At 52.6% G+C, this 57,671-nt stretch carries 51 protein-coding genes, 2 tRNA genes, 3 rRNA genes and 1 pseudogene; 27 read left to right on the plus strand and 30 right to left on the minus strand.

Translation table 11 applies throughout. From position 1 onward, the window contains the following. The 5 genes from WC1_RS0123050 to rrf all read left to right on the plus strand — a co-directional run. Window positions 1-187: ribosomal RNA gene (locus WC1_RS0123050) — 16S ribosomal RNA — on the plus strand; the annotation flags it as partial. A 71-nt stretch (window positions 188-258) separates the two neighbouring features. Then, window positions 259-335: transfer RNA gene (locus WC1_RS00780), tRNA-Ile, on the plus strand. 105 nt (window positions 336-440) lie between these two features. Next, window positions 441-516, plus strand: a tRNA-Ala gene (locus WC1_RS00775). A gap of 206 nt (window positions 517-722) precedes the next feature. Further along, a 23S ribosomal RNA gene (locus tag WC1_RS00770) occupies window positions 723-3,629 on the plus strand. A gap of 95 nt (window positions 3,630-3,724) precedes the next feature. Then, window positions 3,725-3,840, plus strand: a 5S ribosomal RNA gene (rrf, locus tag WC1_RS00765). 135 nt (window positions 3,841-3,975) lie between these two features. On the opposite strand, the gene mobB is transcribed toward rrf, so the two are convergent. Both mobB and mobA read right to left on the minus strand, forming a co-directional pair. After that, window positions 3,976-4,479, minus strand: coding sequence for a molybdopterin-guanine dinucleotide biosynthesis protein MobB (gene mobB, locus WC1_RS00760; protein ID WP_003840407.1), 504 nt, complete (start codon window positions 4,477-4,479; stop codon window positions 3,976-3,978). Further along, window positions 4,476-5,042, minus strand: a complete 567-nt coding sequence (gene mobA, locus WC1_RS00755) for a molybdenum cofactor guanylyltransferase MobA (RefSeq protein ID WP_369707390.1) — start codon at window positions 5,040-5,042, stop codon at window positions 4,476-4,478. The genes mobB and mobA overlap by 4 nt, the downstream gene beginning before the upstream one ends. An 87-nt stretch (window positions 5,043-5,129) precedes the next feature. Here mobA and WC1_RS00750 point away from each other — a divergent pair, with 87 nt between their 5' ends. The 3 genes from WC1_RS00750 (at window position 5,130) to dsbA (ending at window position 7,102) form a co-directional block, all read left to right on the plus strand. Continuing rightward, window positions 5,130-5,399, plus strand: a complete 270-nt coding sequence (locus tag WC1_RS00750; protein ID WP_003028616.1) for a YihD family protein — start codon at window positions 5,130-5,132, stop codon at window positions 5,397-5,399. A 76-nt stretch (window positions 5,400-5,475) separates the two neighbouring features. Further along, on the plus strand, window positions 5,476-6,462 hold the full coding sequence (locus tag WC1_RS00745) for a serine/threonine protein kinase (protein WP_003847930.1): 987 nt from the start codon (window positions 5,476-5,478) through the stop codon (window positions 6,460-6,462). A 16-nt stretch (window positions 6,463-6,478) separates the two neighbouring features. Beyond that, window positions 6,479-7,102, plus strand: coding sequence for a thiol:disulfide interchange protein DsbA (gene dsbA, locus WC1_RS00740; protein ID WP_003028621.1), 624 nt, complete (start codon window positions 6,479-6,481; stop codon window positions 7,100-7,102). Window positions 7,103-7,115: 13 nt separating this feature from the next. Here the strand turns inward: dsbA and WC1_RS00735 are convergent, their stop codons facing one another. After that, a complete protein-coding gene (locus WC1_RS00735) occupies window positions 7,116-8,051 on the minus strand; it encodes an acyltransferase (RefSeq protein ID WP_016151251.1) in 936 nt (311 codons plus the stop codon). A gap of 363 nt (window positions 8,052-8,414) precedes the next feature. On the opposite strand from WC1_RS00735, the gene polA reads away from it, so the two are divergent. After that, window positions 8,415-11,201 carry a DNA polymerase I gene (polA, locus tag WC1_RS00730; protein WP_003840413.1) on the plus strand — a complete coding sequence of 929 codons (2,787 nt, stop codon included), beginning with the start codon at window positions 8,415-8,417 and terminating at the stop codon, window positions 11,199-11,201. A gap of 333 nt (window positions 11,202-11,534) precedes the next feature. On the opposite strand, the gene yihA is transcribed toward polA, so the two are convergent. Next, a complete protein-coding gene (gene yihA, locus WC1_RS00725; RefSeq protein WP_016151252.1) occupies window positions 11,535-12,167 on the minus strand; it encodes a ribosome biogenesis GTP-binding protein YihA/YsxC in 633 nt (210 codons plus the stop codon). Window positions 12,168-12,376: 209 nt separating this feature from the next. On the opposite strand from yihA, the pseudogene WC1_RS25045 reads away from it, so the two are divergent. The 3 genes and pseudogenes from WC1_RS25045 to hemN all read left to right on the plus strand — a co-directional run bounded on the left by WC1_RS25045 (window position 12,377) and on the right by hemN (window position 14,805). Then, a pseudogene (locus WC1_RS25045) lies at window positions 12,377-12,562 on the plus strand (hypothetical protein). A gap of 165 nt (window positions 12,563-12,727) precedes the next feature. Then, window positions 12,728-13,243, plus strand: coding sequence for a Der GTPase-activating protein YihI (gene yihI, locus WC1_RS00720; RefSeq protein WP_016151253.1), 516 nt, complete (start codon window positions 12,728-12,730; stop codon window positions 13,241-13,243). 188 nt (window positions 13,244-13,431) lie between these two features. Further along, on the plus strand, window positions 13,432-14,805 hold the full coding sequence (gene hemN, locus WC1_RS00715) for an oxygen-independent coproporphyrinogen III oxidase (RefSeq protein WP_003847923.1): 1,374 nt from the start codon (window positions 13,432-13,434) through the stop codon (window positions 14,803-14,805). Window positions 14,806-14,894: 89 nt separating this feature from the next. On the opposite strand, the gene WC1_RS24795 is transcribed toward hemN, so the two are convergent. The 4 genes from WC1_RS24795 to glnA form a co-directional block, all read right to left on the minus strand. Beyond that, the gene (locus WC1_RS24795; RefSeq protein WP_003028631.1) at window positions 14,895-15,005 is read right to left on the minus strand and encodes a YshB family small membrane protein; all 111 of its coding nucleotides are present in this window, start codon (window positions 15,003-15,005) and stop codon (window positions 14,895-14,897) included. Window positions 15,006-15,116: 111 nt separating this feature from the next. Beyond that, window positions 15,117-16,526: a nitrogen regulation protein NR(I) gene (glnG, locus tag WC1_RS00710; RefSeq protein ID WP_003028633.1), complete on the minus strand. Its 1,410-nt coding sequence runs from the start codon at window positions 16,524-16,526 to the stop codon at window positions 15,117-15,119. Window positions 16,527-16,536: 10 nt separating this feature from the next. Beyond that, complete coding sequence (glnL, locus tag WC1_RS00705) at window positions 16,537-17,586, minus strand: nitrogen regulation protein NR(II) (RefSeq protein ID WP_016151254.1); 1,050 nt, start codon at window positions 17,584-17,586, stop codon at window positions 16,537-16,539. A gap of 281 nt (window positions 17,587-17,867) precedes the next feature. After that, window positions 17,868-19,277: a glutamate--ammonia ligase gene (gene glnA, locus WC1_RS00700; protein ID WP_003028638.1), complete on the minus strand. Its 1,410-nt coding sequence runs from the start codon at window positions 19,275-19,277 to the stop codon at window positions 17,868-17,870. 380 nt (window positions 19,278-19,657) lie between these two features. Here glnA and typA point away from each other — a divergent pair, with 380 nt between their 5' ends. Then, window positions 19,658-21,481: a ribosome-dependent GTPase TypA gene (gene typA / locus WC1_RS00695; RefSeq protein ID WP_003028641.1), complete on the plus strand. Its 1,824-nt coding sequence runs from the start codon at window positions 19,658-19,660 to the stop codon at window positions 21,479-21,481. A gap of 70 nt (window positions 21,482-21,551) precedes the next feature. Here typA and ompL read toward each other — a convergent pair whose 3' ends face one another. From ompL to yihU, 8 genes are all read right to left on the minus strand, one after another. Then, window positions 21,552-22,244 carry a porin OmpL gene (gene ompL / locus WC1_RS00690; RefSeq protein WP_003028643.1) on the minus strand — a complete coding sequence of 231 codons (693 nt, stop codon included), beginning with the start codon at window positions 22,242-22,244 and terminating at the stop codon, window positions 21,552-21,554. A 66-nt stretch (window positions 22,245-22,310) separates the two neighbouring features. Then, window positions 22,311-23,732, minus strand: a complete 1,422-nt coding sequence (locus WC1_RS00685) for an MFS transporter (RefSeq protein ID WP_003028645.1) — start codon at window positions 23,730-23,732, stop codon at window positions 22,311-22,313. A 46-nt stretch (window positions 23,733-23,778) separates the two neighbouring features. Then, window positions 23,779-25,161 carry an MFS transporter gene (locus WC1_RS00680; protein WP_003028647.1) on the minus strand — a complete coding sequence of 461 codons (1,383 nt, stop codon included), beginning with the start codon at window positions 25,159-25,161 and terminating at the stop codon, window positions 23,779-23,781. 45 nt (window positions 25,162-25,206) lie between these two features. After that, window positions 25,207-27,243: an alpha-glucosidase gene (locus WC1_RS00675; RefSeq protein WP_016151255.1), complete on the minus strand. Its 2,037-nt coding sequence runs from the start codon at window positions 27,241-27,243 to the stop codon at window positions 25,207-25,209. A 48-nt stretch (window positions 27,244-27,291) separates the two neighbouring features. Beyond that, complete coding sequence (locus tag WC1_RS00670) at window positions 27,292-28,134, minus strand: aldose-1-epimerase (RefSeq protein ID WP_016151256.1); 843 nt, start codon at window positions 28,132-28,134, stop codon at window positions 27,292-27,294. 18 nt (window positions 28,135-28,152) lie between these two features. Next, entirely contained in the window at window positions 28,153-29,394 is a 1,242-nt protein-coding gene (gene yihS, locus WC1_RS00665; RefSeq protein WP_003028654.1) for a sulfoquinovose isomerase, read from the minus strand. 14 nt (window positions 29,395-29,408) lie between these two features. After that, window positions 29,409-30,284: a sulfofructosephosphate aldolase gene (yihT, locus tag WC1_RS00660; RefSeq protein WP_003028656.1), complete on the minus strand. Its 876-nt coding sequence runs from the start codon at window positions 30,282-30,284 to the stop codon at window positions 29,409-29,411. 10 nt (window positions 30,285-30,294) lie between these two features. Continuing rightward, a complete protein-coding gene (yihU, locus tag WC1_RS00655) occupies window positions 30,295-31,191 on the minus strand; it encodes a sulfolactaldehyde 3-reductase (protein ID WP_003847911.1) in 897 nt (298 codons plus the stop codon). Window positions 31,192-31,357: 166 nt separating this feature from the next. On the opposite strand from yihU, the gene WC1_RS00650 reads away from it, so the two are divergent. The 6 genes from WC1_RS00650 to fabY all read left to right on the plus strand — a co-directional run bounded on the left by WC1_RS00650 (window position 31,358) and on the right by fabY (window position 36,082). Further along, window positions 31,358-32,254, plus strand: a complete 897-nt coding sequence (locus tag WC1_RS00650) for a sugar kinase (protein WP_016151257.1) — start codon at window positions 31,358-31,360, stop codon at window positions 32,252-32,254. Window positions 32,255-32,287: 33 nt separating this feature from the next. Beyond that, the gene (locus WC1_RS00645) at window positions 32,288-33,091 is read left to right on the plus strand and encodes a DeoR/GlpR family DNA-binding transcription regulator (RefSeq protein WP_003847907.1); all 804 of its coding nucleotides are present in this window, start codon (window positions 32,288-32,290) and stop codon (window positions 33,089-33,091) included. A 105-nt stretch (window positions 33,092-33,196) separates the two neighbouring features. Beyond that, the gene (gene yihX / locus WC1_RS00640; protein WP_016151258.1) at window positions 33,197-33,796 is read left to right on the plus strand and encodes a glucose-1-phosphatase; all 600 of its coding nucleotides are present in this window, start codon (window positions 33,197-33,199) and stop codon (window positions 33,794-33,796) included. Further along, complete coding sequence (locus WC1_RS00635) at window positions 33,790-34,662, plus strand: virulence factor BrkB family protein (RefSeq protein ID WP_003028669.1); 873 nt, start codon at window positions 33,790-33,792, stop codon at window positions 34,660-34,662. The genes yihX and WC1_RS00635 overlap by 7 nt, the downstream gene beginning before the upstream one ends. Then, window positions 34,659-35,096, plus strand: coding sequence for a D-aminoacyl-tRNA deacylase (gene dtd / locus WC1_RS00630; RefSeq protein ID WP_003028671.1), 438 nt, complete (start codon window positions 34,659-34,661; stop codon window positions 35,094-35,096). Before WC1_RS00635 ends, dtd begins: the two co-directional genes overlap by 4 nt. Window positions 35,097-35,140: 44 nt before the next feature. Beyond that, window positions 35,141-36,082: a fatty acid biosynthesis protein FabY gene (gene fabY, locus WC1_RS00625; protein WP_003825286.1), complete on the plus strand. Its 942-nt coding sequence runs from the start codon at window positions 35,141-35,143 to the stop codon at window positions 36,080-36,082. 150 nt (window positions 36,083-36,232) lie between these two features. On the opposite strand, the gene WC1_RS00620 is transcribed toward fabY, so the two are convergent. Further along, on the minus strand, window positions 36,233-37,141 hold the full coding sequence (locus WC1_RS00620) for an alpha/beta hydrolase (protein ID WP_016151259.1): 909 nt from the start codon (window positions 37,139-37,141) through the stop codon (window positions 36,233-36,235). A gap of 205 nt (window positions 37,142-37,346) precedes the next feature. On the opposite strand from WC1_RS00620, the gene WC1_RS00615 reads away from it, so the two are divergent. After that, window positions 37,347-37,589 carry a ribbon-helix-helix domain-containing protein gene (locus WC1_RS00615; RefSeq protein ID WP_043018956.1) on the plus strand — a complete coding sequence of 81 codons (243 nt, stop codon included), beginning with the start codon at window positions 37,347-37,349 and terminating at the stop codon, window positions 37,587-37,589. Next, entirely contained in the window at window positions 37,589-37,963 is a 375-nt protein-coding gene (locus WC1_RS00610; RefSeq protein ID WP_003028682.1) for a type II toxin-antitoxin system VapC family toxin, read from the plus strand. Before WC1_RS00615 ends, WC1_RS00610 begins: the two co-directional genes overlap by 1 nt. Window positions 37,964-37,999: 36 nt before the next feature. Here WC1_RS00610 and fdhE read toward each other — a convergent pair whose 3' ends face one another. From fdhE to fdnG, 4 genes are read right to left on the minus strand one after another with little or no spacing between them, the layout of a single operon-like run. After that, complete coding sequence (fdhE, locus tag WC1_RS00605; protein ID WP_003028685.1) at window positions 38,000-38,929, minus strand: formate dehydrogenase accessory protein FdhE; 930 nt, start codon at window positions 38,927-38,929, stop codon at window positions 38,000-38,002. After that, window positions 38,926-39,561 (minus strand): formate dehydrogenase cytochrome b556 subunit, encoded by a 636-nt coding sequence (gene fdoI / locus WC1_RS00600; RefSeq protein WP_003028686.1) that lies wholly within the window; start codon window positions 39,559-39,561, stop codon window positions 38,926-38,928. The genes fdhE and fdoI overlap by 4 nt, the downstream gene beginning before the upstream one ends. Continuing rightward, window positions 39,558-40,460: a formate dehydrogenase O subunit beta gene (gene fdoH, locus WC1_RS00595; RefSeq protein WP_003028691.1), complete on the minus strand. Its 903-nt coding sequence runs from the start codon at window positions 40,458-40,460 to the stop codon at window positions 39,558-39,560. Before fdoH ends, fdoI begins: the two co-directional genes overlap by 4 nt. 12 nt (window positions 40,461-40,472) lie before the next feature. Then, window positions 40,473-43,523: a formate dehydrogenase-N subunit alpha gene (fdnG, locus tag WC1_RS00590; RefSeq protein WP_086538668.1), complete on the minus strand. Its 3,051-nt coding sequence runs from the start codon at window positions 43,521-43,523 to the stop codon at window positions 40,473-40,475. Between the two features lie 193 nt (window positions 43,524-43,716). Between fdnG and fdhD the strand changes: the two genes are divergently transcribed. Beyond that, window positions 43,717-44,553 (plus strand): formate dehydrogenase accessory sulfurtransferase FdhD, encoded by an 837-nt coding sequence (gene fdhD / locus WC1_RS00580; protein ID WP_003840454.1) that lies wholly within the window; start codon window positions 43,717-43,719, stop codon window positions 44,551-44,553. Window positions 44,554-44,681: 128 nt separating this feature from the next. Further along, window positions 44,682-44,894, plus strand: coding sequence for a YdgH/BhsA/McbA family protein (locus tag WC1_RS00575; RefSeq protein ID WP_003825262.1), 213 nt, complete (start codon window positions 44,682-44,684; stop codon window positions 44,892-44,894). Window positions 44,895-44,936: 42 nt separating this feature from the next. Here the strand turns inward: WC1_RS00575 and WC1_RS00570 are convergent, their stop codons facing one another. Continuing rightward, a complete protein-coding gene (locus WC1_RS00570) occupies window positions 44,937-45,260 on the minus strand; it encodes an AzlD domain-containing protein (protein WP_003840456.1) in 324 nt (107 codons plus the stop codon). Next, window positions 45,260-45,919 carry an AzlC family ABC transporter permease gene (locus WC1_RS00565; RefSeq protein WP_016151262.1) on the minus strand — a complete coding sequence of 220 codons (660 nt, stop codon included), beginning with the start codon at window positions 45,917-45,919 and terminating at the stop codon, window positions 45,260-45,262. The genes WC1_RS00570 and WC1_RS00565 overlap by 1 nt, the downstream gene beginning before the upstream one ends. Before the next feature lie 101 nt (window positions 45,920-46,020). Between WC1_RS00565 and WC1_RS00560 the strand changes: the two genes are divergently transcribed. Next, entirely contained in the window at window positions 46,021-46,569 is a 549-nt protein-coding gene (locus tag WC1_RS00560; RefSeq protein ID WP_003028726.1) for a helix-turn-helix domain-containing protein, read from the plus strand. Window positions 46,570-46,626: 57 nt separating this feature from the next. On the opposite strand, the gene rhaM is transcribed toward WC1_RS00560, so the two are convergent. From rhaM to rhaB, 5 genes are all read right to left on the minus strand, one after another. Then, window positions 46,627-46,941: an L-rhamnose mutarotase gene (gene rhaM, locus WC1_RS00555; protein WP_016151263.1), complete on the minus strand. Its 315-nt coding sequence runs from the start codon at window positions 46,939-46,941 to the stop codon at window positions 46,627-46,629. After that, the gene (gene fucO, locus WC1_RS00550) at window positions 46,938-48,086 is read right to left on the minus strand and encodes a lactaldehyde reductase (protein ID WP_016151264.1); all 1,149 of its coding nucleotides are present in this window, start codon (window positions 48,084-48,086) and stop codon (window positions 46,938-46,940) included. The genes rhaM and fucO overlap by 4 nt, the downstream gene beginning before the upstream one ends. Before the next feature lie 126 nt (window positions 48,087-48,212). Beyond that, the gene (gene rhaD / locus WC1_RS00545) at window positions 48,213-49,040 is read right to left on the minus strand and encodes a rhamnulose-1-phosphate aldolase (protein WP_003847879.1); all 828 of its coding nucleotides are present in this window, start codon (window positions 49,038-49,040) and stop codon (window positions 48,213-48,215) included. Between the two features lie 143 nt (window positions 49,041-49,183). Further along, on the minus strand, window positions 49,184-50,443 hold the full coding sequence (gene rhaA / locus WC1_RS00540) for an L-rhamnose isomerase (RefSeq protein ID WP_003847877.1): 1,260 nt from the start codon (window positions 50,441-50,443) through the stop codon (window positions 49,184-49,186). Then, complete coding sequence (rhaB, locus tag WC1_RS00535; RefSeq protein WP_016151265.1) at window positions 50,440-51,909, minus strand: rhamnulokinase; 1,470 nt, start codon at window positions 51,907-51,909, stop codon at window positions 50,440-50,442. Before rhaB ends, rhaA begins: the two co-directional genes overlap by 4 nt. A 303-nt stretch (window positions 51,910-52,212) precedes the next feature. On the opposite strand from rhaB, the gene rhaS reads away from it, so the two are divergent. Together rhaS and rhaR are read left to right on the plus strand one after the other, a co-directional pair. Continuing rightward, window positions 52,213-53,061, plus strand: a complete 849-nt coding sequence (rhaS, locus tag WC1_RS00530; protein WP_003840473.1) for an HTH-type transcriptional activator RhaS — start codon at window positions 52,213-52,215, stop codon at window positions 53,059-53,061. Window positions 53,062-53,192: 131 nt separating this feature from the next. Next, the gene (rhaR, locus tag WC1_RS00525; protein ID WP_003847872.1) at window positions 53,193-54,041 is read left to right on the plus strand and encodes an HTH-type transcriptional activator RhaR; all 849 of its coding nucleotides are present in this window, start codon (window positions 53,193-53,195) and stop codon (window positions 54,039-54,041) included. On the opposite strand, the gene rhaT is transcribed toward rhaR, so the two are convergent. Both rhaT and WC1_RS00515 read right to left on the minus strand, forming a co-directional pair. Then, window positions 54,038-55,072, minus strand: coding sequence for an L-rhamnose/proton symporter RhaT (rhaT, locus tag WC1_RS00520; protein WP_003028737.1), 1,035 nt, complete (start codon window positions 55,070-55,072; stop codon window positions 54,038-54,040). The genes rhaR and rhaT overlap by 4 nt on opposite strands. A 201-nt stretch (window positions 55,073-55,273) precedes the next feature. Continuing rightward, complete coding sequence (locus WC1_RS00515) at window positions 55,274-56,695, minus strand: L-fucose/L-arabinose isomerase family protein (protein ID WP_016151266.1); 1,422 nt, start codon at window positions 56,693-56,695, stop codon at window positions 55,274-55,276. A 255-nt stretch (window positions 56,696-56,950) separates the two neighbouring features. Here WC1_RS00515 and sodA point away from each other — a divergent pair, with 255 nt between their 5' ends. After that, window positions 56,951-57,571, plus strand: a complete 621-nt coding sequence (gene sodA, locus WC1_RS00510) for a superoxide dismutase [Mn] (protein WP_003840480.1) — start codon at window positions 56,951-56,953, stop codon at window positions 57,569-57,571. Window positions 57,572-57,671 lie beyond the last annotated feature (100 nt).

Raw genomic sequence — 57,671 nt, forward strand, 5'->3', positions numbered from 1 at the left:
GATCAGAATGCCACGGTGAATACGTTCCCGGGCCTTGTACACACCGCCCGTCACACCATGGGAGTGGGTTGCAAAAGAAGTAGGTAGCTTAACCTTCGGGAGGGCGCTTACCACTTTGTGATTCATGACTGGGGTGAAGTCGTAACAAGGTAACCGTAGGGGAACCTGCGGTTGGATCACCTCCTTACCTTAAAGAAGCGTTCTTTGTAGTGCTCACACAGATTGTCTGATGAAAATTAGCAGTAAGAAAATCTCTGCAGGCTTGTAGCTCAGGTGGTTAGAGCGCACCCCTGATAAGGGTGAGGTCGGTGGTTCAAGTCCACTCAGGCCTACCAAATTCTTTCTGATACCGCGTTGTGAAACGACTCGCATACTTCAGTATGCTTCGCCGCTCCACGCCTTGTCTCAGCAGGAATTAAGGTGAATGAGATAACTACGATGGGGCTATAGCTCAGCTGGGAGAGCGCCTGCCTTGCACGCAGGAGGTCTGCGGTTCGATCCCGCATAGCTCCACCATCTTTACTGCAAAAACACAAGAAAACTTCAGAGTGTACCTGAAAAGGTTCACTGCGAAGTTTTGCTCTTTAAAAATCTGGATCAAGCTGAAAATTGAAACGACACACTGTTTCATTTCTCCGTAATAAGAAATGAAAAATGGTGTGTTCGAGTCTCTCAAATTTTCGCAACACGATGGTGTTTTACGAAACATCTTCGGGTTGTGAGGTTAAGCGACTAAGCGTACACGGTGGATGCCCTGGCAGTCAGAGGCGATGAAGGACGTGCTAATCTGCGATAAGCGTCGGTAAGGTGATATGAACCGTTATAACCGGCGATTTCCGAATGGGGAAACCCAGTGTGATCCGTCACACTATCATTACGTGAATACATAGCGTAATGAAGCGAACCGGGGGAACTGAAACATCTAAGTACCCCGAGGAAAAGAAATCAACCGAGATTCCCCCAGTAGCGGCGAGCGAACGGGGAGCAGCCCAGAGTCTGAATCAGCTTGTGTGTTAGTGGAACGGTCTGGAAAGTCCGACGATACAGGGTGATAGTCCCGTACACCAAAATGCACAGGTTGTGAACTCGAAGAGTAGGGCGGGACACGTGGTATCCTGTCTGAATATGGGGGGACCATCCTCCAAGGCTAAATACTCCTGACTGACCGATAGTGAACCAGTACCGTGAGGGAAAGGCGAAAAGAACCCCGGCGAGGGGAGTGAAAAAGAACCTGAAACCGTGTACGTACAAGCAGTGGGAGCCTCTTTATGGGGTGACTGCGTACCTTTTGTATAATGGGTCAGCGACTTATATTCTGTAGCAAGGTTAACCGTATAGGGGAGCCGAAGGGAAACCGAGTCTTAACTGGGCGTTAAGTTGCAGGGTATAGACCCGAAACCCGGTGATCTAGCCATGGGCAGGTTGAAGGTTGGGTAACACTAACTGGAGGACCGAACCGACTAATGTTGAAAAATTAGCGGATGACTTGTGGCTGGGGGTGAAAGGCCAATCAAACCGGGAGATAGCTGGTTCTCCCCGAAAGCTATTTAGGTAGCGCCTCGTGAACTCATCTTCGGGGGTAGAGCACTGTTTCGGCTAGGGGGTCATCCCGACTTACCAACCCGATGCAAACTGCGAATACCGAAGAATGTTATCACGGGAGACACACGGCGGGTGCTAACGTCCGTCGTGAAGAGGGAAACAACCCAGACCGCCAGCTAAGGTCCCAAAGTCATGGTTAAGTGGGAAACGATGTGGGAAGGCACAGACAGCCAGGATGTTGGCTTAGAAGCAGCCATCATTTAAAGAAAGCGTAATAGCTCACTGGTCGAGTCGGCCTGCGCGGAAGATGTAACGGGGCTAAACCATGCACCGAAGCTGCGGCAGCGACACTATGTGTTGTTGGGTAGGGGAGCGTTCTGTAAGCCGTTGAAGGTGTACTGTGAGGTATGCTGGAGGTATCAGAAGTGCGAATGCTGACATAAGTAACGATAATGCGGGTGAAAAACCCGCACGCCGGAAGACCAAGGGTTCCTGTCCAACGTTAATCGGGGCAGGGTGAGTCGACCCCTAAGGCGAGGCCGAAAGGCGTAGTCGATGGGAAACAGGTTAATATTCCTGTACTTGGTGTTACTGCGAAGGGGGGACGGAGAAGGCTATGTTAGCCGGGCGACGGTTGTCCCGGTTTAAGCATGTAGGCGGAGGTTCCAGGTAAATCCGGTACCTTTTTAACGCTGAGGTGTGATGACGAGGCACTACGGTGCTGAAGTAACAAATGCCCTGCTTCCAGGAAAAGCCTCTAAGCATCAGGTAACACGAAATCGTACCCCAAACCGACACAGGTGGTCAGGTAGAGAATACCAAGGCGCTTGAGAGAACTCGGGTGAAGGAACTAGGCAAAATGGTGCCGTAACTTCGGGAGAAGGCACGCTGATATGTAGGTGAAGTGGTTTACCCATGGAGCTGAAATCAGTCGAAGATACCAGCTGGCTGCAACTGTTTATTAAAAACACAGCACTGTGCAAACACGAAAGTGGACGTATACGGTGTGACGCCTGCCCGGTGCCGGAAGGTTAATTGATGGGGTTATCCGTAAGGAGAAGCTCTTGATCGAAGCCCCGGTAAACGGCGGCCGTAACTATAACGGTCCTAAGGTAGCGAAATTCCTTGTCGGGTAAGTTCCGACCTGCACGAATGGCGTAATGATGGCCAGGCTGTCTCCACCCGAGACTCAGTGAAATTGAACTCGCTGTGAAGATGCAGTGTACCCGCGGCAAGACGGAAAGACCCCGTGAACCTTTACTATAGCTTGACACTGAACACTGGTCCTTGATGTGTAGGATAGGTGGGAGGCTTTGAAGTGTGGACGCCAGTCTGCATGGAGCCATCCTTGAAATACCACCCTTTAATGGCTGGTGTTCTAACGTGGACCCGTTACCCGGGTTGCGGACAGTGTCTGGTGGGTAGTTTGACTGGGGCGGTCTCCTCCTAAAGAGTAACGGAGGAGCACGAAGGTTAGCTAATCCTGGTCGGACATCAGGAGGTTAGTGCAAAGGCATAAGCTAGCTTGACTGCGAGAGTGACGGCTCGAGCAGGTGCGAAAGCAGGTCTTAGTGATCCGGTGGTTCTGAATGGAAGGGCCATCGCTCAACGGATAAAAGGTACTCCGGGGATAACAGGCTGATACCGCCCAAGAGTTCATATCGACGGCGGTGTTTGGCACCTCGATGTCGGCTCATCACATCCTGGGGCTGAAGTAGGTCCCAAGGGTATGGCTGTTCGCCATTTAAAGTGGTACGCGAGCTGGGTTTAGAACGTCGTGAGACAGTTCGGTCCCTATCTGCCGTGGGCGCTGGAGAATTGAGGGGGGCTGCTCCTAGTACGAGAGGACCGGAGTGGACGCATCACTGGTGTTCGGGTTGTCATGCCAATGGCATTGCCCGGTAGCTAAATGCGGAAGAGATAAGTGCTGAAAGCATCTAAGCACGAAACTTGCCCCGAGATGAGTTCTCCCTGAGACTATAAGTCTCCTGAAGGAACGTTAAAGACGATGACGTTGATAGGTCGGGTGTGTAAGTGTAGCGATACATTGAGCTAACCGATACTAATGAACCGTGAGGCTTAACCTTACAACGCCGAAGATGTTTTGGCGAAAGACAGACATCATATTCAGCTTGATACAGATAACATTAACCGGCGAAAAGCGGGTTAATAACAGAATTTGCCTGGCGGCTGTAGCGCGGTGGTCCCACCTGACCCCATGCCGAACTCAGAAGTGAAACGCCGTAGCGCCGATGGTAGTGTGGGGTCTCCCCATGCGAGAGTAGGGAACTGCCAGGCATCAAATAAAGTGAAGAAGCCCATCCTGACGGATGGGCTTTTTTGCGTGTGTGCGGGGTAAAAACCGCCGGGCTGAACGTATTGATTGTGCAGGCCTGATAAGCGTAGCGCATCAGGCAGATCACGACACCGCAGTTATCTTCTGGCCCATTGCGTAACAAAATCAGCTACTTGCTGTGTGTTGTTGATATCTAACAATGGAACATCCACCGCCAGCGGAACGTCACTGGCAACCGCTATAACATAGTCGTCCATCACCAATTCCTCAGGACTATGCCCGCAGCCTTCGCGGAAAAGTAGGATCTTAGCGACAGGTTCATGCTTAAATCCCTCGACCAACACCATATCCAACGTTGAAGCGTCCATCCGGCTTACCAGATACGCTAAATCCAGTTCGGGCTCTTTCGGTGTTTCTACCATTAATGCCCAACGTTGCTGGCTGGCGACCAGAGTTTGTGCTGCACCAGCTTTGCGTAACTCATAGCTATCTTTACCGGGCTTGTCGACATCCATCTTGTGATGAGTATGCTTAATCAATCCGGGACGTATACCTCTGGCACGTAGTTCCGGGATCAACTTTTTGAGCAGCGTGGTTTTTCCCGTGCCGCTCCATGCCGCAATGGCGAGTAATGGGATCATGATTTTTCCTGCCATTTTGCGAGCTCTTCGGGGGTGTTCACGTTTACGAACGCATCTTTATGATCGCTGAAATCGACAGCATGACCGCCTGCCAAACGCATAAAGACCATAACGCGTCGTTCACCGGACTGAAGATAATCCTGCAGTAAAGGCTGCATAGAGCGGTGCATCAGCGCAATGGTTGGGTGATCTCTTTCGCCATCATGCACCCAGACAACCGGTGCTGCTTTGCGCTGCTCTTTTAAACGAGCGACCAGATCGTGAGGAATATAGGGCATATCGCACGGGCAGAACAAAAACCATTCTCCCGTTTGCTGCAGGAATACCGATAGCATCCCGGCCAGTGGGCCAGGGAAATCGGCCAATGAATCGGGAATAACTTTCAGGCCGCTTTGCTGGTATATATCCCTATGGCGATTGGCATTAACCACCACGGTTTCGACCTGCAAAGCGAGAATGTCGGCCACATGTCGCCAAAGAGGTTTACCGTCCAATTCAAGCAGACCTTTATCGGTTCCGCCCATCCGTCTGGCCTTACCGCCAGCCAGCACAACCCCTGTCATTGCACTATCCAGAATCACTGATATCGCCTCTTTTAATGTGGGATTGACCCTGCTAACGTATCTGTATTGAGCCTAAGGAGCACAACCATGAAATGTAAACGTCTGAATGAAGTTATTGAACTCCTCCAGCCTGCCTGGCAGAAGGAACCCGATCTTAACCTGATGCAATTTTTACAGAAACTGGCGCAAGAGTCAGGTTTTGACGGCGAACTGGCGGATTTAACTGATGACATTCTGATCTATCACCTGAAAATGCGTGACTCGGCGAAAGATGCGGTCATTCCAGGTATTCAGAAAGATTATGAAGAAGATTTTAAAACTGCACTACTCCGCGCACGTGGCGTAATTAAAGAGTAAAAGCTTGTAATCGCCGCCACCGAAAGCGCTGCGAAATGATATCCTGAATCATTCGTAGTATTTTCCGGATGATGGGATGAACGACAACGCTTTTAATTTCCAGACGCTACACCCGGATACCATCATGGATGCACTGTTTGAGCAGGGGATCCGGGTGGACTCCGGGCTTACCCCGCTTAACAGCTATGAAAACCGTGTCTATCAATTCCAGGACGAAGACCGTCGACGCTTTGTCGTTAAGTTTTATCGCCCTGAACGTTGGTCTGTCGATCAGATCCAGGAAGAGCACCAGTTTGCTCTGGAACTGGTAAACGATGAAGTCCCGGTAGCTGCTCCGCTGGAATTCAGCGGTCAAACGCTATTAAGCCATCAGGGTTTCCATTATGCGATCTTTCCCAGCGTCGGTGGACGTCAGTTTGAAGCCGACAACATCGATCAGATGGAGGCGGTGGGGCGCTATCTCGGGCGTATGCACCAGACCGGATGCAAGCGTACTTTTGCCTTCCGCCCAACGATCGGCCTTGAAGAATACCTGACTGAGCCGCGTAAAGTTTTTGAACACGCACAGCTAATCCCATCAGGGCAAAAAGCGGCCTTCCTGAAGGCAACGGATGCGCTTATCGCGATCGTTACTGAACGCTGGCATACGCGTTTAACCACGTTACGCCTGCACGGTGATTGTCATGCCGGTAATATTCTGTGGCGCGATGGCCCGATGTTTGTCGATTTAGATGATGCCCGCAACGGTCCGGCTATTCAGGATTTATGGATGCTCCTCAATGGCGATAAAGCTGAACAACGTATGCAGCTTGAAACCATTATCGAGGCTTATGAAGAGTTTAGTGAGTTCGACATCTCTGAAATCGGACTGATAGAACCTTTACGCGCTATGCGTTTAGTTTATTATCTTGCCTGGCTAATTCGACGTTGGGCTGACCCTGCATTTCCAAAAAACTTCCCGTGGTTAACCGGGGAAGATTACTGGCATCGTCAGACCGCGACCTTTATTGAGCAGGCAAAAATTCTGCAAGAGCCCCCCTTACAATTAACGCCAATGTATTAATCGGAGAAACTTGAACATGAAAAAAATATGGCTGGCGCTGGCTGGTATGGTCTTAGCTTTTAGCGCATCTGCAGCGCAGTTCCAGGATGGCAAACAATACATCACTCTGGAAAAGCCAGTTGCGGGTGAACCGCAAGTGTTGGAGTTCTTCTCCTTCTACTGCCCGCACTGCTACCAGTTTGAAGAAGTGCTTCACGTATCTGATAATGTGAAGAAAAAGCTGCCGGAAGGCACCAAGATGACCAAATACCACGTCGAGTTTCTCGGGCCTTTGGGTAAAGATCTGACGCAGGCATGGGCGGTTGCAATGGCGCTGGGTGTTGAAGATCAGGTCACCGTTCCGCTGTTTGAAGGCGTTCAGAAAACCCAGACCGTTCAGTCTGTTGCTGATATCCGTAAAGTGTTTGTCGACGCAGGTATTAAAGGCGAAGATTATGATGCGGCATGGAACAGCTTCGTAGTGAAATCACTTGTGGCACAGCAGGAAAAAGCGGCGGCTGATTTACAGCTGCAGGGCGTTCCGGCGATGTTCGTGAATGGCAAATATCAGGTCAACCCGCAGGGCATGGATACCAGCAGCATGGATATCTTCGTACAACAGTATGCGGATACCGTGAAGTACCTGGTTGGTCAGAAATAAAAGCAAAAGCCGGTCAGTGACCGGCTTTTTTATTTGAGGCTTTAATCGCGTCGAGCTGCGCGTCTTTCTCACTCCATAGCGTATTTAGCCAGAGCTGAAACCGACGCTTGAATCCCTTATCGTTCACGTAATCACCGTGCAACTCTTCATGAATTGGCTCCAGATTCACCCGCACGACAATCCGCGTTAACTTACCGCTCAGCATGTCGTAGAACGGTCGACTGCTGTTTTCCGGATAGCACAACGTGACGTTCAACATTTTATCGAACTGTGAACCCAGTACATTCAATGCCATTGCAATACCGGCCGCCTTAGGAGGGAGCAGGTTTTGATAGGGCGAGCGGGTTTGCTCACGTTTATCTTTGGTAAAGCGCGAACCTTCGACAAAATTCACAATGGTTGTCGGGTGTACGCGAAATTTCTCGCAGGAACGACGCGTTGTTTCGACATCTTTACCACGGCGTTCCGGATGGCGAAGCAGATAGCCACGTGAATAGCGTTTCATAAACGGCATATCCAGCGCCCAGCAGGCCAGGCCAATAAAGGGTACCCAGGCCAACTGCTGCTTGAGGAAATATTTATTCATCGGGATGTGCTTACGGAACAGAACGCAAAGCACAACGATATCGGCCCAGCTGTAATGATTACAAATGAGCAGATACCAGTTTTTCTTGCTAAGACCTTCCAGTCCTTCAACATCCCACTTTAGCCGTGGATTAAGGTGCAGCAGTAGCGCCAGACCTTCACACCAGCAGTACATCATGAAATTACAGAAGACAGAAACCTTGCGCCAGACGACAGGAATAGGCAAAAGGAGTTTCACAACTCCCGCAAGGATGATCGGCACAGAACAAAAAATCGTGACCAATATGGTCAATACGATACTCAGCAACAGCGTTATCGCAGCGAGTATTCTCGTCATAATTAAATTATTCAAAAGGTTAGCCATAGACAGTGCGCGAAAGAGGCGCAAGGGGCTGATTTTATCAGAAAACGAACCAAATGATGGATCTTCCCTCAATAGAAAAAAGAGGAATATCTATCCACATCAGGATATAAGCTGTAAAAATGGAATAAAATGCTGTGTATTTATTTAATTCATTGAAATACATATAAAAATATTATGAGGCAATAATTGCCTTGTTATATTTAAAGAGCTGTAAATTATTTATTCACAAAGTTATCCACAGCTGTCTTTGCGAGCAAAGCAGAAGATCTACAAAAGTTTTTCGACAAATGCGGCGAAAAACTCATGTTTTCATCCTGTCTGTGGCATCCTTTACCCATAATCTGATAAACAGGCACGGACATTATGGTTCAGATCCCAGAAAACCCACTTATCCTTGTAGATGGCTCATCTTACCTGTATCGCGCATACCACGCGTTCCCACCGCTGACTAACAGTGCAGGAGAACCTACGGGTGCGATGTACGGTGTCCTCAACATGCTGCGTAGCTTGATTTTGCAATATCAGCCGACCCACGCGGCGGTGGTATTCGACGCCAAGGGTAAAACCTTCCGTGATGAGTTATTCGAACACTATAAGTCGCACCGCCCACCCATGCCGGACGATCTGCGTGCGCAGATTGAACCTCTGCATGCGATGGTAAAAGCGATGGGGCTGCCACTGTTGGCGGTTTCTGGCGTGGAGGCGGATGATGTCATCGGTACGCTGGCGCGGGAAGCAGAGAAGGTGGGTCGTCCGGTGCTGATTAGCACTGGTGATAAAGATATGGCTCAGTTGGTGACGCCGAATATCACCCTTATCAACACCATGACCAATACGATCCTCGGCCCGGATGAGGTGGTAAATAAATACGGTGTCCCGCCGGAACTGATCATCGATTTCCTGGCGCTGATGGGGGATTCCTCAGATAACATTCCTGGCGTTCCCGGCGTAGGTGAAAAAACTGCGCAGGCTCTGCTGCAGGGGCTGGGTGGGCTGGATACTCTCTATGCTGAATCAGACAAAATTGCGGGGCTGACATTCCGTGGTGCGAAAACCATGGCGGGCAAACTTGAGCAGAATAAAGAGGTGGCGTACCTCTCTTATCAATTGGCTACTATCAAAACGGATGTTGAGCTGGAGTTGACCTGCGAGCAGCTGGAAGTCCGTCAACCGGCGGCGGAAGAACTGCTTGGCCTGTTTAAACAGTATGAATTCAAACGTTGGGTTACTGACGTTGAAGCGGGTAAATGGCTACAGGCGAAAGGGACGAAGCCGGCGGCAAAACCGCAAGAAACTATTGTCGTCGATGAAACGCCTGAGGAGCCGGCTACGGTTCTTTCGTATGATAACTATGTGACGATTCTGGACGAAGCGACGCTGGAAGAGTGGATTGCGAAGCTGAAAAAAGCACCTGTCTTTGCCTTCGATACTGAAACTGACAGCCTGGACAATATTTCCGCGAATCTGGTTGGCCTGTCTTTTGCCATTGAACCGGGTGTGGCGGCATATGTTCCTGTTGCCCACGATTACCTGGATGCCCCCGATCAAATAGCTCGCGATCGCGCGCTGCAGCTGCTGAAGCCGCTGCTGGAAGATGAGAACGCGCACAAAGTCGGGCAGAACCTGAAGTACGATCGCGGTATCCTGGCGAACTATGGCATCGAGCTGCGCGGCATCACCTTTGACACCATGCTTGAATCCTACATTCTTAACAGCGTTGCTGGCCGACACGATATGGACAGCCTGTCGGACCGCTGGCTTAAACATAAAACTATCACCTTTGAAGAGATCGCTGGAAAAGGCAAAAACCAGCTGACCTTTAACCAGATAGCATTGGAAGAAGCCGGGCGTTACGCTGCGGAAGACGCCGACGTTACGCTACAGCTGCATCTGAAAATGTGGCCAGAATTACAGCAGCATAAAGGGCCACTGAACGTCTTTGAAAATATCGATATGCCGCTGGTGCCAGTTTTGTCTCGTGTTGAGCGCAACGGTGTGAAAATCGATCCGGCTGTTCTGCACAAGCATTCAGAAGAACTGACGCTGCGTTTGAACGAGCTGGAGCAAAAAGCACACGAGATCGCCGGAGAAGCGTTTAACCTCTCTTCCACCAAGCAACTGCAAACCATCCTGTTTGAAAAGCAGGGTATTAAGCCGCTGAAGAAAACCCCTGGTGGCGCACCATCAACGTCAGAAGAGGTGCTGGAAGAGCTCGCGCTGGATTATCCGTTGCCGAAAGTTATCCTGGAATATCGTGGGTTAGCAAAACTGAAGTCGACCTATACGGATAAGCTTCCGTTGATGATTAACAAGAAGACCGGGCGCGTGCACACTTCCTATCATCAGGCAGTTACCGCAACGGGTCGCTTGTCTTCAACGGATCCGAACCTGCAAAACATCCCGGTACGTAATGACGAAGGTCGTCGTATTCGTCAGGCGTTCATTGCGCCAGAAGACTACGTGATTGTCTCTGCGGACTACTCACAGATTGAACTGCGTATCATGGCGCACCTTTCACGTGATAAAGGTCTGCTTACCGCGTTTGCCGAAGGTAAAGATATTCACCGCGCAACGGCGGCAGAAGTCTTTGGTTTACCGCTTGATTCTGTGACCAGCGAGCAACGCCGCAGCGCGAAAGCCATCAACTTCGGTTTGATCTACGGGATGAGCGCTTTTGGTCTGGCGCGCCAGTTGAATATTCCGCGTAAAGAAGCACAGAAGTACATGGATCTCTACTTCGAACGCTACCCTGGCGTGTTGGAATATATGGAACGCACCCGCGCGCAGGCGAAAGAGCAGGGTTATGTAGAAACGCTGGAAGGTCGCCGTCTCTATTTACCGGATATTAAATCCAGTAATGGTGCTCGTCGTGCAGGTGCAGAACGCGCGGCAATTAACGCCCCGATGCAGGGTACTGCCGCAGACATTATCAAACGAGCGATGATTGCGGTGGACAGATGGCTGCAAACCGAGCAACCGCGTGTGCGTATGATCATGCAGGTACACGATGAACTGGTGTTTGAAGTGCATAAAGATGACCTCGAGAGCGTCTCTAAAAAGATCCACCAACTGATGGAAAACGAGACCCAGATTGACGTGCCGTTGCTGGTGGAAGTCGGTAGTGGCGAAAACTGGGATCAGGCGCACTAAGGGTTTACTGAATAACGGCTCTTTTTCGTAACTAAGCAACATAAGAGAGAATTTTTTGTGATGTCCATTAGAATTCCCTATGTAAGGAATGAAAAAAAATTACAAAAAGTGCTTTCTGAGCTGCTCAAAAAAGAGTAAAGTTATTCTCGTAGGGTACAGAGGTAAGATGTTCTATCTTTCAGACCTTTTACTTCACGTAATCGGATTTGGCTGAATATTTTAGCCGCCCCAGTCAGTAATGACTGGGGCGTTTTTTATTGTGCGAAAGAAAAGTTTTGTACATGCTGTAGGCCGGATAAGACGCGCAGCGGCGCCATCCGGCAATACGGTGGGTTATTCCCCGTCCTGCATCTCTTCAACCGGTGCCAGTTCACTAAACCAGCTATCCAGTTTTTGCCGCAGTTTGTCCACACCCTGCTTTTTCAGCGATGAAAATGCTTCTACCTGCACATCACCGTTAAATGCCAGTACGGCTTCGCGTACCATATTCAACTGCGCTTTGCGTGCACCGCTGGCCAGCTTATCTGCTTTAGTCAGCAGTACCAGAACCTGAACGTTGCTCTCAACCGCCCACAGGATCATCTGTTGATCGAGATCTTTTAACGGGTGACGAATATCCATCAGTACCACCAGACCTTGCAGGCTCTGACGTTTTTCCAGATATTCAGCCAGCGCGCGCTGCCATTTACGCTTCATCTCTTCTGGAACTTCGGCATAACCGTATCCTGGCAAATCGACCAGGCGTTTGCCGTCAACGACTTCAAACAGGTTGATGAGCTGAGTACGACCTGGCGTTTTAGATGTACGCGCCAGACCCTTTTGATTCGTCAGGGTATTTAGCGCACTGGATTTGCCTGCGTTGGAACGGCCAGCAAAAGCCACTTCTATACCCGTGTCGGAAGGTAAGTGGCGAATATCAGGCGCACTCATCACAAAGTGCGTCTGTTGATAATTCAAGTTAGTCAAAGCAGTCCTCTCCATCAATCAGGGCTTTGCAGCGATTATACCTGAACCCCAGCAAAAGGCTGGTTTTTCGACGAGCGGGCAGTGTGAGTAAAAACCACGCGCTTTGTGAGACATTGCCGACAGTTTCTATACGAGATGACAGAGTAAAAAATGACAGAACTAAAATAAATCATAGAGTTACATTTGGGCGCTATTCTTAAAATCAGAAATTGTTACCCAGGTTACTTGTACGTTTAAACCAAAACGGTAAAGTAGCGTCCATAGCGAGGAAGCTGACAGGATAGACGACTCAGGATGAGGGTCAGGAGCGCCAGGAGGCGAAGACACAGGATTGTCAGGAAGACAAACGTCCGGAGACGTTAGTAAAAGGAAATGGAAACAACACGGAATGTTAGAGGCTAAGGGAAAAACAGGGTGTGTTGATAGCCAACAGGGATTGTAGAGCCCGTAAGGGTTGAGAGTCAGGAAAAAAGGCGACAGATTACTCTGTCGCCTTTTTTCTTTATTTCTGCTAGATTCCGGCGCAATTATATACTGAATAAAACAGCCAAAGACGAATCATGATGAAACCAACTTCTACACCACGCGGTAAAGGTCCTGCAAAAGCGCGTCGTAAAACACGCGAAGAAATTAACCAGGAAGCTCGCGACCGTAAGCGCCAGAAAAAACACCGTGGTCATGCGGCAGGTAGCCGTGCGTCCGGTAGCGAAGGCGCATCTGGTGGCGGAAACCAAAATAAGCAAAAAGATCCTCGTATTGGCAGCAAAACCCCCATTCCATTGGGCGTGACCGAAAAAGTCACCAAACAGCACAAACCGAAGAGTGAGAAACCTATGCTTTCACCACAGGCTGAGTTGGATTTACTGGAAACGGATGAGCGCCTGGATGCGCTGCTGGAGCGTCTTGAAGCAGGAGAGACCCTGAGCGCGGAAGATCAGTCCTGGGTTGATGCCAAGCTGGACCGCATTGATGAGCTGATGCAAAAGCTGGGTCTTTCTTACGATGACGAGGAAGAAGAGGAAGAAGAAGAAGAAAAGCAGGAAGACATGATGCGCCTGCTGAAAGGCGGTAACTAACGGTTTTACACCGTGGGTCTTCCCGTCCTGCTTATAACCCTTCCGGTTATATGTTATCTGGTGTGGTTATTCGTTAAACTACAGCGGTTGTCGCGGCGACAGAAGTGGCTGCGCAACCGACTTATCACCCGTACTGGGGTTAAGTCGGTACGCCGTACCCGCCAGAGACGCCATCGGAAGGAGTGAGCATGTCAGAGCAGTTAATAGACTGGGACCTGGCCCTGATCCAGAAATATAACTATTCCGGGCCACGATATACCTCGTACCCGACCGCGCTGGAGTTTTCTGAAGACTACGGCACTGAAGCATTTCTAAAGGCCGTGGCGCGTTATCCTGAGCGTCCTCTCTCGCTGTACGTTCACATCCCGTTCTGCCACAAGCTGTGTTATTTCTGTGGCTGTAACAAGGTCGTGACTCGCCAGCAGCATAAAGCCGATCAATACCTCGATGTCTTAGAACAAGAAATTATTCATCGCGCACCGCTGTTTGCCGGACGTCATGTCAGTCAGTTGCACTGGGGCGGCGGCACGCCAACGTATCTGAATAAAGCGCAAATCAGCCGTTTGATGTCGCTGCTGCGTGGCAACTTTAACTTTAACGACGACGCCGAAATCTCGATCGAAGTGGATCCGCGTGAAATTGAGCTGGATGTGCTCGATCATTTACGCGCTGAAGGTTTTAACCGCCTGAGCATGGGGGTGCAGGACTTCAATAAAGAAGTTCAGCGCCTGGTGAACCGTGAGCAGGATGAGGAGTTTATCTTTGCGCTGCTGAATCATGCGCGTGAGATTGGCTTTACCTCAACGAATATCGATCTGATTTATGGTTTGCCAAAACAGACGCCGGAAAGTTTCGCCTTTACCCTGAAACGCGTTGCTGAGCTGAATCCAGACCGACTGAGCGTCTTCAACTACGCGCACCTGCCGACGCTGTTTGCCGCTCAGCGCAAGATTAAAGACGCCGACCTGCCCAGCGCGCAGCAGAAGCTGGATATCCTGCAGGAAACCATTTCTTCACTGACCGAAACCGGTTATCAGTTCATTGGTATGGATCACTTTGCTCGGCCGGATGATGAGCTGGCGATTGCTCAACGCAAGGGTGTGCTGCATCGTAATTTCCAGGGTTATACCACCCAGGGTGATACCGATCTGCTGGGAATGGGCGTGTCAGCCATTAGTATGATTGGTGACAACTACGCGCAGAACCAGAAAGAGCTGAAGCGCTATTATCAGCAGGTAGACGAGCAGGGGGACGCACTGTGGCGCGGAATTGCCCTGACCCGCGATGACTGCATTCGTCGTGATGTTATTAAGCTCCTGATCTGTAACTTCCGCCTCGACTATGCCGCTGTGGAACAGCAATGGGCTCTGAACTTCGCTGACTATTTTGCCGAAGACCTGAAACTGCTGGCACCGCTGGCGAAAGATGGGCTGGTGGATGTGGATGAGAAGGGGATTCAGGTTACGCCGAAGGGGCGCCTGTTGATCCGTAATATTTGCATGTGCTTTGATGCCTATCTGCGGCAGAAAGCACGCATGCAGCAGTTCTCCCGCGTCATTTAACCGGGTTGCCCGGTGGCGCTACGCTTACCGGGCCTACACGTCGCAATAATCTGTAGGCCGGATAAGCGTTAGCGCCATCCGGCGCGCCTTCAGCTGAACAGCCCAACCAGCGCCGCACACAGCACTGCGGCAACCGCAGTTTGTGGCGTATGGCTTTCGACCGCACCGCTCGACAGCAGATTAATCATTGATTCCAGCATGATGACTTCCCCCGTTTGCCGGGCACGATCATACTTAACTCATCGGAACAGTAAAGCGCAAAATAGCAGCAATTTGCGCTCAATTATCAATCTTTACACAGTGACGAATCGTCACTCCATTCCGAGTTCTTTTAACTTACGCGTCAAGGTATTACGGCCCCAGCCAAGCAGGCGTGCGGCTTCCTGTTTGTGCCCCTGGGTATGACGTAGCGCGGTGGTCAACAGTGTGCGCTCCATTTCCGGTTGAGCCTCAGAAAGCAGGTTTTGATGACCGGAACGCAAGGCCCGGTCTGCCCACTGTGCCAACAGGGTTGCCCAGCTGTCTGGCTGCATATGGGACGGTGCGTCAGGCACGGTGGTTTCAAACAGCTCGGCTGGTAAGTCCTGAATCAGTACTTCCTGCCCGGCCGCCATGACGGTTAACCAGCGGCAGGTGTTCTCAAGCTGACGCACGTTACCCGGCCAGGCCAGACGGGTCAGCGCCGCCTCGGTCTCCGGGTGTAATTGTTTGGCTTCAACCCCCAGTTCGTGCGCGGCCTCCTGCAGGAAATGGCGCGCCAGACGTGGGATATCTTCCCGACGTTCACGCAGTGGCGGCAAATGCACGCGGATGACGTTCAGACGATGGAATAAGTCTTCGCGGAATTTGCCTTCCTGTACGCGTAGTTCCAGATTCTGGTGCGTGGCGGCGATAATACGTACGTCCACCTTCACGGGCGCATAGCCGCCAACGCGATAAAACTGTCCATCGGCTAATACGCGCAATAAACGCGTTTGCACGTCCAGCGGCATATCGCCAATTTCATCGAGGAACAGCGTACCGCCGTCAGCCTGTTCAAAGCGCCCCTGACGAATGGTATTCGCCCCGGTAAACGCGCCTTTCTCGTGACCAAACAGCTCAGATTCGATCAAATCTTTCGGAATAGCCGCCATGTTCAGGGCGATAAACGGCGCTTTGACGCGCGGGCTATGACGGTGCAACGCATGGGCGACCAACTCTTTACCGGTCCCGGACTCCCCGTTAATCAATACGCTGATTGACGATCGGGACAGGCGGCCAATAATGCGAAAGACGTCCTGCATTGCCGGCGCTTCGCCGATGATGTCAGTTGTTGGGCCGTTGATCTGAACATTGCGCGGCTGCTGCTGTTCCTGATAATGGCTGATGGCACGTTCGACCAGCGCCACGGCTTCATCAATATCAAAAGGTTTGGGCAGATAATCAAACGCCCCTTGCTGATAGGCGCTGACGGCAGCATCCAGATCGGAGTGCGCGGTCATTATGATGACCGGAAGCATCGGATGCCGCTGTTTAATCTGTTTTAACAGCGTCAGACCGTCCATGCCCGGCATGCGAATATCCGACAACAGTACGTCAGGCGTTTTGCTGGCCAGCGCGTCCAGCACCTCTTTACCACTTTCAAATGTGGTACAGCTTAGCCCTGCCCCTGCGAGCGCACGTTCAAGCACCCAACGGATGGAACTATCGTCATCAACGACCCAGACTATTCCTCGTTGCATAAACGTCACCTTATTTCCTGATAGGCAGGTAAACCGAGAACTCGGTATGACCCGGCCAACTGGTAAATTCAATTTTGCCGGAATGTTGATCAATTAAATTGCGGGCGATGGATAATCCAAGCCCGGTACCGCCTTCGCGACCGCTGACCATTGGGTAGAACAGCGTGTCCTGCAAATGCGAGGGAATACCCGGACCGTTGTCCTCAACATCAATCCGTGCCGCCAGGCGATAACGTACACCGTGCAGCGTGAGCTGAAACGCGGTGCGGGTACGCAGAATGATCTCACCGCCTTCCGCTCCCAGCGCCTGCAAAGCATTGCGCACGATGTTTAACAGAACCTGCTCGATCTGGTCCGGGTCGTGCAGTAATTCGGGCAGACTCGGGTCGTAATCACGAATCAGCGTGACGTTTTCCGGGAGCTCCATTGAGACCAGCGCCACCACGCGCTCCGCCACCTTGTGAATACTTTCCGTGACATGCATGCCAGGCTGTTGTGGTCCCAGCAGACGGTCGACCAGATTACGCAGGCGGTCGGCCTGCTCAATAATGACTTTGGTATATTCGGTCAGCGCCGGGTCCGGAAGCGCTTTGCTGAGTAGCTGCGCTGCGCCGCGTAATCCACCTAAAGGGTTCTTGATTTCGTGCGCCAGACCGCGCACCAGATCGCGGGCGGCAATCTGCTGGGCGTGCTGAAGCTGCTCCTGACTCAGACGGCGCTGGTTATCCATTGGCGCCATCTCCAGCAGGATAAGGCCATTAGGCAGCCTCTGAGCGGTCACTGAGAGGATATGTGAGTGGCTGTCTATCACCAGCGTCACTTCGTTATCCGTAAAGCCCTGGCCTGCTTCCAGGCTCTCTCGCATCAGTCCGATGTTTAAGGAGAAATAACTCAACAGATCGGGAAGCGGTGTACCAAACAGTTTGCGGGAGCTTTGGGCGAGCAGCTGCTGTGCCGCCGGGTTGGCGTAATGTACCGCCAGCTCATCGTCGACGAGCAAAATGCTGTTGATTAAAGAATTGAGGATCTGCCCAGCATCGGGCAGCGTGCCGGTTGCCATTCAGCAGTCTCCTGAAAAGTGTTGCACCAATTTAGTGCATTATAGCTTTTTACATCAAAAAAGCGCGAGAAAGCAGGTTGTTAGTGGAGAAAAAAGCCCATCCTGGGATGGGCTACAGATGACTGGCAAACGCAGATGCCGGATGGCGGCTTTGCTTTATCCAGCCTACAAGGTGATGTTACCGGTAGGCCTGATAAGCTTGCGCCATCAGGCGTCCTATCATTCGCCATCGATCTCAAGCCTGCCTGAGCAGGCTAAAAGTTCCACGGCAACTCAAACGATTAAACGCTGTAGTACAGCTCAAACTCTACCGGGTGCGGAGTCATACGCACACGGTCATCTTCTTCGCGACGCAGCGTAATGTACGCATCGATCGCTTCATTGGTGAACACGCCGCCTGCAGTCAGGAACTCACGGTCCAGATCCAGTTCTTTCAGTGCTTCTTCCAGAGAACCAGCAACCTGTGGGATCTCTTTCGCTTCTTCCGGCGGCAGGTCGTACAGGTTTTTGTCCATGGCTTCGCCCGGGTGGATCTTGTTCTTGATACCGTCAAGACCAGCCATCAGCAGTGCTGCGAAGCACAGGTACGGGTTAGCAGCCGGGTCCGGGAAACGCACTTCAATACGACGCGCTTTCGGAGAAGCAACAACCGGAATACGGATAGAAGCAGAACGGTTACGGGCAGAGTAAGCCAGCATTACCGGCGCTTCGTAGCCTGGGACCAGACGCTTATAGGAGTTGGTGGTCGGGTTAGCCAGGGCGTTGATCGCTTTAGCGTGCTTGATTACACCGCCGATGTAGAACAGCGCCTGCTCAGACAGACCCGCATATTTGTCGCCAGAGAACAGGTTTACGCCGTTCTTGGACAGGGACATGTGGCAGTGCATACCGGAACCGTTATCACCGAACATCGGTTTTGGCATAAAGGTCGCGGTTTTACCGAAACGGTGCGCAACGTTGTGCACGACGTATTTGTAGATCTGAATTTCGTCCGCTTTTTTGGTCATGGTGTTAAAGCGGGTCGCGATTTCGTTCTGGCCAGCGGTCGCCACTTCGTGGTGATGCGCTTCAACAACCAGGCCCATCTCTTCCATGATCAGACACATGGTAGAACGGATGTCCTGAGAAGAATCTACCGGAGGAACCGGGAAGTAACCGCCTTTCACACCAGGACGGTGACCTTTGTTACCACCTTCGTATTTGGTGGAGGAGTTCCATGCGCCTTCGATGTCATCGATTGCCACGTGGGAACCGGAAATAGACGCGCCGAAACGGATGTCGTCAAACAGGAAGAATTCTGGCTCTGGCCCGAACAGAACGGTGTCTGCGATGCCGGTAGAACGCAGATACTCTTCAGCGCGTTTTGCGATGGAGCGCGGGTCGCGGTCATAGCCCTGCAGTGTACCAGGTTCCAGGATATCGCAACGGATGATCAGGGTGGACTCTTCATAGAACGGGTCGATGAGTGCAGTAGACGCATCTGGCATCAGAACCATGTCTGATTCGTTAATGCCTTTCCAGCCACCGATTGAGGAGCCGTCAAACATTTTGCCTTCTTCAAAGAATTCGGCATTTACCTGATGAGCAGGAATAGTGACGTGCTGTTCTTTACCTTTGGTATCAGTGAAGCGCAAATCAACAAACTTCACTTCGTGTTCGTTCAGCATCGTCAAAACGTGTTCAGCGGACATACTTACTCTCCCGGATTGGTCATGGTCGTCGTGGTAACGAAGTCTTCAATTCTGCAAAAAATTGGCCGTGTCGCCGTAAAAAATATAAAGCGAAATCTGTGCCAACTTTTAAATTGCCCCTAAAAGGCGTTATCATGCGCACTATCGTGCAAAGGGGCTGCACCATGAAGGTTGTATTGCACCATTATAGTGCTTTAATGTGAACATTAAGCACCATATTGGTGCAAAGCATGTCAGATTACCCCTTTTAACGCTCCGTGAATGTGATCACAAAGAAACTCTGCAATACTTGTTTGCGGAGGATGTTTGTGATCCTGTTTTGTACTGCGATTAATCCGTGTACAATAACGCGCTATTTCTAAAATGCCTGAGGCAAAGTTGTGATCGAAAATTTGCGTAACATCGCCATCATCGCGCACGTAGACCATGGTAAAACGACCCTGGTAGACAAGCTGCTCCAACAATCCGGTACGTTCGATGCACGTGCTGAAACCCAAGAGCGCGTGATGGACTCCAACGATTTGGAGAAAGAGCGTGGGATTACCATCCTCGCTAAAAACACCGCTATCAAATGGAATGACTACCGCATCAACATCGTTGATACCCCGGGGCACGCCGACTTCGGTGGTGAAGTTGAACGTGTAATGTCCATGGTCGACTCCGTGCTGCTGGTGGTGGATGCAATGGATGGTCCGATGCCGCAGACGCGCTTCGTGACCAAAAAAGCCTTTGCCCATGGCCTGAAGCCAATTGTTGTTATCAACAAAGTTGACCGTCCTGGCGCGCGTCCTGACTGGGTTGTTGATCAGGTATTCGACCTGTTCGTTAACCTCGACGCTACCGACGAACAGCTGGACTTCCCGATCGTTTACGCTTCCGCGCTGAACGGTATCGCAGGTCTGGATCACGAAGATATGGCTGAAGACATGACTCCGCTGTATCAGACCATCGTTGATCGTGTACCGGCTCCGAACGTAGATCTTGATGGCCCGCTGCAGATGCAAATCTCTCAGCTGGACTACAACAACTACGTTGGCGTAATCGGCATCGGCCGCATTAAACGCGGTAAAGTTAAACCGAACCAGCAGATCACTATCATTGATAGCGAAGGCAAAACTCGTAACGGTAAAGTCGGTAAAGTTCTGACTCATCTGGGTCTGGAACGTATCGAGAGCGATATTGCCGAAGCCGGCGATATCATCGCGATCACCGGTCTGGGCGAACTGAACATCTCCGACACCATCTGCGATCCGCAGAACGTCGAAGCGCTGCCGGCTCTGTCCGTTGATGAACCGACCGTAACCATGTTCTTCTGCGTAAACACCTCTCCGTTCTGTGGTAAAGAAGGTAAATATGTTACCTCTCGTCAGATCCTTGACCGCCTGAACAAAGAGCTGGTGCACAACGTTGCGCTGCGCGTTGAAGAAACCGAAGATGCGGATGCGTTCCGCGTATCCGGTCGTGGTGAGCTGCACCTGTCTGTTCTGATTGAAAACATGCGTCGTGAAGGTTTCGAAATGGCGGTTTCCCGTCCGAAAGTTATCTTCCGCGAAATCGATGGCCGTAAACAAGAGCCGTTCGAAAACGTAACGCTGGACGTCGAAGAGCAGCATCAGGGTTCTGTCATGCAGGCTCTGGGTGAGCGTAAAGGCGACCTGAAAAACATGAATCCAGATGGCAAAGGCCGCGTACGTCTTGACTACGTGATCCCAAGCCGTGGTCTGATCGGCTTCCGTTCAGAATTCATGACCATGACTTCCGGTACCGGTCTGCTGTACTCCACCTTCAGCCACTACGACGACGTTCGTGCGGGTGATGTGGGTCAGCGTCAGAACGGCGTACTGATCTCCAACGGCCAGGGTAAAGCAGTTGCGTTCGCACTGTTCAGCCTGCAGGACCGCGGTAAGCTGTTCCTGGGTCACGGTGCTGAAGTTTACGAAGGCCAGATCATCGGTATTCACAGCCGCTCTAACGACCTGACTGTAAACTGCCTGACCGGTAAGAAATTGACCAACATGCGTGCGTCCGGTACTGACGAAGCAACGGTTCTGGTTCCGCCGGTTAAGATGACTCTGGAGCAGGCTCTGGAATTCATCGATGACGACGAACTGGTGGAAGTTACTCCAACCTCTATCCGTATTCGTAAGCGTCACCTGACTGAAAACGATCGTCGCCGTGCAATGCGTGGCGCGAAAGAAGAGTAATTAACGCTCTTTCTCAGGTAAGCATAAAAAAGCCGCTGATTATCAGCGGCTTTTTTTATCATCAGCAGTATCAGAAGAAATACTTTGCCCCAACACGAATCTGGTTTTGTTCGCGATGATAAGGTTCAACATTGCGATCTAACCAGCGTAATTCCAGGTAGGGCAACCAGTGTTCATTGATCCGATATTTAAAGGTATTGGTAATTTCCCAGTGATGATCTTTTCCGTTGCTGCTATTGAAGTCATTGACTCGCATAAAATAGTGCGGTTCAAAGGTATAGGAAAATTTATCGGTAATGGCAAAGTTCCAGTAGTTACCTATTTCATAGGTATCATTATTATCCAGGTCACCGTTCAGGTCGGTTGAACTGTAGTTATTATGATTATATCGATTACGCACGGTAAGATTAAACCATGGTGTAAATTTATAGTTAACATCCAGATAAACAGCACCGCCAGAACCAATACTCTTATCGTTTATTAGCCCGCCAGGTTGGATTGTTAATTTATCTGTCGGTTTAAATAACGGATACCAGCCCTCTATTTCGTTATAGCCGTGTTTTAGCTCATCTTTGCGTTGCATCGTGTAGGTGTTGGTGAGCATGATACCAGCGCCCATGTCAGAGTTATAACCGACGCGCATCATGACCTCTATTTGATCGGACGCCAGGTTATATGCTTCGCGGTTTTCTACATAGGCTCCAGCGAAAGCAGAGGTTGATACCACAGAGGATAAGAAAATTATTGTCGTTAATTTTTTCATGATAAATCCATTTTTTAAGCGTAGGGAGGCCGCCATCCATTTGGATGGAATAGGCGGCTATTATTTTTATACGTTTACAGCAGAGGTATTCTTTTTATTGGTAATAGGGTCCGGTTGGATGTTGTTTTTCTTCCGTTGGCTGATTTCCTCAATAATAAAAGCAAAACGTGTTTCGTTGAGTTTATAAAAGAAGCCCATTGTGAGTGCTGCAATAATTGCAAGTCCGCAAGGCCAGAGAAAAATGAGTTGACGCAAACCGAGCAGGGTAGCATCGCTCTGGGCTATGTTGGGGATATAACCGATTTGTGTCAGCATAATCCCAGGCAGGAAGCCTGCGAGCGCCGCGGAAATTTTGCGCGAAAAGGTATAACCCGTATATACCGAACCTTCCGCACGGATCCCCGTCTTCCATTCGCCATAATCGACCGTATCCGGAACCAGCGCCCAGTTCAGGCTGTTAACAAAAGCGGTTCCGAAGAAGGCCATGCAAGAAAACATCACGAATAAAAATGACGTGCTGCCCCAGAAAAAGTTCAGCACATCGCCGATTGCCCATAGCGCCAGACCGCCGAGGTAAACCTGTTTTTTACCGAAGCGTTTTACAGCTGTGGGAACCAGCAGTACCCCAACCAGAATGCATCCCATGCTGAAGAAACCCATCCACGACAGCAGATGTATATCGTTCAGCACGTACTGGGTGTAATACACCTGAATCGCCAGCTTAATGTTGAATGCCGCCAGCGTGCACAAGTTGGCAACACATAGCACCAATAGTGGAGGGTTACGGAAAATGGCGCAGAACGATTTGAGAATACTGGGTTTATGGTGATCCGGTACGATTTCGATATAGCGTTCCTTCACACCGCTAAAGCACCACCACATACTGAACAGTCCGCAGACAGAGAAGAGCAGTGCGGCAATCAGATAACCCAGCGAAGGCGAACTGACAAATAGCGCCTGAATTGGCATAAAGCCAACGGTACACAGTAACAGGCCTACGGTAGCGCCGCCCTGACGCCAGGCGGCGAGCTGAGCGCGTTCATGTGGATTTTTAGTAATTGCAGGCACCATCGCGCCGTAGGAACAGTTCATCAGGCTATAGAACAGGCCGAACAGCATGAACAACACCGTTGCCAGTCCCGTTTTCACTGTTAGCGTAAATCCTGTCGCTAAAAACTGCGCGCTGGCGACGACGGCGACAGGAAATGAAGCATATAAAATAAAGGGTCTGAATTTCCCCTTTGCGCCAATATTACGCCTTGAGTCCAGCAACACGCCGGTCAGAATATCGGTGAAGGCGGTGAAGAACTTCGCCACCAAAAAGATAATCCCACCGTACCAGGCCGGCATCCCTAGTTCATCGGTATAAAATTTAAGCAGATACAGCGTGCCGATACACAGCATCAAATTTGAGCCGAAGTCACCCACTCCGTAGGCGAATTTTTCACGCAGGCTCAGTTTTAGCGTTAGCGGATCATGAAAAGACATAATCGCTCCTCAATAGCGCCCCGTAGAGCGCTATTCATTATTATTATCAAACGGTTTGTTTACGCGCTTCTATCTCTTCAACGATGCGGACATACATCTTCTCGTTAAGGTTGTAGAAACAGCCCATAGCTACAATGGTGATCACCGCCAACGCGCAGGGATAAATAAAGATCAGCTGACGCAATCCTTCGACCGTACTGGCAGATTGCACCACGTTGGGGACATAGCCGATTTGCGTCAGCATCCAGCCGGGGAAGAATCCTGCCAGCGCTTGTGACACTTTACGAAAGAAGGTGAAGCCTGTGTATACCGTGCCTTCCGAACGAACGCCGGTACGCCATTCGCCATATTCTACCGTGTCAGAGACCAGTGCCCAGTTCAGGCTGTTGACGAATGCTGAGCCGAAGAACGCCAGGCACGAGAAAGCGACAAAGCTGACGGAACCGCCGCCAAAGAAGTAGTTAAGCAGATCGCCCGCGACCCAAATCAACAAACCGCCGATGTAGACCTTTTTCTTGCCGAAACGTCTGACCATTCCCGGCATCAAGAAGACACCGATGAAGATACAGCCCATGCTGAAAAAGCCCATCCAGGAAAGGAGGATCGGGTCGTTCAGTACGTACTGGGTGTAATAGACTTGAATCGCCAGCTTGACGTTAAACGCGCCAAGTGTGCAAAGGTTGGCAACGCACAGAATAAACAGCGGGCGGTTACCTGCGATCGCGCGGAAGGATTGCAGCAATCCCGGTTTTTGCGCGGCATCAACGGGTTTCACTTCCACATAGCGTTCTTTTACCCCGGCATAGCACAGCCACATAAACAGCAAGCCGAACAGAGAGAATAAGGTGGCGGCGAAGATATAGCCCAACTGTGAGTTGCCTTCGATCAGGTTCATTACTGGCACAAAACCGACGGTGCACAGCAGCAGGCCAAGAGTGGCTCCGCCCTGTCGCCAGGCTGCCAGCGAGGCGCGTTCGTCCGGGTTTTTGGTGATCGCGGGGACCATCGCACCGTAAGAGCAGTTCATCATACTGAAGAACAGTCCGTACAGCATAAACAGTACCGTTGCCATCACCGTTTTACCGGTGACTTCAAATGGTGTACCGACAAAGTTCGCAATCGCCAGCAGCGTCACTGGAAATGCGGCATACAGAACGAACGGGCGGAATTTGCCTTTCGGGCCGATTTTGCGGCGCGAGTCGAGCATAATCCCAGTCCCCATATCGGTAAACGCGGTAAAAAACTTGGCGATAAGGAAAATGATACCGCCATAAGTTCCAGGTAAACCAAGAACATCGGTATAAAACTTGAGTAAATAGAGCGTACCTATGTCCAGCAGGATATTGGAACCTAAATCACCCATCCCATAGGCGAGTTTTTCTTTGAACGGCAAGCGTAGGGTTGCCGGATTAGAAGAGGTCTGACTCATTATTATTCTCCATGTGCCCGTGAGTCTCCTCACGGGCGAGCCGTATTAGATTTTGCGTAAAGTGGCAAACAGTGGCGCCCATTCACTCTTCGCGCGATAAAACACCGGAGGCTTGCCAATAGGCGCATCCACGGTAATTTCACCGCCCTGGTAAGTTTCCCCGGTCCAGACATTTATCCAGCTATCTTCCGGCAGATACAGGGTCCAGTCGGATTTGCCTTGCTCGTGAACTGGCGCGACCAAAAGATCTTGTCCCAGCAGATACTGATATTTCAGGGTATAGGTACGCGCATCGTCTTCGTAATGCAGGAACAGCGGACGCATCACCGGCAGACCGGTAGCGCTGTTTTGCGCGACGGCCTGTTTGAGATACGGTTTCAGGGTGGTAAACACGGTGGTCATTCGTGCAAAGTGGGCGATGGTTTCAGCATCACCATCAAACTGCCAGTTATCGCCTGGGCGGTTACCCTCGTGGGTACGCATCATCGGCGTGAAGGCGCTGAAGTCACACCAGCGCAGCAGCAGTTCTTTGCTGCGTTTCATGTCAAACAGGGTGGTGTAGCCGCCGATATCGCTGTGGTGCAGACCGTGACCGGTCATCGCCAGCGACAGCGCCGCAGGAACGACGGAAGCCAGACCGTCGTCAAGGCTCCAGTCCACGTTCTGATCGCCCGCCCACATCATGGTGGAGTATTTCTGGCTGCCGGTGTAACCCGCACGCATAAAGAACAGGATCTCGCCGAGTTTGCCGGTCTCCTGTAGCGCTTCGTAGTTACATTTCGCCCACAGTGCGGGCCAGGCGTTGTGCATGATCTCGGCGCTGACGCCGTTGTGCAGATACGTATCTGTCGGCAGGTATTCGCCAAAATCTGCCATCCAGCCGCCGCAGCCCAGTTCGATCATGTTTTTCTTGATGACCTCTTTGAACCAGTCGTAGGCTTCCGGGTTGGTCAGATCGACCACGCCGCCGTAAAACTCGCCAAACTCTACGAGGTAATCGCCGCCGGATGCATCTTTCGCCAGATAACCGTGTTTGGCCGCTTCGGCACAGAGATCTTTATCGCTGGCAACATACGGGTTGATGTAGGAGAGGAACTGCACGCCTTCTTCTTTCCATTGCTTAATACGGCTATCCAACTGCGGATAATTGTCGCTGTTCCACTTCCAGTTCCACATCACGCGCTTGCCAAAGGAGGTCATGCGGATCCCGGACCAGTCCTGCGCCCAGATGCCGTTTACTTTCACGCCTGCGTTACGCATGGTGTCCAGTTTGCTCTGGCAAACCTCAGTACCGCCCTGAATACCGAGCGTGACGCCATCGTAGATCCAGTCCGGCAGCTCCGGCTGGCGTCCTAACAGCGCAGTCAGTTTTTCCAGCAGAGAGATGTAGGTATCAGCGCACTCAAAGCGCAGGGTGGTTTTGTCCTCCCACAGCGCCAGTTCGTGATACTCCGGCGCGCTGAAGTCGAAATTCATATAGCAACTGTTATCAACGTGGCAGTAGTACTTCTGCGTGCTGACGAAGGTCGGCTGTGGGAAGAAGGTCCAGTAGTAGTCGCCACCGGCGTTCTCTTTACAGTCGGCTTGCCAGGTGACATAGCTGTTTTTGTTTCGGCCCACGCCCTGTTCACTGGTCCACAGCGGGAACGGCTTACCGCGTAAGTCGAAATAAGAGAACTGTTCGCCGCAGCCGTAAATATGATCGTCCGCCCTGGCGGCCAGACGCAGCCAGATGCGGTTATGGTTGAGATCGCCGTTGTGCAGATCCAGCTTCAGGCGACCCTGTTCATCGGTGGAAATATGCAGCGTGGCGTTGATGGTATCACCGCGGCTGAAATGCACCCGCCAGCCGTCTGGGGACTCGCTTACCGTGGCGCCAGTCAGAGCAATCTTCTCATTGAGCCTGTCTTTAATGCTGAAGTTGCCGCGAAACATGTCAATGTCGGCAACGCCAGCGCCGACCCACAGGCAGGGCGTTTCTGTGCTGTGGCGTAAAATCAGGCGCTGGTGGTACGTTAAAGCAAATCCATCAGGTAATGATGTGAGTTCTATGGCGGTTGACCGTTGTTGTAGCGAATTCATTGTCGTCTCCGTAAAAATAGGGTAATTCGGTAATTTGTCGGAAATCTGTTATTCACTGCCGATTAAAAAATGCATCTGATGTTGTTCTCCGGGCGCGAGATGAATCAGGCTAATTCCGGAGTTAAAGGCGTCTGGCGGGCAGGTCATCGGTTCAACCGCCAGGCCACGCCGTGCTAATTTTTCGCCGGTATACACTTGCAACCAGGGCTGGTGGCTGCGTAAAAAAGTGGACATGTTTTGCGATGGGCTGGTCATCCTGACTTCCCACTCAGCGTCAGGTGGCATAGTCCTGAACGTATGATCGATAGCGGTCTGCGCAATGCGTTGCGGCGTGGTGAAATATCGTTCATCACATGTTTCTTCAATCACCGGGAGTGTTAATTCACAGTCATCAATGGGTTGCAGATTGCAGGTCAAATAGGGATGTGCTCCCGCGCCATACGGCGCGATTTCATCACCCACATTCTGTGTGCGGATAAAAACGTGCAGTCCACGGGTTGCCTCCAGTCGGTAAATCACCTCTGAAACCAGCGCGAAGGGATAACCATAAGAAGGCGGCAGAAAAATCGTCAGCGACACTTCCGATGCCGACTGCTGGTTAATCTGCCAGTCCCGCCAGGCCAGTAACCCATGAATGGCGGTATGTGAAACCGAGTCGTTAACGGCAAGCTGGTAATCCTTGCCGTTATAGTGATAGCTGCCGTCTACAACGCGGTTTGGCCAGGGGATTAACACTTTCCCCAAGTGTGCCAGTGGCATTTCTTCCGGTTTGTGGGGAATAACGATATGACGCCCACGGTGCGTCAATTCTGCTAGCCCAGCGCCAACCGTGACGATTTTCGCCTGGTAGTGTCCGGCCTGAAGATGAATGGTTTTTCCACCGCTATGCATGGCAGCCCACCTTGTTACTTATTTAGCGTTGATATCCAGCAGACCGGCGGCAACAGCCGGAGCAAGGCCCGGAGCCAGCGGCAGACGTGGGATCACCAGGCAGTGCAGCAGGTGATAAATATCCTGCTTGCCGTCCCAGACTTTGGTGGTCACCTTGTTATCGGTGTCCAGCTCCTGCCACCATGAACCGGTCTCGTAATCCATCAGGTAGGTGATGCAGTAATCCCACCATTTCTGGTACCAGGCTTCGTACTGGCTGTCGCCTGTAAGGGTGTACAGGGCGTAGGCGGTACCCATCGCTTCGACTATCGGCCAGCGCACTCTTTCGCGAACGATCGGTTTGCCGTCCCAATCCACCGAATAGACAAAACCGTCTGCGCCGTCCGGTGCCCAGGCGTCGCGGATAGTGGCGTGGAAAAGTCCTTTTGCATCTTCCAGCAGCCAGGCAGGAGGCGTTTCAAAGCGAGCTTCCAGCGCAGCATGCAGATGCAGCATCAGGCGGCCCCACTCGATCCAGTGACCCGGCGTGCCACCGTAGGCGCGGAAACGGTGAGCTGGGTTGTCCTTGTTGTAATCGCGGATTGGGTTCCACTGTGAATCGAAGTGTTCATTGACGCGGTACTCCCCGCTACGGGCCACGTCGTGAATAATCACCGAAGCGATACGCAGTGCGCGATCGAGCCATTTACGGTCATGAGTAACGTCATACACGATCAGGAAAGCCTCGACCGCGTGCATGTTAGCGTTGCCGCCGCGATAATCTTCTGTCTGGCTGAAGGCTTCGTCCCAGGACTCCAGGCACATTTGTTCGTCTTCGCTCCAGAAGTACTTCTCAATCACCTCGATGGCGTCATCCAGCAATTTTCTGGCCTGTGGATGACCGGTAGTGACCGCGCTTGCCGCGCCAAGTAAAACGAAGAAATGCTGATAACCCTGCTTGGAGGCATCCATCACGCCTTCGTCATTGACGCAGGCGTACCAACCGCCGTAGCGTGTGTCGCGTAGCGCGCCGTTCAGCGCCTTAATGCCGTGGTCGACGAGTTGATATGCACCTGGGCGACCCATGGAGGCGGCAACGGAATAGACGTGCAGCATGCGGGCGGTGATCCACAGATGCGTTCCCATATCCGCTCTGACCTGACCACTGTTTCCTAACCAACCAAACCCGGTGGGCACCGCCGCGTTCTTACCAAAGTTAAAGATGCGATCGGTTTCTTGTTCCAGCCAGCGGTTGTGGCTTAAGGTGTTAAACCATTTCATGCTTTGATCCTCTATTAGCGGCGGGCCATCATTTCGTCGACGATATCGCCCAGACGCTGCAACTTCGGTGCGGAAACATCACGCAGCATCAGTTCGGTATCCGGCAGACCCACGACGGATGACCAGACCGCACGCCCGGCCAGGAAGCCGGATGCGCCTGCGGTCATTGCTACGCTGACCGCGCGTGGGAACAGTTTTTCATCCACACCAGAGGAGAGAATGACCCACGGCATGTTGATGTTTTCATTCAGGCGCTGAGAGGCGCTAAGCAATTCCTGTTGGGTTCCTTTGCCGTACAGCGGCATTTCGACCTTGTAGAGATCGGCACCGCTGTCGCCCAGCTCTTTCGCGGCATCGATGATGGCCTGTTCACGGCAGAACTTATCGCCACGACGCGGTGGGCGAACAACCGGCTCGATGATGCTCAGCAGTCCATTGGAATGGCATAGCTCATTAAATTCTTTCACCATGTCCAGGCGCTGTTGGGCATCTTCATCGCTACGCCACAGCACCAGCAATTTGAGAGCCTTGGCGCCATCTTGCTTCACAGCCTGCGGGTTGATTTTTTTATCAATCACTACGCTATCGACCGGAATTCCGTTACCCGGAATAAACTCATCAGCGGCCACAATCATGGCGCAGCTTTTGGCGACCGCGTTTTGCTCTACAACCTGGCGGTAGCAGAACTGCTGATCGACCAGAATGGCGGAGGCATAGGGGGACAGGATCTTTGCCGCATTGACTTTGAAATCGGTCAGCACGCTGTCATTGACCGGGGATTTTGCACCCGCAGCGGCAAACATTAAGCGCATGGCTTCGCGCTGATCGACCGCCAGCATGGCAAAACCGCCGGAAGCTCGGGTGATATCTTTCAGGGTGTACTTCGTCATTGTTCAGTCCTTACTTATCTGTGTGTTTATTTAGCCCGGCGGATGCGCGAACCTGTTCAAGAATGGCCGTCCAGTCTTCCCGGCCACGGCCAGCGGCGCGTGCCTGGTTATAGACTTCGCGGGAGGCGGCACCGAGCGGCATCGGCACATGTAGTTGGTTGGCAACGTCCAGCGCGATGCCAAGATCCTTGTGAGCTAAATCGATCATAAAAGCCGGGGAAAGATCGCCTTTCAGCACTTTGTTCGGCCAGGAGGTAGTGAAGTGGCCTTTCCCGGCGGGAGTGCCGCTCATGACTTGCAAGGCCACATCGAAGGAGAGGCCGAGCGCTTCGCACAACACGGCGGCTTCAGCAGACAAGGCGTTTAACGCGATGCTCATGTAGTTGTTGATGAGCTTGACGCGAATGCCCATGCCGGGACCGCCTGCGTTGATCAATTCATTACCCATCGCCATCAGAACCGGTGTGGCGCGTTCTACCTGCTGTGCCGTTCCACCTGCCAGCAGCAACAGCGTTCCTGCGATAGCGTGATCGGAGGTACGTCCAACCGGGCAATCCATCATGTCGAAGCCTTTGTCACGCATATCGGCGATCAGTTTGTCGGTTTGCAGTGGGTGAATAGTCGACATATCAATTACTAATGCCTGCGGGGAGAGGTTTTCGCAGATACCCTGCTCACCGAACAGTACGCTGCGCACCAGATCGCCGTTTGGCAGCATTGTGATGACAAATTCTGCCCCTTTTACTGCCTGAGCCGGGCTACTGGCAGGTTGAGCTCCTTTTTCCACCAGGCGCTGAACGGCATCCGGGTTAACGTCAAAGACGCTGAGTTGATGACCCTGCTTCAGCAAGTTGCTCGCCATGGGTGAACCCATCTGACCTAATCCGATAAATGCTATAACTGCCATAACGTTCTCCTGAGACGTGGATGTCATTTTTTGTCATTTAAGGTCGTTTGTTTTTGTCTGTTTTTGATCGTATTTGTAATTTATGGTCAAAAAATTGACAGCCGTCACTTTTTAAACATTTTGTGAAATTAAAATGATCCCATCTTGAAACGCCTAAGGAATGACCATGATTCGTATTGCTTGTGTAGGTATTGCCGTGATGGATCGCATCTATTACGTGGAAGGTTTACCGACCGAAGGAGGTAAGTATGTGGCGAAGCGTTATACGGAAGTGGGCGGCGGGCCTGCTGCAACGGCCGCAGTGGCTGCAGCGAAGCTGGGCGCGCAGGTGGACTTTGTTGGCCGTGTGGGCGATGACGACACCGGAAATAGCCTGCTGGCGGAGCTGGAATCCCTGGGGGTAAACACCCGTTACACCCGGCGCTATGCGGGGGCAAAGTCTTCGCAATCGGCAATTATGGTTGATGCGCAAGGAGAACGGATTATCGTTAACTATCCCAGCCCGGATTTACTGCCGGATGCTGCCTGGCTGAATGAGATCGATTTTTCCCAGTGGGATGTGGTGTTGGCGGATGTTCGCTGGCACGAAGGCGCCAGGCAGGCGTTCACGCTGGCGCGTCGGGCGGGAGTGATGACGGTACTGGATGGTGACGTCACGCCACAAGATATCAGCGAGCTGGTGGCGTTGAGCGATCATGCGGCGTTCTCTGAACCGGGTCTGGCGCGTTTAACCGGGATAAATGATTCTGAAGCTGGACTTAAAAAAGCAAAAACGCTCACAAATGGTCATGTCTATGTGACACGAGGGAGCGAAGGCTGTGACTGGATAAAAAATAATACGTTGCAGCATCAATCTGGATTTAAAGTCGATGTTGTGGATACTACGGGAGCTGGGGATGTTTTTCACGGTGCGCTCGCATTCAGCCTGGCGGGTGGCGATGCTCCAGAAGAGGCCGTCAGGTTTGCCAGTGGGGTTGCTGCGTTAAAATGCACTCGCCCGGGAGGAAGGGCCGGAATCCCTGACTGTGATCAAACCCGATCTTTTCTGTCACTTTTTGTATAAAATGCCAGGGCAATGGTTTTTCGAGGAAATTTCATGAGTCTTACCGAACTGACCGGTAATCCGCGACACGATCAACTGCTTATGCTGATTAGCGAGCGCGGTTATATGAATATCGACGAGCTGGCGAGCCTGCTGGACGTGTCCACGCAAACTGTGCGTCGTGATATTCGTAAACTCAGCGAGCAGGGATTAATTACGCGTCATCATGGTGGCGCGGGCAGAGCCTCCAGCGTGGTGAATACGGCGTTTGAGCAGCGTGAAGTTTCCTGGACGGAAGAGAAGAAGGCCATCGCGGAAGCGGTGGCTGACTACATTCCCGATGGATCAACGGTGTTTATTACCATTGGCACCACCGTTGAGCAGGTGGCCCGCGCGCTGTTAAACCATAATCATTTGCGCATTATTACCAACAGCCTACGCGTGGCGCACATTCTGTATAACAACCCACGTTTTGAAGTTATGGTACCAGGTGGAACGTTACGCCCGCACAACAGCGGCATCATTGGCCCTTCTGCTTCAGCATTTGTGGCTGATTTTCGGGCCGACTATCTGGTTACCAGCGTTGGCGCGATCGAAAGTGATGGCGCGCTGCTGGAGTTTGATGTCAATGAAGCCAGCGTAGTGAAAACGATGATGTCCCATTCAAGACACATTCTGCTGGCAGCGGATCATACGAAATATACGGCTTCTGCCGCGGTAGAAATTGGTAACGTGTCTCAGGTGACTGCGCTGTTTACTGATGAATACCCAGGTCCGGCATTGCACAATTTACTCCAGTCACAGCAGGTTGAAATTGTGCAGGTGAGTCCTTCACAGGATGATGCTCTGGCCGTGTAATTCTTCCCAATGATGGCCCGATAACTTCGCAGCCATCACTCTCGCATAGTCAAACTTCTCCTTTCCCGCTACAGTTATTCATCCACGGCGAATAAGGAGAAGGGCATGCTCTATATCTTTGATTTGGGTAATGTGATTGTCGATATCGACTTCAACCGCGTGTTGGGCACATGGAGCGATCTAAGTCGTGTACCGTTGGCTTCGCTAAAGCAAAGTTTCACCATGGGGGAGGCTTTTCACCAGCACGAGCGAGGTGAAATAACGGATGAAGCCTTTGCCGAGGCGCTATGTCATGAGATGGCGCTGCCGCTAAGTTACGAGCAGTTCTCTCACGGCTGGCAGGCCGTTTTTGTCGCCTTGCGCCCTGAGGTCATCGACATCATGCAAAAGCTGCGTGAGCAGGGGCATCGGGTGGTCGTCTTGTCGAATACTAACCGCCTGCACACCACGTTTTGGCCGGATGAATATCCCGAGATCCGTCAGGCTGCTGACCATATTTACCTTTCCCAGGACCTGGGCATGCGTAAACCGGAAGCGCGGATTTACCAGCACGTCCTGCAGTCTGAAGGTTTTTCTGCGCACGATGCGGTCTTTTTTGACGATAACGCCGATAATATTGAAGGGGCTAACCGGTTAGGGATCACCAGTATCCAGGTCGTCGATAAAAAGACCATTCCTGACTATTTCGCGACGTTGTTATGCTAAAAAATGTTCAGCAGCAAGCCAGGCATCATACGCGTCCCGTACGAGACTGGCTGAAGCTATTATGGCAGCGGATTGATGAGGACAACATGACGACGCTGGCAGGGAATCTTGCCTACGTTTCATTGCTCTCATTAGTGCCGCTTATTGCCGTCGTATTTGCGCTTTTCGCCGCATTTCCGATGTTTTCCGACGTCAGTGTCCAGTTACGTCATTTTATTTTCGCAAACTTTATCCCGGCGACGGGAGACGTCATTCAACGTTATATCGAACAGTTTGTCGCCAACTCGAACAAAATGACGGCAGTCGGGGCATGCGGGCTGATTGTCACAGCGTTATTGTTGATGTACGCCATTGATAATGCGTTGAATACTATCTGGCGCAGTAAGCGTACTCGCCCTAAAGTTTACTCTTTCGCCGTCTACTGGATGATTTTAACGCTGGGGCCGCTGTTGGCGGGGGCCAGTCTGGCGATCAGCTCTTATCTGTTGTCATTGCGCTGGGCCAGCGATCTCAACACGGTGATTGATAACGTCCTGCGTATTTTCCCGCTGGTGCTTTCCTGGCTCTCGTTCTGGCTGCTTTACAGCATCGTACCGACTACGCGTGTACCCAACCGTGATGCGGTTATTGGTGCCTTTGTGGCTGCTGTGTTGTTCGAAGCCGGAAAGAAAGGATTTGCGCTCTATATCACGATGTTTCCGTCTTATCAGCTCATTTACGGTGTTCTGGCGGTGATCCCTATTTTATTTGTCTGGGTATACTGGACCTGGTGTATCGTCTTGCTAGGCGCGGAAATAACTGTCACTCTCGGGGAATACCGCAAACTTAAACAAGCCGCAAAAGAAGAAGAAGCAGAGCAACCATGATTGCATTAATTCAGCGCGTAACCCGTGCCAGCGTCACCGTGGAGGGTGAGGTGACGGGTGAAATTGGCCCAGGACTTTTGGTCCTGTTAGGTGTCGAAAGGGATGATGACGAACAGAAAGCGAATCGCCTGTGCGAGCGTGTACTCGGTTATCGAATCTTTAGCGATGCCGAAGGCAAAATGAACCTTAATGTGCAGCAATCAGGGGGGAGTGTACTGGTGGTTTCACAGTTTACGCTGGCGGCAGATACCGAGCGTGGCATGCGCCCGGGGTTTTCGAAAGGCGCAGCGCCCGAGCGTGCAGAAGCGCTGTATGAGTACTTTGTTGAGCGTTGCCGCCAACAGGAAATGAATACGCAAACTGGTCGATTCGCTGCGGATATGCAGGTTTCACTGGTTAATGATGGCCCGGTGACGTTCTGGTTACAAGTATGAACCAGCTACCGGTATGGCCGCGGACAACAAGAGAGAATACGACTATGTATCACCTTCGAGTACCGCAAACAGAAGAAGAATTGGAGCGTTACTACCAGTTTCGCTGGGAGATGCTGCGTAAACCATTGCACCAGCCAAAAGGCTCCGAACGGGATGCATGGGACGCGATGGCGCATCACCAGATGGTGGTGGACGAAGAGGGGAATCTGGTTGCGGTAGGGCGTCTGTATATCAATGCGGATAACGAAGCTTCCATACGCTTTATGGCAGTAGACCCTTCCGTGCAAGAGAAAGGGTTGGGCACGCTGATGGCGATGACTCTGGAGTCTGTGGCGCGTCAGGAAGGGGTCAAACGCGTAACCTGTAGTGCCCGTGAAGATGCGGTCGAATTTTTCGCCAAGCTCGGTTTTGTGAGCCAGGGAGAAATCACCACGCCGCAAACCACGCCGGTGCGCCACTTTTTGATGATTAAGCCCATTGCGACGCTGGACGATATTCTCCATCGCGGGGACTGGTGCGGACAGCTACAACAAGCCTGGTACGAACATATTCCATTGAGTGAGAAAATGGGCGTACGCATTCAGCAGTACACTGGGCAGAAATTTATCACCACGATGCCCGAGACAGGCAATCAGAATCCGCACCATACCCTGTTTGCCGGTAGCCTGTTTTCACTGGCTACGCTAACGGGCTGGGGACTTATCTGGCTGATGCTGCGCGAGCGTCATCTGGGTGGGACAATAATCCTGGCCGACGCGCATATCCGATACAGCAGGCCGATCACCGGGAAACCAACTGCTATTGCCGATCTGGGGTCGTTGAGCGGTGACCTCGACCGCCTGGCAAGAGGTCGCAAGGCGCGAGTTCAGATGCAGGTCGGGGTGTTTGGCGATGACACTCCGGGCGTCGTGTTTGAAGGTACTTACATTGTGCTACCTGCGAAACCGTTTGGCGCATATGAAGAAGGCGGTAACGAGGAAGAGTAGGTCCTCTGGCTAAAATGTAATGTTGGGTTCATTTGCTGATGTAAAATGCGGATTATGAAAATGCCATAATCCGCATTTTGATAAAAATCGCATGCTGTCGATGATTGTATTGACGGGTACCTTCCTTAATTTTAGAACTCATGAACATCCTTATTGGCCAAGCCGCCAGGCCACATCTCGCATCACATTTCGTGCCGCCGGGCTCACCCCTGCCAACTGGAAAAAACCGTGGATGACGCCGAGATAGCGTTGGCAAGAGCACTCCACGCCTTGCTCCAGGAACCGTTGATACAGGGCTTCACCCTCATCTCGCAGTGGGTCGAATTCGGCAGTAATGATGTGCGTGGGCGGTAAACCGTTGAAGTCTTTGCGCCAGAGTGGGCTGACTTCGGGATGTAATGGATCGGTTTTCGGCATATACATTTCGTAGCCCGAAAGCAGTGTATCGCGAGTGATAATGTAATCCCGTCCATTATGGTCATAGCTCGCAAAGCTGGCGGTTGCGTCCAGCATCGGGTAGATCAGCATAAGCTGTGCAGGTTGCCATTGCCTGGCAGCTTTCAGGCGTAGTGCGGTGACCAGCGCCAGGTGTCCACCTGCGCTGTCGCCAGCAAGCGTAATGTTGTCCCGGTCTACCCCCAGTTTCTGGGCATACTTCCAGATGATATTGGCCCCGGTTTCAGCATCGTTATGTGCTGCCGGGAAGGTATGCTCTGGTGCGAGGCGATACTGCACCGCAATGACCCGACAGCCGCTGTACCTGGCGAGTTGCCTTAGCTGGTTATCATGTGTGGCAAATCCACCGCTGACAAAGCAGCCGCCGTGATAATAGATAACGCAGGGGAGATTTCCCGTGCTGCCCCGCGGCGAAATAACGCGAAATGCCATGGCATCGAGTTCAATATCTTCAGCCTGTACGCGGGTTTCAGTTTCTCCGGCCAGCGCCGTACTGGCAGTATAGGCCGCTCTCCGGTCATCAATATTCTGCTCACGGGAAGAAGGGCGTCCCGCCGCGATAAATGCCTCAACTAACTGCGCAATCCCGCTTTCCAGTGCCATTTTTAAATACTCTTATCTGTATGGATATACAGGTTTATAACCTGGATTACTAAGAATGAAAATGGGAAAAATAGGGGGGGGTATGATTCTGGAAAGCGGCTCGCAAAAGTAAAAATCGTCCGCGTGGAGGCTATTTTCTCGCTTTTTTCAGGTGTATGTTGTGTGGAAATTAATCGCTGATGATATACTGGAGGTATATATGAGTATGATGGCTGGGATGGATATGGGCAGAATTTTACTCGATTTATCAGATGAAGTGATTAAACGTCTTGATGATCTCAAGGTGCAGCGCAACCTGCCGCGAGCAGAACTTTTACGGGAGGCCGTTGAACAGTATCTTGAGAGGCAGGATCAGGCTGAAACCACAATTTCACGTGCTCTTGGGCTGTGGCAAGGCTGTGAGGAAGATGGTGTTGAATACCAGCGTAAACTCCGTGAGGAATGGTAATGGTCAAAGGATCCGCGCTTTTTGATACCAACATCCTCATCGATCTGTTTAGTGGGAGAAATGAAGCAAAACTAGCGATAGAAACATGGCCGCCGCAGAATGCAATCAGCCTCATTACATGGATGGAGGTGATGGTGGGTGCAAAAAAATACCATCAGGAAGCCCGTACTCGTGTTGCGCTAGGTGCTTTTAACGTGATCGGCGTTTCACAGGATATTGCTGAACGAAGCGTGAGTATCAGACAGGAATATGGGATGAAATTGCCGGATGCCATTATTTTGGCAACAGCACAGATTCATCGTCTTACGCTGGTTACGCGAAATACTAAGGATTTTGCAGGCCTATCCGGTGTGGTCACACCGTATACATTATAACCCGGGCGACTTACGCCGCCCGGTAGTGCGAAGAACTTACTCCCCTTCACCCGGGAACAGGAACGGGTTGATGGAGCTGCGGGCAAAGCCCTCTTGCTCCATGTGCGCGTCCAGCATCAGTGAGGCGAGATCGTCGGCCACGGCTTCGACTTTCGGGTCTTTTTCCTGATAGAGAATCTTCAGGTAAGTCCCGCAGTCGCCGCAGCTTTCAGCTTTGATTGCCGCCTGTTCGTTATCCAGTGACCAGTAGTTCAAATCACGGCTCTGCTCGCAGTTGCTGCACTTCACGCGCACCACGTGCCACTCGGTTTCGCACAGGTTGCAGTGCAGATAACGCAGACCCTGGGTGGTACCGATTTGCACCATGCTGGAGACCGGCATTGAACCACACACCGGGCAGTACTGACGCTGTTCACCGTATTCCGCACGGGCTTTGCCGGGGATCAGGCTTGCCATCTGGGCCCAGTAGAGCGACAGGGCAGCCCAAATGAACGGTGCTTTGTCGCTGCTGACGGAGGCAAAATCAGAGGCAAACAGCGCGCTGGCCATCAGCTCCAGTTCTTGCTCTGAGGCTTTTTCCAGATTCTCGATCACCGCTAACGCGGGACCGCTCATCTCTGGCTTCAGCTCAGCAATCAACGACTGCAGCAGCTTTTGCCAGTGCTTGTCGCGTGGCAGGACGTGGATATCCAGCGGCGGTTTGCCCTGATCGTTCGCTTCTTTGATGCGCGCGGTCAGATCCATCTGCAGCGGATGGTCGTACAGCACCACTTCCTGCGCGTGGGCGATCAGCGCGGCAAAGCGCAGGTAGTCGCCCAGCGGGTTGTTCTCGGCCAGCTCGCGCAGGCGCTCAGCGCGGCGGTTATACAAATTTTTGAGTCTGGGGAATAATAACGGCGGAATCATATCCGCCGTGCGTTTCTCGCTCTTCTCCAGCTCATCTTGCGGGATTATGCGAATACTCATTCAGATGACTTTTCCTGTTTCTGGCGGACTTCACGGTACCAGCGCGGGTGATGTTTCTTCGCCCATGAGCTGGTAACCCATCCTTCCACCATCGCGGTAATGGTGCCTTTCACCCAAAGGGCGGCGTAAATGTGCACCATGATAACCACAATTAGCGCTACTGCGGCAAATGAATGCAGCATTAACGCGAATCGGATCACCGGGATTGAGAAAGCAGGTGCAAAATACGGACGCCAGATGACCACTCCGCTCACCAGCAACAGGACCAGGAAGATAATCGCCGCCCAGAATACGCATTTCTGGCCGAAGTTATAACGTCCCGTGTCACCTACTTCCTCGTTGACGACAATCTTACGAATATTCTTCGCCCAAAAGATATCATCCCGATTGATTAGATTGTGGTGCCAGTAACGGAAAAACATGATGATAAACGAGGCAAACATGATCACGCCGACAAACGGGTGCACAATTCGCGCCAGTTGCGGAGTGCCCATGATGTGCATCAGCCAGTTAAAAGACGGGAAGAGAAAGCCCATCCCGCTCACTGCCGCCAGAATGAAGCAGAAGGCAGTGATCCAGTGGTTGATGCGTTCCGGCGCCGTGTAGCGCACGATGGTGTCACGTCGTTTCATTTGCGCACCTCGTCTTTTTCTTCATGCAGGTTGTCTTCTTCCTCTTCCGCGCGGTTCGGGCCTACACCGACGTAGTGGAAGATACTGGCCGCAAATGTCGCTGCAAAGCCGACGGCTGCGAGAGGTTTCCAGATGCCTTTCCAGAATTTCACGGTGGCGCTGATTTCCGGGTTCTCCGGCAGGCCGTGATACAGATTCGGCTTGTCAGCATGGTGCAATACGTACATGACGTGCGTACCACCAACGCCTGCCGGATCGTACAGACCCGCGTTTTCGTAACCACGTGTTTTCAGCTCCGCCACACGCTCGCCTGCCAGCGTTTTCATCGACTCTTTAGTACCGAAATGAATCGCGCCGGTTGGGCAGGTTTTCACGCAGGCCGGTTCTTGCCCGACCACGACACGGTCAACGCACAGCGTACATTTGTAGACGCGGTTGTCTTCCGGGTTGAGGCGCGGCACGTCGAACGGACAGCCTGCGATACAGTAGCCACAGCCGATGCACTGCTCGGACTGGAAGTCGACGATACCGTTGGCATACTGAATGATTGCGCCTTCAGCCGGACACGCCTTCAGGCAGCCCGGATCGGCACAGTGCATACAGCCATCCTTGCGGATAAGCCACTCCAGTTTGTCGTTCTGTTCCACTTCCGAGAAGCGCATTACCGTCCAGGATTTAGCGGTCAAATCAGCCGGGTTGTCGTACACCCCAACGTTGTTGCCCACTTCATCACGGATGTCGTTCCATTCAGAACACGCCACCTGACACGCTTTACAGCCGATACAGGTGGTGACGTCGATAAGCTTCGCCACCTCTTCCTGATGGTCCCGCGCCTGAGGCGCGGGGGTGAAACCGTTAGTGGCGGAACGACGAATGATGTCTTGCGATTGATAAGCCATAGGTCGTCTCCGTTACACCTTTTCCACGTTCACGAGGAAGGACTTAAATTCCGGCGTCTGCGTGTTCGCATCACCGACGAATGGCGTTAACGTGTTAGCGATAAAGCCTTTTTTCGCCACACCTTCGTAGCCCCAGTGAATCGGAATACCGATGGTGTCGATATCCTGACCGTTGGCCTTCAGCGTGCGAATACGTTTAGTCACCACTGCTTTGGCTTTAATGTAGCCGCGGTTAGAGGAGACTTTGACGGTATCGCCATGAGAGATACCGAGTTTATTCGCCAGCTTCTCGCCAATTTCCACAAACTGTTCCGGCTGTGCGATGGCGTTCAGCAGCGCATGCTTGGTCCAGTAGTGGAAGTGCTCGGTCAGACGGTAGGTCGTACCGACGTACGGGAATTTATCTGCTTTACCCAGTGCTTCCGCGTCACCTTTAAAGATGCGCGCGGCAGGGTTAGAGATGACGTTCGGGTGCAGCGGGTTAGTCCCCAGCGGCGTTTCAAACGGCTCGTAGTGTTCCGGGAACGGACCTTCCGCCATTTTATCGATAGCAAACAGGCGTCCCATCCCTTCCGGTTGCATGATGAACGGCCCAACGTTGCTGCCAGGTGCGGCGGCACTGTAGTCCGGAATATCCATCCCGCTCCACTTCGCCCCATCCCATTTCAGGATCTGACGTTTTGGATCCCACGGATTCCCCTGCGGATCAGCGGAAGCGCGGTTATACAGAATGCGTCGGTTGAGCGGCCACGCCCATGCCCAGCCCAGCGTGTTGCCAAGGCCTGATGGGTCGGCGTTATCGCGACGTGCCATCTGGTTGCCTTCCGGCGTCCAGCTACCGGCAAAAATCCAACAGCCGCTGGAAGTGGTGCCGTCGTCACGCAGTTGGGCGAACGAGCTAAGCTGTTGGCCTTTCTTAACGATGACTGCACCTGTTGCCGGGTCGATAATGTCGGCCAGCGCTTTACCGTTGCTCTCCATCGCCACTTCTTCCGAAGCCGGTTCGTGTGGTGTGGAGTAGTTCCAGGTCATGCTCAGCACCTGTTCCGGGTTCGCGCCACCCTGCTCGGCATACATCTTGCGCATGCGCAGGAAGATACCGGCGAGGATTTCACCATCGGTAACGGCAATCCCCGGGGCATCCGCGCCTTTCCAGTGCCACTGCAGCCAGCGACCGGAGTTAACGATAGAACCGTTCTCTTCGGCGAAGCAGGTGGACGGCAGACGGAATACTTCGGTCTGGATTTTCGACGGATCCACATCGTTCGACTCACCGTGGTTCTGCCAGAAGGTAGACGTTTCGGTGTTGAGTGGGTCAATGGTGACCAGGAATTTCAGTTTGGACAGTGAAGCCACGACCTTGTTTTTATTCGGGAATGACGCGACCGGGTTAAAGCCCTGGCAGATATAGCCATTCACTTTGCCCTGGTTCATCATCTCGAAGTACTGTAGCACGTCGTACCCTTTATCCCACTTCGGCAGCAAGTCGAAGCCCCAGCTGTTTTCCGCTGTCGCTTTATCGCCAAAGAAGGCTTTCATCATCGAAACGAAGAATTTCGGGTAGTTACCCCAGTAGTTCACCTGACCTTCCAGCAACGGTTTTGGCGTGTTGGCGGCAAGGTAGGTTTGCAGGTCAGTCTGTTTTTCGCTCGGCAGCGTCATATAGCCCGGCAGGCTTTGTGACAGCAGGCCTAAGTCGGTCAGACCCTGAATGTTGGAGTGACCGCGCAGGGCGTTAACACCGCCGCCGGCCATCCCCATGTTGCCAAGCAGCAACTGGATCATCGCCATGGTACGGATGTTCTGCGCACCTACGGAGTGTTGTGTCCAGCCAAGGGCGTACAGGAACGACGCGGTTTTATCTTTGGCACTGGTTTCTGCGATGTACTCACAGACCTTCAGGAAGTCAGCCTTTGGCGTACCGCAGATATTTTCTACAACGTCCGGCGTGTAGCGGGAGACGTGCTGTTTCAGCAGGTTCCACACGCAGCGCGGGTGTTGCAGGGTGACATCGCGTTTGGCGAAGCCTTGTTCATCCAGCTCGTAGTTCCAGCTGGTTTTGTCATACTTGCGTTTGTCCGCGTCGTAGCCAGTGAACAGGCCATCTTCGAAACCGTAATCCTCACGCACGATAAGGCTGGCGTTGGTATAGGCTTCAGTGTATTCGCGGTTGAATTTTTCGTTGTTCAGCAGGTACAGCAAGACGCCTGACAGGAAAGCAATGTCAGTACCGGAACGAATCGGCGCATAGAAATCAGCCACCGCTGCGGTTCGCGTAAAGCGCGGATCGATCACAATCAGCTTCGCGCCGTTGTGAATTTTAGCTTCCATCGCCCAGCGGAATCCGACCGGGTGGGCTTCAGCGGCGTTACCGCCCATCACCACAACGAGGTTGGCGTTTTTAATGTCGACCCAGTGGTTGGTCATCGCACCGCGACCAAATGTTGGAGCAAGACTTGCTACCGTTGGTCCGTGTCAGACGCGTGCCTGGTTGTCGACCGCGAGCATACCGAGCGCGCGGGAGAATTTTTGCGTTAAATAGCCGGTTTCGTTACTGGAAGCGGAAGCACACAGCATCCCAGTGGAAAGCCAGCGGTTAACGGTTACGCCTTCGGCGTTTTGTGCAACGTAGTTTGCGTCGCGGTCTTCTTTCATCAGCTTAGCGATGCGGTCAAATGCCTCATCCCAGCTAATCTGTTGCCACTTATCAGAGCCTGGTGCGCGGTATTCCGGGAATTTCAGGCGACTTTCGGAGTGGATGAAGTCCACAAGTCCTGCCCCTTTCGGGCACAACGCGCCACGGTTCACCGGGTGATCCGGGTCCCCTTCGATATGGAAGATGGATGCTTTGGCGTTTTTTGCTCCGTCACCGAGACTGTACATTAACAGTCCACAGCCAACGGAACAGTAAGTGCAGGTGTTACGGGTTTCGCGGGTACGCAGCAGTTTATATTGCCGTGTTTCCGCGAGCGCTACGCCGGGTGCAAAACCCAGTGCCGCTGCCGTGGTGCCTGCCATACCGCCAGCGCAGATCTTAAAGAACTGCCTTCTGCTGACCTGCATGGTTTGCTCCTTTTTCGACATTGTCACGTTCCCTTCACTTTTCCGTTACTCGAGCGTGAGGGAAGTGGTTGTTATTTTTCTTTGCGGACGGGACCGCAAAGGTCCAGAATTGGGTGAATTTCCCTCCCTCCAGGAGGGGTTTGTAAAGAATACCACAATGTTGGTATGCGTGTTCCAATATGGTTAAAAGAAAGTGAATAAGATTATTCGAGAAAACATCAAAAATGTGACGACTTTGACAGGATCGCGCCAGTTGACCCTCTGGAAACGCGAGGATTTGCAACATCCTCAGCCGGATGTCGTCGCTGAAGAAGTACCGGTTGCGCTGGTTTACAACGGGATTTCGCACGTGGTGATGATGGCGTCACCGAAAGATCTTGAGCACTTTGCGATGGGCTTTTCACTTTCTGAAGGCATTATTGAGCGCCCGCAGGATATCTACGCAATGGAAGTGGTTCCTTCCTGTAACGGATTAGAAGTGCAGGTTGAGCTGTCCAGTCGCCGATTTATGGGGCTGAAGGAACGTCGTCGCGCGCTGGCCGGTCGCACCGGTTGCGGCGTTTGTGGCGTGGAGCAGCTCAATGACATTGGCAAGCCAGTCCAGCCGCTGCCGTTTACCCAGACATTCGATCTGGCGAATCTCGATCACGCTTTACGCCATCTCAATAATTTTCAACCCGTGGGGCAACTGACAGGCTGCACACACGCGGCTGCCTGGGTACAGCCGTCAGGTCATCTGGCGGGCGGGCATGAAGATGTTGGGCGTCATGTTGCGCTGGATAAACTGCTGGGGCGACGCGCAATCGAAGGGGAAACCTGGCAACAGGGCGCGGTATTAGTCTCCAGCCGCGCCAGCTACGAGATGGTGCAGAAGTCGGCGATGTGCGGCGTGGAGATTCTGTTTGCTGTGTCTGCCGCGACAACGCTGGCGGTAGAAGTTGCCGAGCGCTGTAACCTGACGCTGGTGGGTTTTTGCAAACCGGGCAGGGCGACGATTTATACACACCCCGAGCGTCTGATAGCTGAATAAAAGTTATTCAATTATTTTGAATTAGACTGGCAAATCCTTCCGCTTTTAGTTGTGCGATGTGAGGGCTATTATTTATCACATCAAGGCACGGTGCCTTACTCAAACAACTAAGTTAAAGGGTTTATATCATGAAAAGCATCAAAACTTTTGTCGCAGTTATCGCTCTGGCTACTTCTTTCGGTTCTTTCGCTGCTCAGACAGTTACCGCAACCGGTTCTACGCTGGAAAGTGCTGAAGCAAAAATTGCCGCCCAGGCTGAACGTGCAGGCGCCAGCGATTATAAAATCACTCAGGCTTACACCGGCAACCGCGTGCACATGACTGCTGAACTGCTGAAATAAGATACCTCAGTACTGTCGAAAGAGCGCCCTTGAGGCGCTTTTTTAGTTTATGCCCGCTATACGCAGCAATGCGGTCACCACCGCGGCGGCAACGATCACCACGATTAGCGGCAGCTTGCGCCAGGCGAGAAATACCGCGAAGCCAACCCCAAGAACCCGCGCCATACCGGCAAAGTGTTCGCCTTCGTAAAAGGTGGTCGCCAGCGCAACGGAGAACAGTAATACCGTTGCTGCGTCGGAAAGCAGCGCCTGCGAGCGTTCCGAGAACGCTAAACGACTCCCAAGCTTCGCTCCGCCTAAACGCATTAAATAGGTTCCCAGAGATAAGATGGCGATACCGACGATAAACAGCGTCATGTTGCCCATTATTTTTTCCTCGTCAGTAAGCCAAACAGTGAGAGCAAAACCGGTAAACCGACCGGCGCAAAGGGGATGGCGGCAAGCGACAACCCGGCACCGCTACAGGCGCGAATCAGCGTGGTGCGGTTTTTAAAGGCCGGAACCACTAAGGCCAATAAAATTGCAGGGAAGACGGCATCCAGACCGATGGTTTCCGGGGCGGGGAGCAGTTTGCCGACGCCCGCGCCGATCAGTGTGCCAACAGGCCAGAAAATAGCGACGCCCAGACCGCACAGCCAATAGGCTGCTTTACGTTGTTCGGGCGTTTTTTGCGACAGGCCGAATACTACGCTTTCGTCGTTCATGATATGACAGCCGAGGAAACTCGCAGCCCGGGAGCCCACAAGATCGCGCACCGTGACGCCAAACGGGACGTGTCGGGCGTTGACCAGTAAACCGGCAGCCGCAGCCGCCAGTGGGTTACCGCCGCTGGCGACGATGCCGATAAACATAAACTCGGATGCACCCGCCAGCACGGTAATAGAGAGCACAAACGGTACCCACAGCGGGAAGCCGTAGGCCATTGCCAGCGAGCCGTATGACATGCCGACTACGCCGACGGCCAGACAGACTAAAAATATTGCTTTTATTGTGTCGCCTTTGAGACTGGAAAAATAATGTTTCATACCATTTTAGCCATATCGAACGAATTTCCATTATAATGAACGCGACCAGTTAATATTACAAGTCGAACGATTCGTTCGATATAAAGAACATGGAGTCGTGAATGACCCAGCCCATCAGTATGATCGCGAAAAGCCTGGTGCGTGAACGTCAGCGCACCGGTTTGTCATTGGCAGAGATTGCCCGTCGCGCAGGGATTGCAAAATCGACACTCTCGCAATTGGAAGCGGGCAATGGCAATCCTAGCCTGGAAACTCTCTGGTCGCTGTGTGTGGCGTTGGATATTCCCTTTGCGCGCCTGCTGGAGCCGCAGGAACAAAAAACGCAGGTGATTCGCCGCGGCGAAGGAACAAAAGTCGTGGCTGAGCAGGCCCACTATCAGGCCATTTTACTGGCCGCCTGCCCACCGGGGGCACGGCGGGATATCTATCTGCTGCTAACGCAGCCGGGCGCGGATCGGATTTCACAGCCGCATCCACCGGGATCGGTTGAACACATCATCGTGACGCAGGGTAAGGCGATGGTGGGATTGACGGAAGCACCGGAGGAGTTAGGCGAGGGCGACTATATTTGTTACCCCGCTGACCAGGCCCATATCTTTAAAGCGCTGGAGCCTGACACCCAGGCGATTCTGGTTTCTGAGCAGAACTAACTGTTATGTTGCGTTGTGCCGGATGCGGCGCGTTAGCGCCTTATCCGGCCTACAAGACTACTGCAAATAAAACACTTCTTTTAGCTCTGCGCTGACCGGACTGTTGTCTGGGTTGGCCAGCATTACGTCGCGCATATGCTTCCACCAACGTTGGCAAACGTCGGTGCTGGCAATGGCATTCCAGCGTTCTTCGGACTCAATCTCAACGGTGGCGAACAGCAGATTGCGCGCCTGATCGAGATAAATCGCGTAGTGATGGGCGCCGTGTTCTTTCAGCACTGTTTCCAGTTCTGGCCAGATGGGGTTATGACGACGCTGGTACTCAACGTGCGCGTCGGCATTCACCTGCATTATAAAGGCCTTGCGAATCATAACGCCTCCAGATACAGCTCGCGGACCTCGTCGCGGCTGGCGGTGCGCGGGTTGCACGGCGCACACGGATCGGCCAACGCTTTATCCAGCCAGCCCTCAATATCCTCTTTCGTCACGCCAAGTGAACTAAAGCCCGCAGGAATACCGACACGCTTGCTGAGTGCACGAATCGCGTTGATGGCCTCCATACTTGCCGCTTCATCGCTCATGTCACGGGTATCGACGCCCATCGCCTGCGCCACGCGGGCAAAGCGCGCCACGGCGTTTGGACGGTTAAAGTTTTCGATTACCGGCAGCAGGATGGCGTTGCAGACGCCGTGTGGCAGATTATGGGTTGCGCCCGGCTGGTGCGCCAGCGCATGCACCAGACCGAGACCAGCGCTGTTAAAGGCCATCCCCGCCAGATACTGACCAAACGCCATTTGCTCACGAGCGTCGAGATTATGACCGTCGTCGACCACTTTTGGTAGCCACAGGTTGATCAGGCGAATCGCTTCCAGCGCGTTAGCGTCGGTGAGCGGATGCGCACCAACGGAAACATAGGCTTCCACCGCGTGGGTTAAGGCGTCCATACCGGTTGCGGCGGTGACGGATGCCGGGATGTCCAGCATGACGCTGGCGTCATCCACGGCGATATCCGGGATGATATTCGGGTCGATGATCACCTCTTTGACCTTACGGGCAGAGTCGATAATGACCGCGTTGCTGGTCATCTCTGCTGCCGTTCCGGCGGTGGTATTGATGGCGACCAGCGGTACACCTGCATTTTTCACTTTGCCTACGCCGGAGTAAGCGGTAGAAGGGCCGGGGTTGGCGGTCAGGATCTTCACCGCTTTAGCGGTATCGATCGGGCTACCGCCACCGAAGGCAATAATGTAGTCACATTTGGCGTCCTGATACGCCGCGAAACCTTTCTGCACCAGCTCTTCCGTCGGGTTTGGAAACACCTCATCAAACAGGTGGTAAGACATCTGATGTTCATCCAGCGCGGCAAACAGGCTATCCAGCAGGCCCAGCTTTACCAGTTGACCATCGGTGACGATCAGCGCTTTGCCCCATTGTTTATTCGCCACGAGGTTCGCCATATCGGCAATCGCGCCGGCGCCATGCAGGCTAATTTTTGGCAGTGCCAACATAAAGCTCATCACTATTCTCCTTAAAAAAATTCCCTGGTGCCCGATGGCGCTACACTTATCGGGCCTACGGTGAAATGCGCACCGTCATGTAGGCCGGATAAGGCGAAGCTGCATCCGGCGTTGAGTGGGGAGGTATCAGTACAGCTCTATGGCGCTGGCCAGCGGCGTCACGCCGAAGCGTTTGCCAAGTGCGATCAGCTCTTCACGCGTAATGGTCTGCTTCATACCGCCCATCGAGTAAATCTTGACCAGAACCTCAGCGGATTTCTCTGCGGTATCGATCAAACCGAACGCTTCGTCGAGGGTGGGTCCACTGCCGAACACGCCGTGGAATGGCCACAGTACCAGCGAGTGTTTCTGCATTTCCTCGGCGGTCGCCTGACCAATTTCATCTGTACCTGGCACCATCCACGGCAGAATGCCAACGCCATCCGGGAACACCACCAGGCACTCGGTGCTGCCTTCCCACAGCTTGCGGGTAATCAGCGCGGTGTTGTTTTCCAGCACGTAGGTCAGAGCAATCAGGTTGGTGGCATGGCAGTGCATGATCACGCGGTCTTTACCGTTCGTCGCTTTAATGCGTTCACAGTGAGAGAGGAAGTGAGCCGGCAGTTCAGAGGTCGGTACGGCCTCGTGAGTCAGGCCCCAGAGGATGTGGTAGCCCGCACCGTCGCTGTCGATTTTCACCACGCCCAAATTGGCTGCTGGATCGAGCTGGACGTTGCGGAAAAATTTCCCCGAACCGGTGACGATAAACGGCGTATTCGCCAGCAGCGGCATCGGCTGACTCAGCGCGATATAGCGTGGTTTTTCGTGGAAATCGGCGCTAAATGGCGCGATATCTGCTTCATCAAGACGCAGCGTCAGGTTACCGCCGTTACGCTCGTCCCAGCCTTTCAGCCACGCATCAGAAGTGGCTTTGATCATCCCCTGGACGAACCAGGAAGTAGTAATGTTTTGCATGTTCGGTGTTCCTGTTTATTGCCCGAACGTTATCGGGTCTTACGTAGGCCGGATAAGCGAAGCACCATCCGGCAATCGTGTTTCATTCATTGCCGGATGGCGACGCGGGGCGTCTTATCCGGCCTACAAGCCTGGCGTCACGGTTAGCTACGTTTGCTCAAAATCTCTTTTTCATAAGTGCGCACGCTGTCCAGCCACTGGCTGCCCGCTGGCGTGTCGTGACGCTGGCAATACATCTCCCAGACGGCCTGCCACGGCAGCGATTTTTGCTCTTCCAGCAGGGCCAGGCGTGCGGTGTAGTCGCCGCTGGCTTCGAGCTGGCGCAGTTGCTCGGTCGGTTCTAACAGCGCGCGCAGCAGGGCTTTTTTCATATTGCGGGTACCGATCACCCACGCGGCGATGCGGTTAATGGAGGCATCGAAGAAGTCGAGGCCGATGTGTACGCGGTCAAACAGGTTGTGGCGCACGATCTCGCTGGCAATCGCCTGCGTTTCATCATCCAGCAGCACCACGTGATCGCTGTCCCAACGCACTGGACGGCTGACATGCAGCAGCAGGCGCGGCACGTACAGCATGGCGGCGGAGATTTTGTCGGAAATCACTTCGGTCGGATGGAAATGACCCGCATCCAGACACAGCGCCGTCTGGCGACTGGTGGCGTAACCCATGTAGAACTCGTTAGAGCCCACGGTGTAGCTTTCCGCACCGATGCCAAACAGCTTGCTTTCGACGGCATCGATATGGTGCGCCGGGTCTAGTTTCTCGCTGATCACTTCGTCCAGCGCGTCCAGCAGACGTTGGCGCGGCGCTAAACGATCAACAGTGATGTCTTTCATGCCATCCGGGATCCAGATGTTCATCACTGATGGCGTACCCAACTGCTCGCCAAAATACGCCGAGACGCGACGGCTGGCTTTGCAGTGATCGATCCAGAACTGGCGAATGGTGTCATCGGCGTGGGCCAGCGTGAAACCGTCGGCGCTCAGCGGGTGTGAGAAGCAGGATGGGTTGAAATCCAGTCCTAACTGGTTCGCTTTCGCCCACTCCACCCAGTTTTTAAAGTGCTCAGGTTTGATTTGATCGCGGGCAACCGGCGTATCAGATTCCAGATAGATCGCGTGCAAATTCAGACGTTTTGGACCCGGAATCAGGCTCAGCGCCTGCTCCAGATCGGCCCGCAGTTCGGTGGCGTTACGCGCTTTACCCGGATAGTTACCGGTAGCCTGAATACCGCCAGTGAGCGAACCTTCCGGATTTTCGAAACCGGCGACATCATCGCCCTGCCAGCAGTGCATGGAGATCGGCAGACGATCGAGCTGGCGTAAGGCCGCCTCGACATCAATGCCTACCGCGGCGAAACGCAGTTTTGCCAGTTCCCAGGCTTGTTCAAGTTGAGTGGTCATGCGCAAAGCTCCTTTGTCTGTCGTAGTGATTGAAACTGCGCCTGGTAGCGGGCAATTTCACTTTCAGGATTGGGAATGAAGGTGGTCAGTTCGTAGTTAGCGCGCACCACCTGACGGAAATCATCAACGTTGTTCAGCTCGTCCAGCGTCATCAGCTGGATGCCAATATTGCCGAGCGTGGAGGCCTCAATTGGCCCGGACATCACGCGAATACCGCAGGCATCCGCGCACAACTGGTTCAGTAAGGTGTTCTGGCAGCCGCCACCGACAATGTGCAGTTGGCTAAATGCTGCACCACGCAGTTGTGCCAGCTCTTGCAGGATGTCGGCGTACAGCAACGCCAGGCTGTCGAAGATACAGCGCGCCAGTTCGGCGTTTTGCAGGGGTACGGGTTGGCCTGATTCACGGCATGCTGCCTGAATTTCTGCACTCATATCGTCGGGGTTGATAAAGCGATCGTCGTTCGGGTTTATCAGGAATTGACAGGCCGGCAGCGCTTGCGTTTGGCTGATAAGCGTTGGCAGGTCGGAAATCTGGCGCTCTTTTAATACGCGCTGGAGCAGCCACAGCCCCATAATATTTTTCAGGACACGGTAGCGCCCTTCCGCGCCGCCTTCGTTGGTGATATTCGCCGCCAGTGCCGCATCGTTGGTATACGGCGTTCTGCTCTCAAAGCCCATCAGCGACCAGGTCCCGGAAGAGAGATAGGCGCTGTTTTTGTCGGCCAGCGGAGAAGCTATGACCGCGCTGGCCGTGTCGTGACTGGCGACGGCTACGACCGGAATTTGATTTTTCTGCGGGCAAATCCAGTGACCAATTACGTTCCCCGGATGTGTCGGACGACCAAACCAGGCTTTGTCTGCTCCGGTCCACGCCAGCAGAGTGTCATCCCAGTCGTCGGTATTAATATTGACTAACTGGGTGGTGGTGGCATTGGTGTATTCCCAGTTCATTTTGCCGGTCAGGCGAAAGCTGAAGTAGTCGGGGATCAGCAGGGCATGGGCCACCTGCGGGAGCAGTTCTGGCTGTTGTTCAACCAGCGCACGCAACTGATACAGGGTGTTAAAGGGCAGAAACTGAATGCCGCTACGGCGGTAAATTTCACCTTTACCCGGCTGCGCCATCGCTTGCGCCATAATGCCGGTCGTGCGGCTGTCACGGTAAGAGACCGGCAGACCGACACGTTGACCGACGTTATCGATCAGAACGTAATCCACGCCCCAGGTATCAATGCCGATGCTGTCTATCCGAATGCCTTCATCGCAGACTTTTTTCAGGCCAAGACGAATATCGTTTTCCAGGCTGTCGATGTCCCAGGTGTCAAAACCGTCTGTTTTTTGCAGGCAGTTCACGAAGCGGTGGATTTCACGCAGCGTCAGGGTGCGGTGTTCACTGTCGTAACGCGCCAGCATTACGCGCCCACTGGATGCGCCGAGATCGACTGCGACACAATGGCGAAAAGTCATAGCGAGGTCCTTCTGAGTTTTATTGCACTCAGTCTAAGAACCCCAGATAACGCGTACCTTCTTGACAGTGACAGCCACAATTAGCGGCTGGCAACATGGCAAAGGTGAACGTGATGCTGTTCACAATTTCTATTAAAAGGGTCGGTTTTAGCGGATGTGACGTCTTCCGCAATTCCCGATCTTTCCCGCCATTTCTTGAAGAATTGACCGTGTTTACGCACTTTGGCGTCAAAAATTTAAGGTGAGGGTGATAACCCTTAATTACTATTCAGCCATGTTCATTTGATCGGGAAGGATGTCATCATGACGATATTGCATTGCGTGGATTTTTTTCCGACAGGTAAAGCGCCAGTGGCTATTGAACCGCGGCTTCCTCAACCTGCGTTTCCAGAACATCATCATGATTTTCATGAAATTGTGGTGGTCGAACATGGAACGGGGATCCATGTGTTCAACGGACAGCCTTACACCATCAGCGGCGGTACGGTGTGTTTCGTTCGCGATCATGACCGGCATTTATATGAACATACTGACAATCTGTGCCTGACCAATGTGTTGTATCGCTCCCCGGATGCGTTTCAATTTCTGGCTGGGCTGAATCAGCTTTTACCTCAGGAACAGAATGGGCAGTATCCTTCGCACTGGCGGGTGAATCAGGGTGTGTTGCAGCAGGTTCGACAACTGGTGGGGCAGATGGAAGCGCTCGGTGAGGGGATGGATACACCAACGGCGGCAAATCGCGAGATCCTGTTTATGCAGTTGCTGGTGCTGCTGCGTAAAAGCAGCCTGATGGAAGCAGCGACCGATAACGACGCGCGGCTTAACCTCCTGATGGCGTGGCTGGAAGATAACTTTGCCGACGAGGTATGTTGGGAGGCGCTGGCCGAGAAGTTTTCCCTCTCTTTGCGTACTCTGCATCGCCAGCTCAAACAGCAAACCGGATTGACGCCGCAGCGCTACCTTAACCGCTTGCGGCTGATCAAGGCTCGGCATCTGCTTCGTCACAGTGATGATAGCGTGACAGACATCGCTTATCTCTGCGGATTCGGCGACAGTAACCACTTTTCGACGCTTTTTCGCCGTGAGTTCAAGTGGTCGCCACGCGATATTCGTCAGGGGCGCGATCTCGTTGTGGCAAGCAGCCTCCAGTAACGCGAAAGCTATCAACGTTTTTTATCGCCGAATCTCAGATAATCATGTTCCTTAACGCCGGATGGCGGCTACGCCTTATCCGGCCTACAGATTACGTGACACGTAGCCGCCACCCGGCAGGGAATATTGTGATGGCGAACCATCTGGTCCTTCTGAAATCAGACTTTTTTGCGCATGAGCAGCAGGCTGTCGCCGTAGCCGATCGTTATCCGCAGGATGTCTTTGCTGAGCATACCCATGAGTTTTGCGAGCTGGTTCTGGTCTGGCGCGGTAATGGCCTGCATGTCCTTAACGATCGCCCGTACCGGATAACCCGTGGCGATCTGTTTTACATTCGCGCCGAAGATAAACACTCCTACACTTCCGTTAACGACCTTGTGCTACAAAATATCATCTACTGCCCGGAGCGGTTGACGCTGAATGTTGACTGGCAAGGGGCGATCCCCGGATTTGATGGTGCGCCGAGGCACCCGCACTGGCGACTCGGTAGCGTTGGCATGAGCCAGGTCAGACAGGTGATAAGCCAGCTTGAGCATGAAAGTAATCAACGGGATGCGCAGGCTTTTACCATGGCTGAGCTGCTGTTCGGGCAACTGGTGACCCACCTTAAACGGCATCGTTATGCAACGGATACGCTCCCGGCAACGTCGAGCGAAACGCTGCTGGATAAACTGATCACCGCGTTAGCCGGTAGCCATGAGCATGCGTTCGAACTGAATAAGTTTTGCGAGCGCGAACGGTGCAGCGAGCGCGTTTTGCGCCAGCAGTTTCGCAGCCAGACCGGCATGACCATCAACCAGTATCTCCGCCAGGTGCGGGTTTGCCATGCGCAGTATCTGCTCAAACATAGTCGGTTGATGATTAGTGAGATTTCCATGCGCTGCGGCTTTGAGGACAGTAACTACTTTTCGGTGGTGTTCACGCGCGAAACCGGGATGACGCCCAGCCAGTGGCGTCATCTCAGCAACCAACATGATTAACTGGCCATTCCCAGACCAACAATGTTTGCCGCGACAATGATCACCACGCAGCCAAGGCTTAGCACACTGACCGGACGTCGTCCTGCATTGCTCCACTCTTTCATGATCAGGCCCACGATACCACCGCACAGGACGTAGAAGCTCATGTGCAGCATCCAGCTCATATAGTCATATTGCGCTGGAATTTTGGCATGGCCCCAGGCGTAAAAGAAGAACTGGAGATACCACATCAGACCAGCAAGCGCCGAGAACAGGATGTTGCTGATAATCAGCGGTTTGGCTAACGAGAAGTCGGCTTTTACTGACAGATTTTTCATTTTTGCCAGACGAATGAAGCAGTATCCCAGATTGATTACCGCACCGCCGCCCATGATGACGACGTAGCTTGGCAGGGCGACATACAGCGGATCGATACCGAGTGCTGCAGCTGCTTCGTGCATGGGTTTAGCCGCATCCATAGCAAAGGACATCCCCGCGGAGAAAAAGCCGCACATCACCGCCAGTATCAGACCTTTTTTCAGATTGAACTCTTCGGCTTTGATGCCCATCTTGCGCTCTTTTAACTGTCCGGCACGGGTGACAATCGCCACGCCGATCAGGGCGACCAGCACGCCGAGCAGGGTCATTCGCCCACCAGGCGTGCCGATGAGCACGTCAAATTTACCGGCAATGATTGGCGTCATTAAGGTGCCAACAATCAGCGTAATGCCGATAGCGATCCCGATTCCCATCGACATACCGAGGTAACGCATGGTCAGACCATAGTTGATGTTACCAATCCCCCACATGGCGCCGAACAAAAATACCGGCAGCAGTGTGGACGCGCTAAATGAACTGTAATAGGTCCAGAAGTCCGGCAGCAGGATCGCGCTGACGAGCCAGGGAAGGATTAGCCATGATACAAAGCCACCGATGGACCACATGGTTTCCCAGGACCAGTGTTGTACCTTTTTAAAGGGGGCATAGAAACAAGCGGCACTAGCGGCACCGATAAGATGCCATATTATCCCCATCGTAATTGCGTTACCCATTCTGTTTCCTTTTGAATTATCGATTTGGCAGGATGAAAATCACCCGTTCTGATATTCAAAAGTCTAAAGAGTGAGCAATAAATTAACCTTCAGCATGCTGCCGCGTGATGAGTAATGCTGGCAAAATTCAGGGGATGAAAGGGATGTTGATCACAAATGCAGCTCCGCCCCTCTTTTTGTGAAGGGCGGAAATATTGAGGATTAGCAGATTCTTACTGCCTGAATACCCAGTAACCAGGCGAGTTTTTCCAGTACCTCACCATGATGCCCCAGGCCAATACTGCAATGATGGGCTGGGCCGCCCATGCACCATTGCGTGGTGAACTCGCGAGCCGATAACGGGAAGCGATAGCGGCTGTTGGTGTTGCCGATATCCAGAACTTCGCCTGCCACAGCTTCACCTTCGGCATACTGTAAACGCACCCCGTTTTCGGCATCTTCAATTACCGAAAGAAAGGTTACCGGGCCAGACTTCACGGTCATCTGGATGGACACACCTTTACCGGGTTTACCATGATAAACCGGCAGCGGCACCAGACTCACCGGACCATCCGCCATTAGAGGATGCGCCGGACCGTCATGTCCCCACAAAACAACGTCATCGATAAATTCAATACCATAGGGTTCTGAGAATGAACCTCCAGCCCCTAAAAGTTGCTGAATTTTCATCGCCAGCACATTTTTGATTTCATATTCTCCCGCTACGGGAATACCACGGTGGGTAAGCAGCGTATTGCCGAGAATGATTGAGGTGATGATGTTCTCGTAAGCGTTACCGTTACGACCCTCATAGTAATAGGCGAGTGCGCCGAGCTTATTCCGGGCAATTAGTTTATCCATGGCACAGGCAGTGGTGAGCGCGCGGTCAAGCTCTGCAGGCTCGCATGCTGCATCCAACTGAAGTACACGGTGCATTTCCTGTTGTTTAGCATGGAGGTCTGTCTCGCTGACCTGCTCGCGATATTCCGCCAACTCACACATCTCCAGCGGCTTAAAGCGAACGCCCATTTTGGCGGACAAGTTCGTCATATTGCTGTAAACGTCCACCATGCCGTCATAATAGTGTCCGAGGACGCCGACCTGACAATTTGCCAGCATTTGTCGCGTGTTAAGGGCTTGTAGCCACTGCGCAGTTTGTTGCCAGACGTACTCATCACCCTGTAGTGCGCCAACGATCAATTGAAAGCGGATATTCGCACGGTTAAACACATTTGCCAGTTCGGGGGCGCTGCAGGCCTGACAGTGCGCCAGCCACTCTCCAGTACGCCCGCCCCGATCGGGAATTTGACGGATAGTTGAATAGGGCAGTCCTGGCTCTGGCTGTAGGGCCAGAATAATGACCGGTTTATTGATGCTCTGCACAAGGGGGAGCACCGTTGAGCTGAGCGCGTAGGTGCTGATGTAAAGGCAGACCGCATCGACTGACTGCTGTTGCAACCGCTTGATAAGGGCATCGGCTTTATCGACGTTATCAATCAGGCCGCCATTAATCACGGTGGCTTGTTGTGCCGTCAGACGCTCATCAATTGTTTGCAGGTAGCCCTGAAGACGTGACTCCAGGCCTGTAAACTGGGGCCAGTATGTGTCGAGGCCGATACCAAAAAGGGCAATGTTGACAGACATAGCAATATTTCCTTGTGAGATAATTCTCAGACTATGTCGTGCTTTATCTCCCATGTCCTTCATGTCGCTGCCTGTTTTCTACACAGGTTGGCAAAATTCACCTGATTTTCCCAGTGATGCTCACACTTTTACCGCATAATAGCCCTGTAAAAAGTACGGCATTGATAATCATTTTCAATATCATTTAATTAACTATAATGACCCAACTGCTTACGCGGCGTTAACACAGGCCGCCCGACAATACTGGAGATGATTATGAGTTATACACTGCCATCCCTGCCGTACGCTTATGATGCCCTTGAACCGCACTTCGATAAGCAGACGATGGAAATCCACCATACCAAACACCACCAGGCTTACGTAAACAACGCGAACGCTGCGCTGGAAAGCCTGCCAGAATTCGCCAGCCTGTCCGCTGAAGAGCTGATCACCAAACTGGATCAACTGCCAGCAGACAAGAAAACCGTACTGCGTAACAACGCGGGCGGTCACGCTAACCACAGCCTGTTCTGGAAAGGCCTGAAAACCGGTACTACGCTGCAGGGTGACCTGAAAGCGGCTATCGAACGTGACTTTGGCTCCGTTGACAACTTCAAAGCTGAATTTGAAAAAGCAGCGGCAACCCGCTTTGGCTCCGGCTGGGCGTGGCTGGTGCTGAAAGGTGACAAACTGGCTGTTGTTTCCACCGCCAACCAGGATTCCCCGCTGATGGGTGAAGCTATCTCTGGCGCTTCCGGTTTCCCAATCGTGGGCCTGGATGTTTGGGAACACGCTTACTACCTGAAATTCCAGAACCGTCGCCCGGACTACATCAAAGAGTTCTGGAACGTCGTGAACTGGGACGAAGCTGCCGCGCGTTTCGCAGCAAAAAAATAAATTCTATGCTTTAACGAAGCCCTGCAAGCGATGCTTGTGGGGTTTTTTTGTGATCAAACTCAATATAAAAACAATGATCCACTTAAATTGAAACAAGGTT

The sequence above is a fragment of the Citrobacter sp. KTE30 genome, assembly GCF_000398825.1.
GTDB classification, from domain to species: Bacteria; Pseudomonadota; Gammaproteobacteria; order Enterobacterales; family Enterobacteriaceae; genus Citrobacter; species Citrobacter freundii.

What these genes read in the sequence shown, in the direction of transcription:
- mobB (WP_003840407.1), bottom strand. Translation starts at nt 4,479, where the DNA reads ATGATCCCATTACTCGCCATTGCGGCATGGAGCGGCACGGGAAAAACC.
- mobA (WP_369707390.1), bottom strand. Translation starts at nt 5,042, where the DNA reads ATGACAGGGGTTGTGCTGGCTGGCGGTAAGGCCAGACGGATGGGCGGA.
- WC1_RS00750 (WP_003028616.1), top strand. Translation starts at nt 5,130, where the DNA reads ATGAAATGTAAACGTCTGAATGAAGTTATTGAACTCCTCCAGCCTGCC.
- WC1_RS00745 (WP_003847930.1), top strand. Translation starts at nt 5,476, where the DNA reads ATGAACGACAACGCTTTTAATTTCCAGACGCTACACCCGGATACCATC.
- dsbA (WP_003028621.1), top strand. Translation starts at nt 6,479, where the DNA reads ATGAAAAAAATATGGCTGGCGCTGGCTGGTATGGTCTTAGCTTTTAGC.
- WC1_RS00735 (WP_016151251.1), bottom strand. Translation starts at nt 8,051, where the DNA reads ATGGCTAACCTTTTGAATAATTTAATTATGACGAGAATACTCGCTGCG.
- polA (WP_003840413.1), top strand. Translation starts at nt 8,415, where the DNA reads ATGGTTCAGATCCCAGAAAACCCACTTATCCTTGTAGATGGCTCATCT.
- yihI (WP_016151253.1), top strand. Translation starts at nt 12,728, where the DNA reads ATGATGAAACCAACTTCTACACCACGCGGTAAAGGTCCTGCAAAAGCG.
- hemN (WP_003847923.1), top strand. Translation starts at nt 13,432, where the DNA reads ATGTCAGAGCAGTTAATAGACTGGGACCTGGCCCTGATCCAGAAATAT.
- WC1_RS24795 (WP_003028631.1), bottom strand. Translation starts at nt 15,005, where the DNA reads ATGCTGGAATCAATGATTAATCTGCTGTCGAGCGGTGCGGTCGAAAGC.
- glnG (WP_003028633.1), bottom strand. Translation starts at nt 16,526, where the DNA reads ATGCAACGAGGAATAGTCTGGGTCGTTGATGACGATAGTTCCATCCGT.
- glnL (WP_016151254.1), bottom strand. Translation starts at nt 17,586, where the DNA reads ATGGCAACCGGCACGCTGCCCGATGCTGGGCAGATCCTCAATTCTTTA.
- glnA (WP_003028638.1), bottom strand. Translation starts at nt 19,277, where the DNA reads ATGTCCGCTGAACACGTTTTGACGATGCTGAACGAACACGAAGTGAAG.
- ompL (WP_003028643.1), bottom strand. Translation starts at nt 22,244, where the DNA reads ATGAAAAAATTAACGACAATAATTTTCTTATCCTCTGTGGTATCAACC.
- WC1_RS00685 (WP_003028645.1), bottom strand. Translation starts at nt 23,732, where the DNA reads ATGTCTTTTCATGATCCGCTAACGCTAAAACTGAGCCTGCGTGAAAAA.
- WC1_RS00680 (WP_003028647.1), bottom strand. Translation starts at nt 25,161, where the DNA reads ATGAGTCAGACCTCTTCTAATCCGGCAACCCTACGCTTGCCGTTCAAA.
- WC1_RS00675 (WP_016151255.1), bottom strand. Translation starts at nt 27,243, where the DNA reads ATGAATTCGCTACAACAACGGTCAACCGCCATAGAACTCACATCATTA.
- WC1_RS00670 (WP_016151256.1), bottom strand. Translation starts at nt 28,134, where the DNA reads ATGCATAGCGGTGGAAAAACCATTCATCTTCAGGCCGGACACTACCAG.
- yihS (WP_003028654.1), bottom strand. Translation starts at nt 29,394, where the DNA reads ATGAAATGGTTTAACACCTTAAGCCACAACCGCTGGCTGGAACAAGAA.
- yihT (WP_003028656.1), bottom strand. Translation starts at nt 30,284, where the DNA reads ATGACGAAGTACACCCTGAAAGATATCACCCGAGCTTCCGGCGGTTTT.
- yihU (WP_003847911.1), bottom strand. Translation starts at nt 31,191, where the DNA reads ATGGCAGTTATAGCATTTATCGGATTAGGTCAGATGGGTTCACCCATG.
- WC1_RS00650 (WP_016151257.1), top strand. Translation starts at nt 31,358, where the DNA reads ATGATTCGTATTGCTTGTGTAGGTATTGCCGTGATGGATCGCATCTAT.
- WC1_RS00645 (WP_003847907.1), top strand. Translation starts at nt 32,288, where the DNA reads ATGAGTCTTACCGAACTGACCGGTAATCCGCGACACGATCAACTGCTT.
- yihX (WP_016151258.1), top strand. Translation starts at nt 33,197, where the DNA reads ATGCTCTATATCTTTGATTTGGGTAATGTGATTGTCGATATCGACTTC.
- WC1_RS00635 (WP_003028669.1), top strand. Translation starts at nt 33,790, where the DNA reads ATGCTAAAAAATGTTCAGCAGCAAGCCAGGCATCATACGCGTCCCGTA.
- dtd (WP_003028671.1), top strand. Translation starts at nt 34,659, where the DNA reads ATGATTGCATTAATTCAGCGCGTAACCCGTGCCAGCGTCACCGTGGAG.
- fabY (WP_003825286.1), top strand. Translation starts at nt 35,141, where the DNA reads ATGTATCACCTTCGAGTACCGCAAACAGAAGAAGAATTGGAGCGTTAC.
- WC1_RS00620 (WP_016151259.1), bottom strand. Translation starts at nt 37,141, where the DNA reads ATGGCACTGGAAAGCGGGATTGCGCAGTTAGTTGAGGCATTTATCGCG.
- WC1_RS00615 (WP_043018956.1), top strand. Translation starts at nt 37,347, where the DNA reads ATGATGGCTGGGATGGATATGGGCAGAATTTTACTCGATTTATCAGAT.
- WC1_RS00610 (WP_003028682.1), top strand. Translation starts at nt 37,589, where the DNA reads ATGGTCAAAGGATCCGCGCTTTTTGATACCAACATCCTCATCGATCTG.
- fdhE (WP_003028685.1), bottom strand. Translation starts at nt 38,929, where the DNA reads ATGAGTATTCGCATAATCCCGCAAGATGAGCTGGAGAAGAGCGAGAAA.
- fdoI (WP_003028686.1), bottom strand. Translation starts at nt 39,561, where the DNA reads ATGAAACGACGTGACACCATCGTGCGCTACACGGCGCCGGAACGCATC.
- fdoH (WP_003028691.1), bottom strand. Translation starts at nt 40,460, where the DNA reads ATGGCTTATCAATCGCAAGACATCATTCGTCGTTCCGCCACTAACGGT.
- WC1_RS00575 (WP_003825262.1), top strand. Translation starts at nt 44,682, where the DNA reads ATGAAAAGCATCAAAACTTTTGTCGCAGTTATCGCTCTGGCTACTTCT.
- WC1_RS00570 (WP_003840456.1), bottom strand. Translation starts at nt 45,260, where the DNA reads ATGGGCAACATGACGCTGTTTATCGTCGGTATCGCCATCTTATCTCTG.
- WC1_RS00565 (WP_016151262.1), bottom strand. Translation starts at nt 45,919, where the DNA reads ATGAAACATTATTTTTCCAGTCTCAAAGGCGACACAATAAAAGCAATA.
- WC1_RS00560 (WP_003028726.1), top strand. Translation starts at nt 46,021, where the DNA reads ATGACCCAGCCCATCAGTATGATCGCGAAAAGCCTGGTGCGTGAACGT.
- rhaM (WP_016151263.1), bottom strand. Translation starts at nt 46,941, where the DNA reads ATGATTCGCAAGGCCTTTATAATGCAGGTGAATGCCGACGCGCACGTT.
- fucO (WP_016151264.1), bottom strand. Translation starts at nt 48,086, where the DNA reads ATGAGCTTTATGTTGGCACTGCCAAAAATTAGCCTGCATGGCGCCGGC.
- rhaD (WP_003847879.1), bottom strand. Translation starts at nt 49,040, where the DNA reads ATGCAAAACATTACTACTTCCTGGTTCGTCCAGGGGATGATCAAAGCC.
- rhaA (WP_003847877.1), bottom strand. Translation starts at nt 50,443, where the DNA reads ATGACCACTCAACTTGAACAAGCCTGGGAACTGGCAAAACTGCGTTTC.
- rhaB (WP_016151265.1), bottom strand. Translation starts at nt 51,909, where the DNA reads ATGACTTTTCGCCATTGTGTCGCAGTCGATCTCGGCGCATCCAGTGGG.
- rhaS (WP_003840473.1), top strand. Translation starts at nt 52,213, where the DNA reads ATGACGATATTGCATTGCGTGGATTTTTTTCCGACAGGTAAAGCGCCA.
- rhaR (WP_003847872.1), top strand. Translation starts at nt 53,193, where the DNA reads ATGGCGAACCATCTGGTCCTTCTGAAATCAGACTTTTTTGCGCATGAG.
- rhaT (WP_003028737.1), bottom strand. Translation starts at nt 55,072, where the DNA reads ATGGGTAACGCAATTACGATGGGGATAATATGGCATCTTATCGGTGCC.
- WC1_RS00515 (WP_016151266.1), bottom strand. Translation starts at nt 56,695, where the DNA reads ATGTCTGTCAACATTGCCCTTTTTGGTATCGGCCTCGACACATACTGG.
- sodA (WP_003840480.1), top strand. Translation starts at nt 56,951, where the DNA reads ATGAGTTATACACTGCCATCCCTGCCGTACGCTTATGATGCCCTTGAA.